This window comes from Myxococcales bacterium (assembly GCA_016703425.1).
Classification (GTDB): domain Bacteria; phylum Myxococcota_A; class Polyangia; order Polyangiales; family Polyangiaceae; genus JADJCA01.
This window is the reverse complement of record JADJCA010000015.1, coordinates 115343-173013: the sequence shown is the minus strand read 5'-3', so window position 1 is coordinate 173013 and position 57671 is coordinate 115343. Positions and strand designations below refer to the sequence as shown.

Annotated in this window: 54 protein-coding genes and 1 pseudogene (2 of these 55 running past the window's edge); 30 read left to right on the top strand and 25 right to left on the bottom strand. The window is 68.2% G+C overall.

The features are described from left to right. From IPG50_27595 to IPG50_27585, 3 genes are all read right to left on the bottom strand, one after another. Window positions 1-277: the start of an alpha/beta hydrolase gene (locus IPG50_27595; GenBank protein MBK6695941.1), read on the bottom strand. It extends 614 nt beyond the left edge of the window; only the first 277 of its 891 coding nucleotides appear in the window; it begins with the start codon at window positions 275-277; its stop codon lies off the left edge, out of view. Window positions 278-279: 2 nt separating this feature from the next. Continuing rightward, window positions 280-915, bottom strand: coding sequence for a hypothetical protein (locus IPG50_27590; GenBank protein ID MBK6695940.1), 636 nt, complete (start codon window positions 913-915; stop codon window positions 280-282). Window positions 916-1005: 90 nt separating this feature from the next. Then, the gene (locus IPG50_27585; GenBank protein ID MBK6695939.1) at window positions 1006-1323 is read right to left on the bottom strand and encodes a hypothetical protein; all 318 of its coding nucleotides are present in this window, start codon (window positions 1321-1323) and stop codon (window positions 1006-1008) included. Window positions 1324-1607: 284 nt separating this feature from the next. Between IPG50_27585 and IPG50_27580 the strand changes: the two genes are divergently transcribed. The 4 genes from IPG50_27580 (at window position 1608) to IPG50_27565 (ending at window position 6475) form a co-directional block, all read left to right on the top strand. Further along, complete coding sequence (locus tag IPG50_27580; GenBank protein ID MBK6695938.1) at window positions 1608-3776, top strand: Zn-dependent oligopeptidase; 2169 nt, start codon at window positions 1608-1610, stop codon at window positions 3774-3776. 247 nt (window positions 3777-4023) lie between these two features. After that, window positions 4024-5253 (top strand): hypothetical protein, encoded by a 1230-nt coding sequence (locus tag IPG50_27575; protein MBK6695937.1) that lies wholly within the window; start codon window positions 4024-4026, stop codon window positions 5251-5253. A 43-nt stretch (window positions 5254-5296) separates the two neighbouring features. After that, the gene (locus tag IPG50_27570) at window positions 5297-5935 is read left to right on the top strand and encodes a DUF3109 family protein (protein MBK6695936.1); all 639 of its coding nucleotides are present in this window, start codon (window positions 5297-5299) and stop codon (window positions 5933-5935) included. A gap of 108 nt (window positions 5936-6043) precedes the next feature. Beyond that, on the top strand, window positions 6044-6475 hold the full coding sequence (locus IPG50_27565) for a YciI family protein (GenBank protein MBK6695935.1): 432 nt from the start codon (window positions 6044-6046) through the stop codon (window positions 6473-6475). A 29-nt stretch (window positions 6476-6504) separates the two neighbouring features. Here the strand turns inward: IPG50_27565 and IPG50_27560 are convergent, their stop codons facing one another. Next, window positions 6505-7302, bottom strand: coding sequence for a methyltransferase domain-containing protein (locus tag IPG50_27560; GenBank protein MBK6695934.1), 798 nt, complete (start codon window positions 7300-7302; stop codon window positions 6505-6507). Window positions 7303-7532: 230 nt separating this feature from the next. On the opposite strand from IPG50_27560, the gene IPG50_27555 reads away from it, so the two are divergent. Continuing rightward, window positions 7533-10325 carry a hypothetical protein gene (locus tag IPG50_27555; protein ID MBK6695933.1) on the top strand — a complete coding sequence of 931 codons (2793 nt, stop codon included), beginning with the start codon at window positions 7533-7535 and terminating at the stop codon, window positions 10323-10325. Window positions 10326-10438: 113 nt separating this feature from the next. On the opposite strand, the gene IPG50_27550 is transcribed toward IPG50_27555, so the two are convergent. From IPG50_27550 to IPG50_27535, 4 genes are all read right to left on the bottom strand, one after another. After that, a complete protein-coding gene (locus tag IPG50_27550; GenBank protein MBK6695932.1) occupies window positions 10439-11119 on the bottom strand; it encodes a hypothetical protein in 681 nt (226 codons plus the stop codon). A gap of 168 nt (window positions 11120-11287) precedes the next feature. Further along, window positions 11288-11992, bottom strand: a complete 705-nt coding sequence (locus IPG50_27545; protein ID MBK6695931.1) for an aquaporin family protein — start codon at window positions 11990-11992, stop codon at window positions 11288-11290. Then, window positions 11973-12461 (bottom strand): VOC family protein, encoded by a 489-nt coding sequence (locus IPG50_27540; GenBank protein ID MBK6695930.1) that lies wholly within the window; start codon window positions 12459-12461, stop codon window positions 11973-11975. The genes IPG50_27545 and IPG50_27540 overlap by 20 nt, the downstream gene beginning before the upstream one ends. 11 nt (window positions 12462-12472) lie before the next feature. Beyond that, window positions 12473-12781: a helix-turn-helix transcriptional regulator gene (locus IPG50_27535; GenBank protein ID MBK6695929.1), complete on the bottom strand. Its 309-nt coding sequence runs from the start codon at window positions 12779-12781 to the stop codon at window positions 12473-12475. 206 nt (window positions 12782-12987) lie between these two features. Here IPG50_27535 and IPG50_27530 point away from each other — a divergent pair, with 206 nt between their 5' ends. After that, entirely contained in the window at window positions 12988-14496 is a 1509-nt protein-coding gene (locus IPG50_27530; protein MBK6695928.1) for a response regulator, read from the top strand. A 1328-nt stretch (window positions 14497-15824) separates the two neighbouring features. On the opposite strand, the gene IPG50_27525 is transcribed toward IPG50_27530, so the two are convergent. Then, window positions 15825-17912 (bottom strand): hypothetical protein, encoded by a 2088-nt coding sequence (locus IPG50_27525; protein ID MBK6695927.1) that lies wholly within the window; start codon window positions 17910-17912, stop codon window positions 15825-15827. Between the two features lie 323 nt (window positions 17913-18235). On the opposite strand from IPG50_27525, the gene IPG50_27520 reads away from it, so the two are divergent. Next, window positions 18236-18556 carry a hypothetical protein gene (locus tag IPG50_27520; protein MBK6695926.1) on the top strand — a complete coding sequence of 107 codons (321 nt, stop codon included), beginning with the start codon at window positions 18236-18238 and terminating at the stop codon, window positions 18554-18556. 57 nt (window positions 18557-18613) lie between these two features. On the opposite strand, the gene IPG50_27515 is transcribed toward IPG50_27520, so the two are convergent. Further along, window positions 18614-19204, bottom strand: a complete 591-nt coding sequence (locus tag IPG50_27515) for an SMI1/KNR4 family protein (protein MBK6695925.1) — start codon at window positions 19202-19204, stop codon at window positions 18614-18616. Between the two features lie 85 nt (window positions 19205-19289). Here IPG50_27515 and IPG50_27510 point away from each other — a divergent pair, with 85 nt between their 5' ends. From IPG50_27510 to IPG50_27495, 4 genes and pseudogenes are all read left to right on the top strand, one after another. Next, a complete protein-coding gene (locus IPG50_27510; protein MBK6695924.1) occupies window positions 19290-20195 on the top strand; it encodes a hypothetical protein in 906 nt (301 codons plus the stop codon). Then, window positions 20182-22068: pseudogene (locus IPG50_27505) on the top strand (cysteine desulfurase). Before IPG50_27510 ends, IPG50_27505 begins: the two are co-directional and overlap by 14 nt. 21 nt (window positions 22069-22089) lie before the next feature. Further along, a complete protein-coding gene (locus IPG50_27500) occupies window positions 22090-23022 on the top strand; it encodes a helix-turn-helix domain-containing protein (protein ID MBK6695923.1) in 933 nt (310 codons plus the stop codon). A 6-nt stretch (window positions 23023-23028) separates the two neighbouring features. Next, entirely contained in the window at window positions 23029-23751 is a 723-nt protein-coding gene (locus IPG50_27495; protein MBK6695922.1) for a DJ-1/PfpI family protein, read from the top strand. A 122-nt stretch (window positions 23752-23873) separates the two neighbouring features. Here IPG50_27495 and IPG50_27490 read toward each other — a convergent pair whose 3' ends face one another. Then, on the bottom strand, window positions 23874-24419 hold the full coding sequence (locus tag IPG50_27490) for a hypothetical protein (GenBank protein MBK6695921.1): 546 nt from the start codon (window positions 24417-24419) through the stop codon (window positions 23874-23876). Window positions 24420-24534: 115 nt separating this feature from the next. Between IPG50_27490 and IPG50_27485 the strand changes: the two genes are divergently transcribed. Then, the gene (locus tag IPG50_27485; GenBank protein MBK6695920.1) at window positions 24535-24993 is read left to right on the top strand and encodes a hypothetical protein; all 459 of its coding nucleotides are present in this window, start codon (window positions 24535-24537) and stop codon (window positions 24991-24993) included. Beyond that, window positions 24990-25232, top strand: coding sequence for a hypothetical protein (locus IPG50_27480; GenBank protein MBK6695919.1), 243 nt, complete (start codon window positions 24990-24992; stop codon window positions 25230-25232). The genes IPG50_27485 and IPG50_27480 overlap by 4 nt, the downstream gene beginning before the upstream one ends. A 53-nt stretch (window positions 25233-25285) precedes the next feature. On the opposite strand, the gene IPG50_27475 is transcribed toward IPG50_27480, so the two are convergent. Next, window positions 25286-25597, bottom strand: a complete 312-nt coding sequence (locus IPG50_27475) for a hypothetical protein (GenBank protein MBK6695918.1) — start codon at window positions 25595-25597, stop codon at window positions 25286-25288. Window positions 25598-25870: 273 nt separating this feature from the next. Here IPG50_27475 and IPG50_27470 point away from each other — a divergent pair, with 273 nt between their 5' ends. The 6 genes from IPG50_27470 (at window position 25871) to IPG50_27445 (ending at window position 30537) form a co-directional block, all read left to right on the top strand. Next, window positions 25871-26722: a DUF692 domain-containing protein gene (locus IPG50_27470; GenBank protein ID MBK6695917.1), complete on the top strand. Its 852-nt coding sequence runs from the start codon at window positions 25871-25873 to the stop codon at window positions 26720-26722. Then, window positions 26719-27459, top strand: coding sequence for a putative DNA-binding domain-containing protein (locus IPG50_27465; GenBank protein ID MBK6695916.1), 741 nt, complete (start codon window positions 26719-26721; stop codon window positions 27457-27459). The genes IPG50_27470 and IPG50_27465 overlap by 4 nt, the downstream gene beginning before the upstream one ends. 119 nt (window positions 27460-27578) lie before the next feature. Further along, complete coding sequence (locus IPG50_27460) at window positions 27579-28139, top strand: hypothetical protein (GenBank protein ID MBK6695915.1); 561 nt, start codon at window positions 27579-27581, stop codon at window positions 28137-28139. A gap of 265 nt (window positions 28140-28404) precedes the next feature. Next, the gene (locus IPG50_27455; protein MBK6695914.1) at window positions 28405-28998 is read left to right on the top strand and encodes a hypothetical protein; all 594 of its coding nucleotides are present in this window, start codon (window positions 28405-28407) and stop codon (window positions 28996-28998) included. Window positions 28999-29236: 238 nt separating this feature from the next. Continuing rightward, entirely contained in the window at window positions 29237-29839 is a 603-nt protein-coding gene (locus IPG50_27450; protein MBK6695913.1) for a hypothetical protein, read from the top strand. A gap of 131 nt (window positions 29840-29970) precedes the next feature. Further along, the gene (locus tag IPG50_27445; protein ID MBK6695912.1) at window positions 29971-30537 is read left to right on the top strand and encodes a TetR/AcrR family transcriptional regulator; all 567 of its coding nucleotides are present in this window, start codon (window positions 29971-29973) and stop codon (window positions 30535-30537) included. Between the two features lie 595 nt (window positions 30538-31132). Here IPG50_27445 and IPG50_27440 read toward each other — a convergent pair. Continuing rightward, entirely contained in the window at window positions 31133-31357 is a 225-nt protein-coding gene (locus IPG50_27440; GenBank protein MBK6695911.1) for a hypothetical protein, read from the bottom strand. 295 nt (window positions 31358-31652) lie between these two features. On the opposite strand from IPG50_27440, the gene IPG50_27435 reads away from it, so the two are divergent. Together IPG50_27435 and IPG50_27430 are read left to right on the top strand one after the other, a co-directional pair. Next, complete coding sequence (locus IPG50_27435; protein MBK6695910.1) at window positions 31653-32735, top strand: hypothetical protein; 1083 nt, start codon at window positions 31653-31655, stop codon at window positions 32733-32735. A gap of 170 nt (window positions 32736-32905) precedes the next feature. Further along, window positions 32906-33556, top strand: coding sequence for a hypothetical protein (locus IPG50_27430; GenBank protein ID MBK6695909.1), 651 nt, complete (start codon window positions 32906-32908; stop codon window positions 33554-33556). Window positions 33557-33563: 7 nt separating this feature from the next. On the opposite strand, the gene IPG50_27425 is transcribed toward IPG50_27430, so the two are convergent. After that, entirely contained in the window at window positions 33564-34538 is a 975-nt protein-coding gene (locus tag IPG50_27425) for a protease inhibitor I42 family protein (GenBank protein ID MBK6695908.1), read from the bottom strand. 149 nt (window positions 34539-34687) lie between these two features. After that, the gene (locus IPG50_27420) at window positions 34688-36736 is read right to left on the bottom strand and encodes a hypothetical protein (GenBank protein MBK6695907.1); all 2049 of its coding nucleotides are present in this window, start codon (window positions 36734-36736) and stop codon (window positions 34688-34690) included. Window positions 36737-36929: 193 nt separating this feature from the next. On the opposite strand from IPG50_27420, the gene IPG50_27415 reads away from it, so the two are divergent. Then, window positions 36930-38273, top strand: a complete 1344-nt coding sequence (locus IPG50_27415) for a hypothetical protein (GenBank protein MBK6695906.1) — start codon at window positions 36930-36932, stop codon at window positions 38271-38273. 61 nt (window positions 38274-38334) lie between these two features. Further along, on the top strand, window positions 38335-39444 hold the full coding sequence (locus tag IPG50_27410; GenBank protein MBK6695905.1) for a hypothetical protein: 1110 nt from the start codon (window positions 38335-38337) through the stop codon (window positions 39442-39444). Window positions 39445-39538: 94 nt separating this feature from the next. On the opposite strand, the gene IPG50_27405 is transcribed toward IPG50_27410, so the two are convergent. Both IPG50_27405 and yaiO read right to left on the bottom strand, forming a co-directional pair. Further along, on the bottom strand, window positions 39539-40345 hold the full coding sequence (locus tag IPG50_27405; GenBank protein MBK6695904.1) for a hypothetical protein: 807 nt from the start codon (window positions 40343-40345) through the stop codon (window positions 39539-39541). 38 nt (window positions 40346-40383) lie between these two features. Beyond that, window positions 40384-41718 carry a YaiO family outer membrane beta-barrel protein gene (gene yaiO / locus IPG50_27400; GenBank protein MBK6695903.1) on the bottom strand — a complete coding sequence of 445 codons (1335 nt, stop codon included), beginning with the start codon at window positions 41716-41718 and terminating at the stop codon, window positions 40384-40386. A gap of 88 nt (window positions 41719-41806) precedes the next feature. Here yaiO and IPG50_27395 point away from each other — a divergent pair, with 88 nt between their 5' ends. Both IPG50_27395 and IPG50_27390 read left to right on the top strand, forming a co-directional pair. Beyond that, the gene (locus tag IPG50_27395; GenBank protein MBK6695902.1) at window positions 41807-44860 is read left to right on the top strand and encodes a hypothetical protein; all 3054 of its coding nucleotides are present in this window, start codon (window positions 41807-41809) and stop codon (window positions 44858-44860) included. 54 nt (window positions 44861-44914) lie between these two features. Further along, a complete protein-coding gene (locus tag IPG50_27390) occupies window positions 44915-45799 on the top strand; it encodes a hypothetical protein (protein ID MBK6695901.1) in 885 nt (294 codons plus the stop codon). A 32-nt stretch (window positions 45800-45831) separates the two neighbouring features. Here IPG50_27390 and IPG50_27385 read toward each other — a convergent pair whose 3' ends face one another. Further along, the gene (locus IPG50_27385) at window positions 45832-46134 is read right to left on the bottom strand and encodes a hypothetical protein (protein MBK6695900.1); all 303 of its coding nucleotides are present in this window, start codon (window positions 46132-46134) and stop codon (window positions 45832-45834) included. 67 nt (window positions 46135-46201) lie between these two features. On the opposite strand from IPG50_27385, the gene IPG50_27380 reads away from it, so the two are divergent. Continuing rightward, a complete protein-coding gene (locus IPG50_27380) occupies window positions 46202-47125 on the top strand; it encodes a hypothetical protein (protein MBK6695899.1) in 924 nt (307 codons plus the stop codon). Between the two features lie 11 nt (window positions 47126-47136). On the opposite strand, the gene IPG50_27375 is transcribed toward IPG50_27380, so the two are convergent. From IPG50_27375 to IPG50_27355, 5 genes are all read right to left on the bottom strand, one after another. Further along, window positions 47137-48759 (bottom strand): serine/threonine protein kinase, encoded by a 1623-nt coding sequence (locus tag IPG50_27375; protein MBK6695898.1) that lies wholly within the window; start codon window positions 48757-48759, stop codon window positions 47137-47139. Window positions 48760-48761: 2 nt separating this feature from the next. Then, window positions 48762-49664, bottom strand: a complete 903-nt coding sequence (locus tag IPG50_27370; GenBank protein MBK6695897.1) for a hypothetical protein — start codon at window positions 49662-49664, stop codon at window positions 48762-48764. A gap of 72 nt (window positions 49665-49736) precedes the next feature. Then, complete coding sequence (locus IPG50_27365) at window positions 49737-51056, bottom strand: sigma 54-dependent Fis family transcriptional regulator (protein MBK6695896.1); 1320 nt, start codon at window positions 51054-51056, stop codon at window positions 49737-49739. Between the two features lie 24 nt (window positions 51057-51080). Beyond that, window positions 51081-51944 (bottom strand): hypothetical protein, encoded by an 864-nt coding sequence (locus tag IPG50_27360; GenBank protein MBK6695895.1) that lies wholly within the window; start codon window positions 51942-51944, stop codon window positions 51081-51083. Between the two features lie 128 nt (window positions 51945-52072). Then, window positions 52073-52720 (bottom strand): hypothetical protein, encoded by a 648-nt coding sequence (locus IPG50_27355; protein MBK6695894.1) that lies wholly within the window; start codon window positions 52718-52720, stop codon window positions 52073-52075. A gap of 169 nt (window positions 52721-52889) precedes the next feature. On the opposite strand from IPG50_27355, the gene nrfH reads away from it, so the two are divergent. The 4 genes from nrfH to solA are packed head-to-tail and all read left to right on the top strand — an operon-like array spanning window position 52890 to window position 56609. Next, window positions 52890-53462: a cytochrome c nitrite reductase small subunit gene (gene nrfH, locus IPG50_27350; GenBank protein MBK6695893.1), complete on the top strand. Its 573-nt coding sequence runs from the start codon at window positions 52890-52892 to the stop codon at window positions 53460-53462. A 12-nt stretch (window positions 53463-53474) separates the two neighbouring features. Beyond that, window positions 53475-55013, top strand: a complete 1539-nt coding sequence (locus IPG50_27345) for an ammonia-forming cytochrome c nitrite reductase subunit c552 (GenBank protein ID MBK6695892.1) — start codon at window positions 53475-53477, stop codon at window positions 55011-55013. Window positions 55014-55045: 32 nt separating this feature from the next. After that, complete coding sequence (locus IPG50_27340; protein MBK6695891.1) at window positions 55046-55435, top strand: hypothetical protein; 390 nt, start codon at window positions 55046-55048, stop codon at window positions 55433-55435. A 40-nt stretch (window positions 55436-55475) separates the two neighbouring features. After that, a complete protein-coding gene (solA, locus tag IPG50_27335; protein ID MBK6695890.1) occupies window positions 55476-56609 on the top strand; it encodes an N-methyl-L-tryptophan oxidase in 1134 nt (377 codons plus the stop codon). Between the two features lie 70 nt (window positions 56610-56679). On the opposite strand, the gene IPG50_27330 is transcribed toward solA, so the two are convergent. Beyond that, complete coding sequence (locus IPG50_27330; GenBank protein ID MBK6695889.1) at window positions 56680-57270, bottom strand: hypothetical protein; 591 nt, start codon at window positions 57268-57270, stop codon at window positions 56680-56682. 116 nt (window positions 57271-57386) lie between these two features. Continuing rightward, window positions 57387-57671: the 3' portion of a hypothetical protein gene (locus IPG50_27325; GenBank protein MBK6695888.1), read on the bottom strand. The gene runs 1980 nt beyond the window's last position; only the last 285 of its 2265 coding nucleotides appear in the window; the start codon falls outside the window, past its right edge — the gene reads right to left on this strand; its stop codon occupies window positions 57387-57389.

Here is a 57671-nt window from a genome sequence, read left to right as displayed (position 1 = left end):
CGACGTTGCCGTAGAGTCCAACGACGGGCGCGAAGTAGCGCTTGTCTTGAGCGATCCAGTACCCGCCGTGGACGAAGACGACCACGGGGTAGTCGCGCACCCCGCGTGGGCGATAGAGATCGAGCGTCTGCCGTGGGTTCGTGGAGCCCTCGACGTAGGCGATGTCGGATTCGAGCTCGACCACGTCTCTCGCGAAGTAGGCGCGCATGTCGCCGTCGCAGGCGGGAAGCGAGCAGGCGAAGCCGCCGCTCAGCAGCGCGAGCACGAGTCGGCGCACCGTCAGAACCTCACGCGTGCGGCCAGCTCCGAGCGCAGCCACACGGGATAACCCGTCGACACGGTCAGCGCGACGTGGAGGCTCTTGTAGACCGCAACGTCAGCGCCGAGGCCTTGCGTCATGAAGGCGCCGAGCAAGCGCTCGCCGAGCTCCCGTTTGGGAACGTCGGCCGTTCCGCCCGAGGAGAGACCGAGGCCCGCGAAGGCTTGGTGATAGAGCTCTAGCGGCCCGAACGCGGCGAAGTACGTGCGCGCGCCGACGCCCATCGTATGAAACGAGAAGGCCGAGACGGCAGCCCCGTAGGAGTAGTCGACGTAGGGCTCGAGGAAGTCGGCCTTGGCGAAGCGGTACCCGAGCTGGGCTCCAACATAGGGGACAGCTACGTTGGCGCCGCCTGACACGCCGAGTGCGAGACCGCTTCGCGCGACGCTGGATTCGCCGGGGTTGTCACGTGGCGCTGCGACGGGCCGCGATGCGGTGGCTCCGGAGGATGGATGCGGTGCTGGCTCGAGCGTCGCGTCGGCGCTGAAGGGCTCCCCTGTCGTCGCCTCGTTGGCGCGGGCGCCGGCCGAATGGAGCGTGACCGCTGCGCTCACGAGGAGCGCGGCGCGCAGGTTGGGAAAAGGCCGACGAGCCATCTTCGCCAAGCACTACAGCTTAACCCCCGAGGGCGCGACGACGACGTACACCCGATGCGTCGGCCCGCGGCGCGGGGGTTCCGTCGGCGTTCAGTTGGCCGGCGGACGCGACGAACGAATCCGGAGACTCGTCCACGCCACGCTCGTGTGAAAGCGCACGTCGCCCGCGTCGGCGGTCGGCTCCGCCACCACCAGGAGCGTTCCGATGGGACCGCACCGGAAGTGGCCCCGCCGACCCCGGACGAGCGCGAGCTCCGTGTCGGATTGTACGGACCGCGCCAGCTCAGCGTCGCGCGGGTCGATGGGCTCGCCCCCGGCCGCCAGGGTGCCGCCGTCGGCGGTGACAAAGGCGGCTGCAATGACGCCGCGCGCGGTACAGAGGCGTTCGAGAATCACTTCTAGGTTCATCGCTGTGGTCCTTCGTCGGTGCGGCCCATCCGAGTGTCATCGTCTTGCCACCGCGCGCCATGATGGTCAACAAGGGTCGCGACATGAAGTTGCAGTTTGCACGTGTGTCCGGTGCGCTACGACGGACCTCTCCATGACCGGCGACAGCGCCCCTGCTTCTCGCGCTCGTGCCGAGGGGCGGTTTCCGGGCGCGGAGCGACACGCGAAGGCTAGGACGGAGACCGGTGGCACCCTTTCGAGCTCCCCTCGCAAGCCGCACCGACCGCTTGTACTCTCCGCGCCGCATGCGAACGCACCTCCGCCAATCCTCAGTCTTCTCCCTCACAGTCCTCGCGGCCGCGCTCTTGTCGGCCTGCGGCGGCACGGAGCCGCCCATCGAGGCGCCGCGTCCCGTTCTTGCCACAGCCCCCGCGGCACCGTCCTCGCCGCGGCCCGTCGCCTCGACCGCGAAGGCCATCGCCCCCGCTCCCCTCGACGTCGACCCGACCGCCGCGGAGATGACGCGCGAGGGCATGGCTCACGCGTGCGATGCGAGCCTGAAGCGCGCCGAGCTGATCTGGGAGGGTGTTCGGCTCTTGGCGAAGGAGCCGGCGCCGCTCACGTGGGAAAACACCATGAGCGCCCTCGATGCCGTGCACCTCTCGATTCGAAACGCCGCCGACTTCGCTGAGCTCATGTCCGTGACGCACCCCGACAAGGGCGTCGTCGCGGCGGCCAAAGACTGCGGCCCGAAGGTGGAGCGGTTGCTCACGTCGATCCGTTTGGACGACGCTACCGCAACCGTCGTGAAGCGCTTTGCGGCGCAGCCCATGCCTGTCAAGGCACCCATCCCGAGCTCCTGGCCTCGCTACGTAGAGCGCATGGTGAAGGAGCTGAAGCGCAACGGCGCCGACCTCGATGCGCCGGGCAAGGCGCGCTTGCGGCAGCTCAACGAAGAGCTCAGCCTCGCGATGCAAGAGTTCCAAGGGAACATCGCTGGCGCGACGCTCTCCATCGAGGCTGAGCCGAAGAGCCTCGACGGCCTTCCGGAGTCCTACGTCGCGAAACATCCCAAGGGTGCGAACGGCAAAGTCCGGCTCACGACCGACTACCCGGACTTCTTTCCGTTCATGCAGTTCGCAAAGGATCGCGCCGCGGCGCTCGAGCTCTACACGAAGTTCGACAACCGAGCCGCCGACAAGAACGTGGCGGTCCTCGACAAGATCCTGCGGCTCCGTCGCGAGAAGGCCAAGCTCCTGGGCTACGCGACGTGGGCCGACTTCGTGCTCGAGATGCGCATGGCGAAGACCCCGGCGACGGTCGCGACCTTCTTGGACGACTTGAAGAAGCACCTCGCGCCCATCGTGAAGACCGAGATGGCCGAGCTCGAGGCGGCGCACGTGAAGCTCGGCGGCAAGAAGGGCGAGAGCATTCCGCCGTCGGACCGCCTCTACCTCGAAGAGGTCGTGCGCAAGGCCAAGTATGGCGTCGACGCGAAAGAGGTGAGCGAATACTTCGAGGTCGAACGCGTGCGCCAAGGGCTCCTGGACATCACCGGGCAGCTCTTCGGCATCAAGTACCGTGAGGTCCCTGCCAAGGCTTGGCATGCCGACGTCAGGACCTACGAGGTGCTCGACGGCGACAAGACCATCGGCCGCTTCTCAATGGATCTTCACCCGCGCGAAGGCAAATACAAGCACGCCGCGGTCTTCTCCATCCGAGACACGCGCAAGATGGACGACGGCTCACGCCTCATGCCCATCGCCGCCATCGTGTGCAATTTCCCCAAGACCAGCGGCGAGACGCCGGGGCTGATGACGCACCAGGAGGTCTCGACCTTCTTCCACGAGTTCGGCCACGTCTTGCACCACCTCCTGTCGACGGCGGAGCTGTCGAGCTTCGCCGGGACCAACGTGTCGCGCGATTTCGTCGAGGCGCCGTCGCAGATGCTCGAAGAGTGGACGTGGTCGAAGCCGGTCTTGGACCGCTTCGCGAAACACTGGAAGACCGGCAAACCGATGCCCGCCGGGCTCTTCGACAAGATGACCAAGGGCCGCGCCTTCGGTCGTGCCATCACGACGCAGCGGCAGCTGTTCTTGGCGTCGCTCGATCAGGCCTACCACGCCACGAGCGAGCCCGCCGGCGACACGACGGCCACGGTCAAGGATGTGTGGTCGAAGACGATGCCGTTCCGTTACGTCGAGGGAACGCACTTCCAGGCCACCTTCGGCCACCTGATGGAATACGACGCCGGCTACTACGGGTACCAGTGGGCCCTCGCCATCGCGCGTGATCTCTACTCGCGTTTCGAAAAGGAGGGCCTCATGACGCCCGCCACGGCGCTCGACTACCGGGCCAAGGTGCTCGCGCCGGGCTCGTCGGACGACGAGGGCAAGCTCGTCGAGGCCTTCCTCGGGCGGCCCTTCAGCCGCGATCCGTACAAGCGCTTCCTGGCGCTCGGCGCCCGCAAGTGAGGTGAGCCGCCGCGCGGCCTCGCAGATTGCGAGGCGCGCGCACGATGCACGGTTCCGAGGAGGCGCAACCGGTGCGTTCGCCCCCTTTCGCCTCGCGTTGCTCGCCTGCGTCGAGACGCTTCCTGCGTGGCTCGAAAGCTGCAGTCCCTCGTGTGGGTCGGGGGCAGCGCCCAAGCCGCCACGATCCGGTCCCGTTCGCCACGCGATAACGATCGCGCGCGCTCTCTCGACGGGATGGAGGTCACTCATGTCCAGTCGAAAGTCGCGCTTCGTGCCCGCGTTGGTCCTCGGCGCCCTTGGTGCTGCGAGCAGCAGTTGCAGCAGCGCTAGCGTGCCCGACGAAGGGGCGTCCGCGCCGTATTGCGATATCGCGGCAGCGACCCGCGATCCGAACGTCGACGCCAACGTGCGCATGGTCGCGACGGTCGCGGGCGAGTTCAAGACCACCGCCAAGGCGGCCCGCGCCTCCGTCCTCACGGCGTGCGCAAACATGGCCCGCGACCTTGGAGGCGTCGACACCTGGTCGGCGCTCGGTGACGGCGACGCCGCCATCGCCAACAGCGACAAGACCGGTGCCTGCAACGTCGCTGCCGTCTGCGTCCGGCGAATCGTCGACGCGTTCCCGTCGGCCAACCTGGCGCTGGTTATCACCAAGGGCGCATGCCACCCGGACTTTGCGGCCCAGGCGCGGTGCGACGTCATGTGCAACGGCGGGAGCGCGTGCGACTCAGAGAGCGCCGAATCGCGGTGCGAGTCGGCGGAGCTAACCTGCAAATGCGACGCGATCTGCAAGAACGAGAGCGCGTGCCGAGGCACCGTCGCTCGGCACGCGAACTGCGCGGGCGAGTGCGCGGGCACCTGCCACGGCGAGTGTTTTGGCACGTGCACCGGAGCGAACGGTGCGCTGACCGAGAAGGACGAAGACTGCCACGGCAAGTGCGACACCTTGTGCAACGGGAAGTGCACCGGCGACTGCACGATTCTGGTTCAGGGAGGCATGCATTGCGGCGCCGACGTGCGCTGCAAGGGTCAATGCGAGGGGGCCTACACCGAGCCTCAATGCGAAGCGGTCTTCGTGAAGCCGCGGTGCCTCGTCGAACCGTCTTGCATCGCGGCTTGCAGCGCCGGCGTCTCCGCGAACGCGCTTTGCGAAGCGCCGGCGGTGGACCTCTTGGGGGATGCCAGCGTGAACCCTGACATCAGCAAGCTCATGACGACGGTGCGCACCAACCTGCCGGCGCTCATCGCCGGAGCCGGGACCCGCGGCAAGCTGCTGCTCGACGCGGCGCTTCGCCTTCGCGTCGCTGGCGAGACGTTGGCCAAGGATAAGGACAAGCTGAGCGCCCGTTCGAGCGCTTGTGCTCTCGCAGGTGCGAATTCGGCCGCCCAGGCCACGGCACACATGAGCGCAGTCGTTCGTGGGAGCGCCGAGGTTATGGTGAGCAGCGTGGCCACGAGCAGGACGGCGCACGACTAGTCGGTTAGGCTTCGCGCTCGCGAGTCAAACCGGAGAGGAGCCCATGACCGTCAAGTTGCCCGTTGTCGCTGAGCCCGAGCCTCCCGAAGAATCCATCGGCGTCTTGACGCGCCATCACCTTGGTCATGTCGGAGGGCTCAAGGTCGGGCGGTCCCTCTTGGACGCGCGCATCGCCGCCTCGTGTGACTCGAACAAGTGCACCTCGCAGTGCTGCGGCACGGGAGTGTGGGCCGATCGCGCCGAAAAGGAGCGGATCCTGGCGCACGTGGCCGAGATCATCGCCACCATGGATCCCGACCAACCGACCGACCCCGCGCGCTGGTTCGACGACGGCGAGCTTCATGACGACGACTTTCCCTCCAAGGTCGCCATCGGCACTCAGACGATCGACCGCGGCTGCGTCTTTCTGAACCAAAAGGGGCGCTGCGTCCTTCAGAAGGCCAACCTCGAGGGCCGCGTCCCCGTCCTCAAGCCCTTCTTCTGCACCGCGTTCCCGATCACCATCGACAAGGGCATGCTCCAGCTCGATGTCGACAACGTGGAAGGTACACGGGAGTGTTGCCAGCCCGCGGCCGAAGGAACGAAGAGCGTGCTCGAGGCCTTCGCCTACGAGGTCGAGTTTACGCTCGGCAAGGACGGCGCCGAGGAGCTGCGCGCGCTCCTTGAACACGCGCGCGAGTGAAAATCGTCGCCGCGCCGCCGCAAAGTTGTGGCGCCGTGTCGATCCGCGGTCGCGCCGAACGTCGTCCTGGAAAAGGGCCCCCTCGGGCCCACCACAAAGGAAGCGCATATGAAGGTCATGGTTCTGGTGAAGGCGACGAAGGACTCGGAAGCGGGGGTCATGCCCGAAGAAGGGCTCCTTCGCGAGATGGGCAACTTCAACGAGGAGCTGGTCAAGGCCGGCGTCATCCTCGCCGGCGAAGGGCTCCACCCGAGCTCCAAGGGAAAGCGCGTTCGCTTCGTCGGCGCTCAGAAGACCTTCATCGACGGCCCCTTCGCCGAGACCAAAGAGCTCGTCGCGGGCTTCTGGATCTGGCAGATCAAGTCGATGGAGGAGGCCCTCGAGTGGGCGCGGCGCATGCCCAACCCGCACCCCGGCACCGACGGCGTCGAGGTGGAGATCCGGCCGGTCTTCTCCCCGGAAGACTTCGGTGAGGCGTTCACGCCAGAGCTCCGCGAGCGCGAAGAGCGGCTGCGCGCGCAACTTAAAAAGGGCGGCTGACTCGGTGGAGTCGAGGCCCTCTTGGCGCGTCAGGCCTTCTGACCGCTGATGATAGGGACGTGCCACACCGCGTATTGGCTCTCGTCGTGGATCGCCGCGATGGCGCAATCGAAGAGCGCGCGAAGCTCGTCCAGCGAGAGGCGACTGTGCTCCGCGATGGCTTTTGCGTAGCCGTCGCGCCAAGCCGTGATGACCGCCGCGAAGGTGGCCCGCGGCACTCGGAGCGTGTCGACGATTGCGTAGTCGACGCGGAGATCGGTTAGCCCGAGCGCGCGGAGCAGTGCCCAGGTGATGCGGCCCACACGTTCGTCGGTGTGAGTCGCGCGCGCTAGCGCCGCCACGCCGTCGGTCCAGAGACGGTCCGGATCACGGGCGCCGTCGCCCTCGCCGTGCGGAAAGTGGAGCATGCGGTAGTCCTCGCTGAGGACGTGGAGCCAGCCGCCTGGCTTCGCGACGCGCTTCAGCTCGGCGAGGACGCTCGCCGGCGCCGGCACCGCTTGCGTCACGTGCCGGCACACCACGAGATCGAACTCGCCGTCACCGAAGGGCAAGTGGAACGCGTCCCCTTGAAGGAACTCGATGCGCGCGCCGAAGCCGGCGGCGCGTCGGCGCGCGTGTTCGAGCGGGGCCTCGAGGATGTCGACGCCAACCAGCGTTGCGCTCTCGTAGGCTTCCGCCAGCCGCACCGTGATCTCGCCGCTGCCGCAGCCAATGTCGGCAATGCGAGCGCCCTCGCGCAAGCCGTAGCGGGCGAAGAGCGGCGCTTCTTGCGGCCAGATAATCTGCGCCTGGGCAGCCAGGTTCCGCAACATCGATTCGTGCGCCATCTGCTCCGCTTGCGGGTTCCGATCCAAGCGCTCTCCTTCGTGGTGGTGGTCGCGGTTGTGGTCGTCGGTGTCGCCACCACGATACCGTCAGTGCCGGTTGAGGCGAGCCTACATGTGCGCGGCTTGATAGGGCCGCGGCGAGGGTTGCGCATCCGCCTTCGCCGCCCGTAGCCTGCCGCCTCGGCGAGGGCTCGCGTGCACGCGACCGCTCGCTGGGGAGAAAGAAAAGCATGCGCTCTTGGACTTACTCATTCTTGACCATCGCCGGCTGCGTCGCCGGTGCGTTGGTCGCGTGTGGCGACGATGAAACAACGTCGACCCCAACCCCGACCGTCGACGCCGGCTCTTCCGATACCGGCACCCCACCCGACTCCGGTGGCGGCTCCGACACCGGCACGAACGACGGCGCGACGACGGACACCGGCACCGACGCCGGCACGGTGGTCGCGAAGGGCCCTTCGCAGGGCTCCGCCGTTGCCGTGTCGCCCGATGACACGGTGATGGTCGTCGCCAATCGCGGTGCCGGCTCCGTCAGCGTCTTCAAGCTCACGTACCCTTCGGGGGCTGGCGCACCGACGGCGACGAAGACCGACGTCGACATGGGCGCCGACTCGGAGCCGTGGCAGGTGGCCATCGCGCCCGACGGCCAGACGGCGTTCGTGGTGCTTCGCCGCGCACAAAAGCTCGTAAAGATCACCGGCCTCACGGGAACGCCCGCGAAGGGCCCCGAGGTAGCGACGGGCTCCGAACCGACGGGGCTCGCGCTGACCCCGACGGGAAAGCACGCCTACGTCGCCAACTGGGTCGACGGCACCGTCATGGGCATCGACACGGCGGCGATGACCGTGTCGCAGACCATCGATCTGAACGCCACGTTGGCCGGCGCGACCACGCTCGGCGCCACGCCGCGCGCCGCGCTCGCGCATCCGCGGTCGCTCGCCATCACCAACAACCTCGACGCCAACGACGACGACGAAGCGGTCTACGTGACCGAGTACTTCGCGCACCGAACCGCGCCCGAGAGCGCCGACGGCGCCAACGCCGACACGAGCAAGGCGGCGCATGTCTACCGGATCTCGGTAGGGGTCGGCACGGCAACGGCCATCCAGCTCGGTGCCATTGGCGCGGGTTTCAAGGACGAGAAAAACGCCAACACCGCCTGCTTCCCTAACCAGCTTCAGTCGATCGCCCTGAACGGCAAATTCGCCTACGTGCTCTCCGTCTGCGCTTCGCCGAGAGGACCGCTGGGGCCCAAAGTGACCACGACGGCGTGCACCGTGGCGACCATCGCCACCGACTGCGCTGGCCTCGTGGATCCGGTCTGCGTCAAACCCGACACCACGAGCGCGGGCACCGTCTGCGTTGACGTCGCGGGCGCCAAGACGACGACGCACCCGGTCGTGTCGGTCATCGACACCACAACGAACGCGGAGGTCACGGCGGCGACGGCCAACCTCAACGCGAAGTTCCGTGACCTCTACACGACGGGCACGATCACGCTCGATGACGCCTCGCGGCGCTACCCGCTCATGGCCAACGACATGGCCTTCGTGCCCGGTACGGCGATTTCGTACATCACGGCCAACGGCACCGACGCCGTCTTCCGCGTGCGCTTCGACGCGACGACTGGCGCCATCAACGAGGTGGGCTCGACGGCCGCCAAGTTCATCGACCCCCCGCCGGCGGCGGCGGCGCCTGCGAGCAAGGGCCAGTTGCCCGTCGGCCTCGCCATCTCGAACACCGGCAAGGGCTTCGCGTTCGTGGCCAACGACGCCACACGCATCGTGTCCCTCGTCGATCTCAACACGCAGGCGCTTCACGGTGGCGCCGCCACGCCGACGACGTTTGCGGCGGCGCCCATGCCGACGGCAGGGAGCGACGCGGACAAGGCGCTCAAGGGCAAGCGGCTCTTCAACACGGGCCTCGGCCGCTGGTCGCTCAAGGGCCAAGGTTGGGGCGCGTGCCAGTCTTGCCACACCGACGGCCTCACCGACAACGTGACCTGGTACTTCGCCCGCGGGCCGCGCCAATCGACGAGCCTCGACGGGAGCTTCTCCAAGAAGGACTCGACCGATCGCCGCATCTTCAACTGGACCGGCATCTTCGACGAGGTCGCCGACTTCGAAGGCAACACGCGCGGCGTCTCGGGAGGCATCGGAGCCATCGTCAACGACACGACGGCACCCACCAGCACCGCTCAGCGCATCAACCTCGCCAACGCCGGCGGCAACAGCCACGCGGGCCTCAACGGCTCCGCGACGCTCGTCGCCGACGTGAGCGATCCGCTCACGCTCGGCAACGGCAACAAGAGCGTCCTCGACGACTGGTCGCTCATCGACAAGTTCGTCCAGAAGATTCGGTCGCCGCGCTCGCCGAAGAACCTCGACGCCGCGAAGGTCACGGCGGGTCGCACGCTCTTCGAACAGAAGAACTGCCAGGGTTGTCACGGTGGCGACAAGTGGACCATCTCCAAGGTCTTCTGGACGCCGAGCGTCACGACCAACTCGAACCTCAAGACGAAGGCCTGGACGGCGCCCGTTGGTTTCCCCGCCGGCTTGCTGCCGGCCGCGACCGTCGGCAACCGCTTCATGCGCTTTGACTCGGGCAACGCTGCCGCGCTCGACCAGATTCAGTGCGTCTTGCGCAACGTCGGGACCTTCGGGCTCGCGCCCGCCAACGTCGCGGTCGACGCTTCGTTCGAGAAGCGCGCCGACATGACCACGGCGGCTCAAGGCAACCAGACCGACGGCAACGGGTACAACCCGCCGAGCCTCCTCGGGCTCGCGACCGGCGCGCCGTACCTGCACGCGGGCAACGCTCGCTCCCTCGAGGAAATGCTCGCCGACACCTTCAAGCTCCATCATCAGGCGCTCGCGGTGAACTTCCTCGATCCGACGGACACGAACGCGGCCTCCCAACGAGCCGACCTCGTTCAGTTCCTCCTCTCCATCGACGAAGACACGACGACGCTGGGCATCCCTGGCGCCGGCGCGACGGGCGGCTCGTTCTGCGCGGCGCCGTGATGCGTTGAACGGAACCTCGCGACCAGGCCATCGGGCCAGGCCATGAGGCGGGGCTCACGCGGAGACGCGTGGGCCCTTTTCATTGGTGCCCCAAGCGCGGTGCGCCAGAGACTTCACGGCTCCGGCGGCAAGACCTCGGGCTCGGGCGGCAAGACCTCGGGCGTCGGTTCGGTCGGCGCGTAGTCGTTCACGACGGGCGGCTCGGGCGCAACCTCGGCCGGCGGCTCGAGGGGCGCATCCTCGCGCGGCGCGAGGTCTTGCGGCGTCCCCCCCTCTGGCGCCCCGTCTGGCGCCGCCGGAACGTAGGGCGAGGGCTCGAAGCCGAAGTAGTCGCCGGAAGGATTTCCGAGCGGCGCGAGAGGGACGTCGTTGCCCGGGCCTGCCGTGGGCGCGGCCGCCGTATACGTTCGCCCAACGCCAGCATCGAGGCCGATTCCGATCGACACGACTTTCCCCGAGTCGTTGGAGAAGACGGACCCGCCGATGCCGACGTGACCGCTGCCACCGGTCGACCACCCGGTCAGGGCGTCGTCGATGGTCGAGCCGTCGTTGGCGGTCACGGAGACGCGGTCGACGGATGCGCCGACACGAAGCGACGGAATGCCCATGCCACCGCCGCCCGTGAAGTACCAGTTGCCGTTGTCCAAGCGCGTGACGCCAACGGTGCCGATGCCGTAGCTCAGACTCGCCGACCACCCGTAGGCGCGCTCGGCTCCGCCGGCCACATGGTCGAGGTCGTCGAGGGTCAGCTGGTTCGGGAAGGACGCCGCGCGCGTTCCGGAGTCGTTGGACATCGAGCGGTAGCCAAGCAATCGAAATGCCACGGGGCCATCACGGCGCGCCCCGGCGAATTCGGCTCTCGCCGGGCGCCGACCTCCGAAGTCGACAGTCTCAGCGGAACCTCCGGTTGCCCAGTCGGATCGGGCCCCATCCATGTGGGCGCGTGTCGTTGAATCCCGCGATCACGGCGCCTCGTCTTGGTGTGACGTGTCCCCAACCCGTGCCGGGGCGAGCCACTGAAAGAGCGCCGTGGCGGCGCCCGCACCGAGCAACTGCGCCACTACGAAGAGCGGCACGTCGACGGGACGAATGCCGGCGAACGTGTCCGTGGCAGCGCGCGCCAACGTGACCGCGGGGTTGGCGAAGGACGTCGACGCGGTAAACCAGTAGGCCGCGGTGATGTACGCACCGACGGCAAAGGGCACCGCCGCCGGGCGCGAGCGAGCTGTGCCCCAGATGATCGCCAAAAGGCCGAACGTGGCGACAAACTCGGAGACGAGCTGCGGCGGACCGCTCCGCGCGTGCTGCGAGGCGGAGAACACGGCCACGTCAAACATGACGTGTGCGAGCGCGACGCCGGCGAACGCGCCGGCGACCTGCGCGAGCACGTAGGGAAGGGCGTCGCGCCAGCGAAGGTCGCCCTGGGCGGCCATCGCGAGCGTTACCGCTGGGTTCATGTGAGCGCCGGAGATCGGCCCGAAGGTCAGAATCAACGCGACGAGGCCTGCGCCCGTCGCGAGTGCGTTCGCGAGCAAGGCCACGCCGACATTCCCCCCGGCGAGTCGCTCCGCCATGATCCCAGAGCCGACCACCGTCGCGAGGAGGAGCGCCGTGCTGAGCCCCTCGGCGACGAGCCGTCTCGTAAGGTCAACCGCCGCAGCAGCCAACGGGCGCCTTCGTGCCGCGGTCGGGGGCGTTGTCGGTTGATGACGTGACCTTCGGAACGCAGCAGCCTGCGTTCGCTTCGGAGTGCTTCAGCATCACATCGGCCTCGCCCTTCACGACGAAGACCTCCCATGCGTTGCCATCGGGATCTTCAACCCAAACCTTGTCTTGGAGTGCGTAGCAGCACTCGGCGTTGTCCTCGGTGACGGTCTTAAGTCCCGCTGACTTGAAGCGAGCCCACGCGGCGGCCACGTCTTCGCTGGTCGCGACTTGAACGCCGAAGTGGCTCGCGTTCACGCCCGTGCGTTCGGCTTCCTGCATCGTCAGGTTCAGCGAAGGCTCGAGGAGGTCGAACTTCGCGTAGCCGGGGCGGCGCTTGGTGGCTTTGACGCCGAACACAGCCTCGTAGAACCGAACCGACGCGTCGATGTTGGAGACGTTGAGCGAGACGTGGGGTTTGAGAATCGTCATTCAGGTCTCCTTCAGCAGCAGCTCTTGCCGCCGCGTTTGCAGCAATCTTCCCAGAGGTAGTCGGTAAGCCCGCGCAGCGCGTCGTAACGAGCCGAGTAGAAGAGGAACGTCCCCTCGCTGCGCGTCTGGAAGAGTTCGGCGTCTACGAGCCGCTTCAGGTGGTGACTCAAGGTCGACGCGGGCAAGTCGACGTGGGCCTGGATGTCGCCCGCGGCGACGCCCGGTTGCCCCGACTGCACGACGAAGCGGAGGATCTTGAGGCGAACCGGGTGCCCGAGCGCGCTGAGCTGCTGGGCGTGCCGTTCGAGCTTGGCGACCACGAATCTATTTCTAACAATTTCGAACAATGCCGCAAGCGCAATTTCGAAATGTTTCGAATCAACGGAGCCAACACAAAGGCCCGTTGCCGCGACCTCGCATGGAACGGCTGGGGGCGAACGCACTGGATGTCGGGGGCGAGGATGAGTTAATAGTGGGTCCCTGAGAGGGGGGGAGCGCCGCTTGGGCGCGCCACGAGAGGGCACTGATGGTTCGCGATCTCGTCACACCGGTGGCGCCTCCTTCACTCGATGCCGACCGCGCCGTCGCCGCGTGGCAAGCGATCCTTGAGGCGGTGCCCGAAGCCATCGCCGTGGTTTCACGCGCCGGCGTGATCCTCGAGCTCAAGCCGACCGCCGACGTCCCCGTGGGGGACGAGGCGCACACGGGCATCGGCAAGAGCGTTCACGATGTTCCAGGTGTGCCGGCGGAGCGCATCATGACGCTCCTGGAGCGGGCCTTCGAGACGCGCCAAACGCTGCCGATGGAATACGAGGTCACGGTCAACGGCATGGTGCGCTCGCGGGCGGCCGCGCTTCGCGCCATCAACGACGAAGAGGCCGTTTGGGTCGCGCGCGACGTGACCGCGGAGCGCGACGCCTCGCGCAGGATGGCCTTCGCGGATCGTATGGCGTCGCTCGGAACGCTCGCGGCCGGCGTCGCGCACGAGCTCAACAACCCCCTCGCTTACGTCATGGCGAACCTCGAATTCATCGAGCGCGAGCTCCTGACAACGAACGCCGTCTCCACCGAGGTCGCGTCGGCGCTCGCCGAGTCGCTCGATGGCCTCGAGCGCATGGGCGCCATCGTGTCTAGCTTGCGCGAGTTCTCTCATCCGCACGACGACGCGACGGCGATCGTGAACGTCGCGGACGTGGTGGCCGGTGCTGTGAAGCTCGCCTCGCTTCGGCTCGACGGCCGCGCCGCGCTCGATGTCGAGCTCCCGAGCGAACCGCTCGAGGTGCGCGGCGTCGAGGCCCGTCTGTCGCAGGTCTTCGTGAACCTCCTCTTGAACGCGATCGCCGCGCTCGACCCGGCGAAGAGCGCGACCAACGTCCTTCGCGTCCGCGCCGCGGCGGCCGATCACGGCGTCGTCGTCGAAGTCTGCGACAACGGCTGCGGCGTTCCCGCGGCGATTCGCTCTCGGGTCTTCGATCCCTTCTTCACCACCAAGCCTCTCGGTGAGGCGACGGGCCTCGGTCTCTCCATCGCTCAGCAGATCGTTCGCGGCGCTGGCGGTGAGATCGAGCTCGAGAGCGAAGAAGGCCGAGGCGCCACGTTTCGCGTCGTGTTGCCGGCCGCGCCGCCGTGGCCGTCGATTGTGTCATCGATTCCTTCGTCGGGGCGTGACGTGGCGCGGATCCTGGTCGTCGACGACGATCCAGCGGTTCGCTCCGGCCTCACGCGGCTCTTGGCGCGCTGGGACATCACCGCCGTGGCCAGCGCTCGCGCAGCCATCCTCGCGCTCGAGAGCGACGTCTTCGACCTCGTCCTTTGCGACGTCCTCATGCCCCGCGTCTCGGGCGTCGCGTTCTACCTGGACGTGGCCGCGCGCTGGCCTGGCCGCGAAGCGACCGTGGTCCTTATGACGGGCGCTCCGCTCACCGACGTGGCTCGCCTCGAGCTCGGGACGCGCGCGCCCATCGTGCTCTCCAAACCCTTCGACGCCGCAACCGTCTCCGAGTGTCTCTCGCTCGTTCGACGCGCCTGCGCGTGACGGAGCCGCCGGCCCAACGCGAGGAGCCCCATGACCGCGAGCGCGCTGAACCAAGGCGGCGTCATGCGGCTCGGAACCGCGGTGCATCCGGAGTCGCCGCTTGGCCCGGTGGTCTGTGGTGCGTCGGTTGACGGCGTCGCAGCCGTGGGCACGCCGCCTTCTGCGGGCGTCGACGCCTCGGCCGTGAGCAGCTCCATCTGGCCGCGCCCCGAGGTTGCCGCGCCAAAGCTAGGGGCCAGCGAGGCCGCGAGGGGCTCGAATTCCTTTTCAAGGTCGAGGATCGCCTCGTCGGTTGCGTCCTTCGGCACCATGAGGACGACCCCCAGCGTCAGCTTCGCTTCCGCGCGCGCCGGCGACCGCGCACCGTTCACGGCGACGACTTCGTCGATGCTCACGGTGCGGCGCGTGGCGGTGACCGTCAAAGGCGCGCTTCCCCAATAGGGGAACGAGGCGGCGTCGAGCCCGCGCCGCGTGTAGGGGTCTTTGAAGGACGGCGGAGCGACGGCGTTTTCGAGGACGCCGAAGGGCTTCACCTCCGACGGGTCGGCGAGGCCCATCAGGTAGAGGTCGAGCGTCGAGAATCGCACCGAGGTCGGCGTCTGCCCGCTCACCGTGAACGTGCCGTCGCCGTTGTCGTGCCAGGGGTTGCCGCCGGCCGGTGAGCTCCCCGCGTCGAGCCAGAACGACCAGTGAAAGGGGAAGCCGATGAGCGCGTCGGCCTTGCCGCCGCTGCCGGTCTCGTTCACGCGCACCGCCGGTCCCCACAGGTGCGAGAGCTCCAGCAAGAACAGGTATTGTCCGAAGCCGTCGAGCGGCGACTTGGAGAGCGCGGCGCGCGTAGCGAGCTCGGTGAAGTCGTTGTGAAGGAGAATGGCGCGCAGCGGCGGCGCAAACGACTTCTTCATGCCTCCGCCGATCTCGTTCTCGAGACCGATGCCGGAGACATCGTTGGCGACGGAGGCGAAGAGCGTCCGGTGTGGCTCGCCGTCCATCGGAAACGCGGTCCAGACGCTGAGCACCTCGGGCCTTGCCTTGCCGGTCGCGTCGTACAGCGGCACGAACCTCCGCGTGAACGTGGAGGGGCTCACCTTGGTCATGACGCCGTCGTCGCGAATCGTCACGAAGGACTTCGCGCTCGCAGCGCGCGGCGCCGTTATCAGCGCGAGACAGGAAAGGCTCATCGCAAACCGTGAGGCACGCATGGCGCGCCCACCCGCAAGGCTCGTGCCGAGGCCGCCGGCGCCGAGAACCGCCGTGACTTGCCGGCGGGTCGTTACGTTCGTAACGCCGTCGACGACGGCAAACGGACCATGAGCGAGGAGAGCACCTCAGTAGGCTTGTTCGTCGCCACCGCCACCGCCGGCGTCGGCCTGGTAGGCGCCGGCGTCTGCTTGGTACGCCGCCGCCTCGACCTCGCCGTTCGCGCCGCTCGGATCCTCGGAGGCGGCGATGGTGTTGGCGGCCTCGTTGAGGTTCGCTTGGAGCTCTTGGTCGTAGGCCTCGGTCTGCGCTTGGTTCATTTGCCCCTGGTTCATTTGATAGAGCGCCGCTTCGTGCTCCGCGGTCGCGCCCGTCGGATCGTCGAACGGGTTGGTCGCGCCACCGTACAGATCGCCGGTTGTCACCGTGTTGTCGTAGTTGACCACCTGGGCCGGACCCGCGAAGGGATCGGGCGTGCCGGCGCCGTTCAGGAAGTCGCCTGTCGTCGCCGTGTTGCCGTAGTTGACGACTTGAGCGGGGCCCGCGAAGGGATCGGGCGCGTCAACGGCGGGCAATCCCGCTTGCACGCGAGCGGCTTGAATCTCCGCGTCGGCCGAGTCGTTCGGCGCGCCGTATTGGCGAACGAGCTGGTTGGCGAGGTTCACGTCGTCGGCGGTGCCCGTGCCTCGCGCCTGCCCGAGAAACCGTTCCGCGTCGTAGAGCGACTGCTGCACGAACGGGTCGCGAGCGTAAGACAGCGCGGCGTCTTGGTACGCCTTCGCTTGTTCGGGCGTCGTGGGAGGCGCTGCGGCCACGAGATCCTTGTAGGTCGTCGCCGCAAGATCCATGTCGCGTCGAAACGCAGCGTTCTGCGTCGCCGCCGTGAGCGGCTCGGGCGTTCCGAGGAGGCGCGCCGCATGGATCGGCGCGGTGAAAGGCAGAATCGCGAGGTCGACGGCGGCGGCGGGGGCGCTCACCACGAACCCCGCGGTGTCGGCCGCCGCGTTGCGGAAGAACGTGTCGGTCGCGCGCTCAGCCGGCGACGCGTCCTTCGCCGGCTCGCCCCACCAATCACGGACCGCCTGACTGACCGGTTGCGCGATGGTCGACGACACGGGGAAGAGGTGCCCCGCTTCTTGGACGCCGCTGTTGAACGTGTCGAGTCCGGTGCGGACCGTCGGGTTGAGGAAGCCCTCACCGGTGTCGCGACGGTAGGCATCGTCGGCGGCCGTGAGGGGCGTCGTTCCAATGGGCACCGCGGCGACCAGTGTACCGGCGAGGCGCGGGCCGTGGGGCGAGACGTCGCCCGGCACTTCCGGTGCCGCCGCGCGCCCCGGCCCGCCCGGGAGCGCCTCGCGCGTCAGGATCTCTGGCGCCACCGGCGACGGGTCGATGTTGGCGCGAATGAGCTCGGCGCGCGGATCGTTGAAAGGGAGGTTCCTCGCGAAGGTCTCCAGGTGTTGCGGCGTGATGTCCGGTCCTGTCGGGCCGCCGCGCGGGATGCGCCCTGCCTCGAGATCGTTGAAGCGCGTCCCAACCTCCGACGGCGTTAGCAGCAAGTTGCCGCTGCCATGCGGGTTTTCAATCGGCACGCGACCTTCGAGCGGGTTGCCAACGGTGTAGTAGTGATCCCCGCGGGTGTCCGCCGGCGGGTTCGGCACCGAGCCAACGGTCACCACCGTGTTCGGACGTTGCGCAAGGTCGACCGCGGTGTGATCGAGACCGGGCAACCGATGCTCGATGCCCTCGAGGCCGAGCTGGCGCATCGCATCGGAAGCGTGTCCACCGGCGTCGGTCCCGTAGGCCAGGCGGGCCCCCGGATTCGCATCACCCGTCGGACGACCCATCACCGACTCGAACATGGCCCGGTACGGATCGGGGGCCGCGCGCAAGGCCGGATCCACGACGACCGATTCGCCGGGGGCGTTGAGGGCGAGCGCCCAAGCCTTCTCCGTCGCGAGCTCCGCGGGCGTGCCGGTGGAGTGGACCGGTGAGCGGCCCGCGGGGTCGAGGGCCGGCTGCTCCATGAAGACGACGCGCCCATCGGCGAACTGCGTGGTCACCAGATCGGGCGTGCCCGATAAGCGGCCCTCAAGGTAGCCAGGGCTCACTCGCCCGATGCCGTTCATCGTGGCGCAGAGGTAGCAATTGCCCAACTCGCCTTGCCGAATGCCGCCGTTGACCGCATCGAGCGCCACCGCATCGAGCCCGGCCACCGGTCTCCCGCTCGGTCGTTCGTCCACCCGTCGATTCCGCATGGAACACCGCGATGCAGCTACCGAGCCAACGCGACGTGTTCACCAAAGCGGAAGGGACCGTTGACGGCCTGTGAACACTGGGGACGCAACCGAGCGGACTCTCGCGAGCGTTTGCCCACCTTTCCACTCGCAGACGCCGAGGCGGCCCGGATCCGGCGCGGGTCGGGCCTTGCCCACGGGCGCGCGACCGTCTTCCGCTCCACACGGAATGGCTCACGCGCAGGGGTTGCTCAGATGCAACGGGCGATGCTCGTGCGTCGAGCCTTGGGTACGCTCCAAGCATGAGCAAGTTCGCGCCCCCCACCACACCGTGTCCTTGTGGCGCTCGTGGCATGTACGTCGTGAGTCCCGTTCGCACCGTCGCGGCCGGTCGAAACGGACCCTACGCGCAAGAGTTCAAGGTCTGCTCCGATGTGCCGGAGCGAGGACTCTTCGGCACGCCCTCGGCGACCGACGTTGTTGGCGCGACGCTCTCGCTTGTGGTTTGCGACACCTGCGGCGAAAGTCGCCTCTTTGCGAGTCCTTCTGAGCTCAAGGCGATGCTCGATGGGCGGGCCGGCGGCGTTTCCCACGTCGTGGCGCCAGGGGCTCCGTATCGCTGAGCTGGCATCGCCGCGCGACGCCAAGCGAGGCGACGGTGTCGGCGGCCTCGTTGACGATCAGATGCCGTCGTAGGGGTTGAGCGTTCCGCCCTTCTTCGCCTGCGCGATCCATCGCGCGACGAAGGTCACGAACGGTTTGGGCTTCCGAAACGGATGCCCCGTCTCATAGGCGTGATCAAAGATCACGACGGCGTCATCGTCCGGGGTTCGGCGCGTCAGCATGAAGTAGTAGCCCCGGCCGTCGTCGGTCATGAAGGGCAACAGCTTCGCCGGGTCGATCCCCTGCGCCAGGGCGAGCTTCGCGTCGGCGGCCGAGAGCCAGCTGAGCGCGTCCTTCTTGGCCTTGGCGATCTGCGTCGGCTTCAGCACATGAAACGGGATGGGCTCGTCTTCGTACGAGCACAGGAGGGGACCTACACCGAGCTCCGTCAGGAGCTCGACGTACGGCTCCGGCAGCGGCCCCAGCTTCTTGGTCAGCGCCTTCACGTCGGCCTTCGAGAGCTTCTTGAGCTTTTGGAACGGCTCGTCCCAGGCCTGTTCGACGAAGTCGGCCATGCCCTCTTCCGGATCGTCCTCGATCATCTTGGGGACATACCGCTCGACATAGAAGCGACGGTACTCAGCGAAGGCCTCTGCGACGCTACCCATCGCGCGAGGTTAGCGGAAACGCGAACCAGGACCACGCCGTTCCCCGTTGCGCGATGGCCGGCCCCGCCGGTACCGTGGCGCCGCCATGTCAAACACCCCTCGTACGCTTGGAGAGCGCGCCGCGCGGCAACTCTCGAACACGACCAAGACGCCGCCGCAGTGGCGCGGCGCCACACCGCGCTGGCTCGTCCAGATGATCCCGTGGACGCCCGTCGAGGCGGGCGTCTATCGCGTGAACCAGGCGCTCGACGACAAGTTCGCCATGAAGTGCAGCCCCGAGCACGGCGAGGAGCTCCCCGTCGGTTTCAGCGACTACGAGCCGAACCCGCGTGAGTACGTGCTCACGTCCGTCACCACGACCATCGAGGTCGACACGCGCGTCTCGGACCTCTTCCGTAGCCCGATGGACCAGGTCAAAGAGCAGCTCACGCTCGCCGTCGACAAGCTCAAGGAGCGCCAGGAGAGCGAGGTCCTCAACAACAAGAACTACGGCCTCCTCCACAACGTCGACCCGGACATGCGCATCAAGCCGCGCAAGGGCACGCCGACGCCCGACGACATGGACGAGCTCATCGCCACCGTCTGGAAGGAGCCGGCCTTCTTCCTCGCGCACCCGAAAGCCATCGCGGCCTTCGGTCGTGAGTGCACGCGTCGCGGTGTTCCGCCGCCGACGGCCACGCTCTTCGGCGCGCCGTTCCTCACGTGGCGCGGGCTGCCGCTCATCCCGAGCGACAAGCTCCCGATCAAGGATCACAAGACCGACATCCTTCTGATGCGCACCGGCGAGCGGAAGCGCGGCGTCGTGGGTCTCTTCCAACCGGGACTGCCGGGCGAAATCAGCCCGAGCCTCGCGGTTCGCATGATGGGGATCAACCAGAAGGGCGCCGCTTCGTACTTGCTCTCGCTGTACTGCTCCGTCGCCGTCTTGACGCACGACGCGCTCGGCATCCTCGAGGGCGTGACGGTCAACCACTACCATGACTATCCGTGAGCCCGGCGGGCCCGTGAGCGGGCCCGAAAATGGGCTCGCCAGCCCGGGCGAGCTTCGGCTCGCGACGTCGCTGCTGCCGGGCGTTGGCGACTCCCGTCGCCCGGCGCCGCGCGCCCGGCCGCCGACGCTACCGGACATGGATCCGGTGTCGCTCACGAGCCTCGTCTCTCGGTTGGCGAACGACCTCTTCGCGATGCCCGCCATCGGCGGTCCGGCCTCGTCGCTCGCTCCCTCGGCCGACGCGCCCGCGTCGCCGACGGTGTCTGCCCCAGCGCCACCGGCCGCCAGCCCCCGCTCGTCTCCGTCGCGCTCGCGCCCGCGTCGCCGCACCCTCGATGCCCCGCGCAGCGCCTCGTCCGCGACGGCGCCACCGGCGCCGACCGCTCGCCTTCGGCTCGCCCTTCGACGCGCCGCTCGATTTCACCGCCTTCGAAGGCGCCGAGCGCGCCTTCCTCGCGCCCGCGGCGCTCGCGTTTCCGCTCGTCGACGCAACGGACCTCGCCGCTGCGCCTCACGAGGCCTCGGCGCCGCGTGTCACGGCACCGCTCGACTTCGCGTCGCTCGAACACGCGCCGACGCCAAACGCGGATCCCTGAGGTTTCCCTCGCACCGTCGGGGGTCCCGTCCGATCTGCAACGCCTCGTCACGGCGGTTCGCTCGACGCCACGCGCTCCGTGAGTTTCCGATCCTAAACAGCGCGTCCACGGCAAGCGCCTCGTGTGGCTCGACAACGCCGCCACGACGCAGAAGCCGCAAGCGGTCATCGATCGCCTGAAGCGGTTCTACGAGCACGAGAACTCGAACATCCACCGCGCAGCGCACACGCTCGCGGCGCGCGCCACCGACGCCTACGAGAAGGCCCGCGAGAGCGTTCGCCGATTTCTCAACGCGCCGTCGGCTTCTGAGATCGTCTTTGTTCGCGGCGCCACCGAGGGCATCAACCTCATCGCGCAGAGCTGGGGCCGGAGGAACATCGAGGCCGGCGACGAGATCGTGATCTCGTGGCTCGAGCACCACGCCAACATCGTTCCGTGGCAGCAGCTGTGCGGCGCGCAAGGGCGCCAAGCTGCGCGTCGCGCCCGTCGACGACACCGGGCAGATCCGGCTCGACGAGTACGACAAGCTCCTCAATGACGCACCAAGCTCGTCTCGTTCACGCAGGTGTCCAACGCGCTGGGGACCATCACGCCGGCCGAGCCGATGATCGACGATGGCCCATCGCCGCGGCGCGCTGGTGCTCGTCGATGGCGCGCAGGCGGTCTCGCACAAGCCGGTCGACGTGCAGAAGCTGGACGCCGACTTCTACGTCTTCTCCGGTCACAAGGTCTTCGCGCCGACGGGCATCGGCGCGGTCTACGGCAAGAGGAGCATCTTGGACGCGATGCCGCCCTGGCAGGGCGGCGGCAACATGATCCAAGATGTGACCTTCGAGCGAACGCGCTTTCATCCGGCGCCGATGCGCTTCGAGGCCGGCACCGGCAACATCGCCGACGCGGTGGGCCTCGGCGAAGCGCTCGATTGGTTGACGCGCGTGGGCATCGAACGCGTTGAGCGCTACGAGCACGAGCTGCTCGTGTACGGCACCGCGTGTCTGAAGACCGTGCCGGGCCTGACGATGGTCGGCACCGCGGCCGAGAAGGCCGGCGTGCTGTCGTTCATCCTCGCGGGCCAAAAGACCGAAGAGGTCGGCGGCCTGCTCGACAAGGAAGGCATCGCCGTTCGCTCCGGTCACCACTGCGCGCAGCCGATTCTGCGGCGCTTCGGCCTCGAGGCCACCGTTCGTGCGTCGCTCGCGCCGTACAACACGAAAGAAGACATCGACGCGCTCGTGGCCGCGCTGGAACGAATTCAGGCGGGCCACGCCCGCGCCTGAAATGCGCTCTAATGGCGCTCGATGGTCCGAACCGTAGCTCCCGCTGAAGCGTCGACGCTCCTCGCAGCCGGCAACCTTACCGTCGTCGACGTTCGCGAACCTTCCGAGTGGGCCACGGGGCACGTGCCGGGTGCGCGGCTCGTGACGCTCGGCGCTCTTCAGGCGAACTTCGCGTCCGCAGGCCTCGCCGGCCCCGTGCTCTTTGTCTGCGCGAAGGGCGGCCGGAGCATGACGGCCGCGGAGCTGGCGTTGGCAAGCGGTCTTGTCGACGTCATGAGCCTCGACGGTGGTACCGCCGCGTGGGTCGCTGAAGGGTTGCCGGTCGAGCGCCCCGGCGTTGTTTCGGCGCCGCCGCCCTCGACCGACGCGCTCCCGGTGTCGCAACGCTTCGGCGTCGACCCCGAGCTCGACGCCATCGTGGGCCCCAACGTGCGCGAGCTGCGAACGCAGCGCGGTCTTACGCTCGACGTGCTCGCGGGCCTGAGCGGCGTCGGTCGCCAGACGTTGGGCCAGATCGAGCTCGGCCGCACGGTGCCGAGCCTCGCCACGCTCTGGAAGATCGCGAAGGCCTTCGACGTGCCGTTCTCGGTCCTCTTGGCGCGCCCTCAGACGGCGGCCACGCGCATTCTTCGAGCGAAGAACGCGAAGCGCCTCGTGAGCGCCGACGGTCGCTTCTCGTCGCGCACGCTGTTTCCCGCGGACGAAAAAGGCAAGGTCGAGTTTTACGAGCTCTGGCTCGCGGGGCACGGTCGCGAAGACGCCGACGCGCACACGCCGGGCACGCGCGAGAACATCGTCGTCACGTCGGGCCGCCTCGTTATGGAGGTGGGCAAGGAGCGCTTCGAGCTCGGCAAGGGCGACGCCATCGTCTTCGCCGCCGATGTCTCGCACGCGTACGTGAACCCCGCCAGCGAGGAGTGCTTCATGAATCTCGTGATGACCTACGCCGGCTGACAGCCCGTGGCCAAGGTCGTCTTTCCGCTCCCCGATCGCGACTTCGACGTCACCGAAGTCGCGGTGCCGTGGAAGCTCCTCACGGAAGCGGGCCACGAGATCGTCTTCGCCACCGAACGCGCTGGCACCAAGCCGGCTTGCGATCCGCTTCTCTTGTCGGGCGTGATTTTCGGTCAGCTCGGCGCCGCGCCGGAGCCGAAGGCCTTCTACGCGGAGCTCTCTCTGTCGCCCGCGTTCTCGGCGACGCGGGCCTTCGCCGATCTGACGGTCGCGGAGTTCGACGCCGTGGTCCTTGCCGGCGGCCACGCGCCAGGGATGCGTCCATACCTCGAGAACGACGCGCTCTTCGCGTTCGTTCGCGCCTTCAGCGGAAGTGGCAAGGTGTTGGGCGCCATCTGCCACGGCGTCCTCGTGGCCGCGCGCGCCGGCGCGCTCGCGGGCAAGAAGACCACGTGCCTGCCGAAGTACATGGAGCGCTCCGCGTATTTTCTGACGGCATGGAAGCTCGGTCGCTACTACCGCACGTATCCGGCCTACGTTGAAGACGAGGTGAAGGCCGCGCTCTCGCGCCCCGAGGACTTCGTCCGGGGGCCAAGGACGCTCACGTCTCGCGGTACGCGCAACGACGCGCGCGCTGCCTTCGTTGTGGAAGACGGCGCGTACGTCTCGGCGCGTTGGCCCGGGGATGCGTACCTGTTTGCCCAGAAGATCGCCGCGCGGCTGGTGTAAGACGCGGCGCTCGGCCGCCACCAAACGGCGAGCCTGCCGATTGGACGTCGGGCGTGGGCCCGAGCAGCCGGCGAGGTCGCGCGCGGGCTCATGGGTGAAGCTGCCGAGGTCGAAAGCGAAACTCAGTCTTCGAGCGAGAGGTCGCGCGACGCGCCACTTCGATCGATGAGCGAGATGCGCCGTGGCTTTACGTAGCCCTTTGCGCGCCACTCACCATCACCTTCCAGCATGACGACGAACCCCTCTCGTGAGTGTTTCGCGGGGAGAAGCAGCCGCTCCGGAACGGCCACGAGAACCTCAGGTCGTCGGAGACGCGCCGCGGTGCAGTCGTAGGTGACCGTCTGACCGTTGCCGGTCAGCGTGAAGCGGCCGAACTTCTCGGGATAGCCCTCGTTGGGAACGCGATCCCACGCCCCTTCAACGCGGATGGTCTTGCCGTCGTCGAGGTTGTAGTAAGCCGTCCACGCGTATTCCGCGTGCTGCGTGGCGCGTGCGCGCGCATCGCTCTCGAGCGTGTACCACTCGAGCGTCTCGTCGATGAGCACGTCGCGGCTGTCGTCGAAGTCCGAGACCTTGCGATGGGCGGAGGGGCCTAGCCCGCGCGCGACCAACCGTTGCTCATCGCGATACCACTGGAGCTGTACGCCCGAGCCGTCGCCATCGTTCACGGCGCGCTGCGTTGAAGCGCCCACTCTAGGCCCGCCGCGGACCGCTCACCGGGCACGCGCGACCGCTCGCCGAGAGAGGCAAGCCTCGTCCGCGCGCCGTCAGCCATGGTGAGGCATGGGTTCAGACGTTTCGTCGCTTCGCTTTCGCGCGCTGTTGCCACTGTTCGTCGTCCCGCTTCTCTTCGTCCTGACGTTGCGGAGCTCCGCGACACCAGCGCCGCTGGTACGCAGCGAGCTCCCCGACGAGCCCTTCGTCAGCGACCGTTGCAACTGGTCTTGCCACAACCGTGGGTGTCGCCATGCGCCCAAACTGCCGGCCTTTCTCACCGCCGACGATCAACTGTTCGGCGACGCGGTGCGGGGCCTGTACCAGCTGGGAGGTGCGCTCATGCCGGGCGACACGTTCGGCGGATACGGCGCGGCGAACTTGCTCGTCTTCTGCGCGCTGTGGCCGGGCGGCATGTTCGCCTTGTGGTGCATCGGTCTTCGGCAGCGAGACCGGTTGCGCGCTCGCCGACGGAGAGCCGGCGGAAGCGTAGAGAGCGGCAGCTTGGGGCAGCGAGGTCCGTCGTGAGGGCCGTAGCCTTTGCCATCTATGCCGCGTGCGTCGACTTCCTGTTGAAGCTCGCGGCGCTCCTCGGCATCACCTACCGCGACGCGAACGCGCTCCTCTTCTTCGTGCTGTGGCCCATCGTGACGCTCGCGCTCGTCGGTTGGGTCGTAGCGCAAGCGGTGCGGTTGCGGGTCTACGGCAGGCGAGACGTCACCCTTCACCCCGATCAGCCGCCGGCCGGTGGACCGTCGTCCGACTGATCGAGGGAAGCGTGCAGGCGCGCGGAACGTGCCGCGCGCCCGCAGCCTCTCCGTCACGGGGGGCCGCCGCCGCCCTCACCGCCGTTTTGGCCGCCGCTGCTCGCGCCGTACCCACCGTTGTAGTTGCCCATGGGGTCGTAGCTGCCTCCGCCGTACGTGGGCGACGGGCCCCAGCCGTCGTTCGGCGCGTAGCCCGCGGCGTTGCCGCACGCCATACCGCAGCAGCCGCCGCAATTCCCACCGCAGTCAGCGTTTCCGCCCGCGACGTTCTCCATCTGCGCCGGTTCGAGCTCGACGAGGTCGTCGCTCACGGTTGTGTTCAAGAGAGCCTCGAGGTCGTCTTGTTTCTTGGCATCGCGGATCATGCGTCTTCACTCCTTCGCGCCGATTGGCGTCGTGGCTCAACGGAACGCAGGAAGCACGCCGGGGAGGGCGGGGCGCGCCATGGCATTCACGCGGCAGACTTCTCGTAAGTTACGAGCCCCCAACGGTTTGTCGCCCGTGGGTTACATGATGAAGGGTTGCCCAAGGGTGCCGCCGCCCGCCCGAAAGCTCATCGCCCTCTGTTGGCCGATTGAGCCAACGCATGACAAACACGACGCGACCCGATCGGCATGCAGAGTGCACGGTTCCTCTGCATGCGCACCGAGCCAACGATCAGCGGTTTTGGGCTGGGCCTCCGCCCGAGCTTCGCGGCCACGCTGCCCGCCACGACCCGGCAGCTCGACTTTCTCGAGGTGATCCCCGAGAACTGGATCGGGAGCGGTGGGGAGCGGAGGCGGACGCTCGAGCAATGCCGCGAGCGTTGGCCTCTCGTGCCGCACAGCGTCTCACTCTCTCTCGGCGGCGTTGATCCGCTCGACGACGACTTCATCGAGCAGGCTCGAGACTTCGCCGCAGCCATCGGGGCGCCGTTTTGGAGCGATCACATCGCCTGCTCGCGCCTCTGTGGTGCCTACGCTCACGATCTCTTGCCGGTGCCGTTTTCATGGGAGGCCATCGACAACCTCGTGGGTCGCTTTCGCGCTGCCGAGGCGCGCCTCGGTGTTCCCGTCGTGCTCGAGAACCCGACGTACTACGCACGCATGCCCGGGAGCACACTCACCGAAGGGCGCTTCCTCTCCGAGGTCCTTGAGGGCTGCGACGCCGGCTTTCTGCTCGACGTGAACAACGTGTACGTCAACAGCTGCAACCACGGCTTCGATCCGTACGCCCTCATCGACGAGCTTCCGCTGGAGCGAGTCGTCCAGCTCCACATGGCGGGGCACTCACGGGGCGACGTTCGTGTCGTGGACACGCACGGTGCGCCCGTTTCGGAGGCGGTGTGGCAGCTCTACGAGCACACCATTCGTCGCGCACGTCGCATCGTGCCCACGCTCATCGAATGGGACAGTGACATCCCGAGCCTCGACCGTCTCTTGGATGAGGTCGACACAGCGCGCAGCCGCGCCACGGCGGCCCTCGCGTCGCTAGTCACGGAGGCCGCATGAACCTTCGCGAGGTCTATGAGCTCATGGGCCCCCTCGTGCTCCGCGGCGAGAGCCCCGGCGCGACGGCCAAGAAGCTCTTCCCCAACTCGATCGATCCGTCGAGCGCGCGCGGCCTCGAGGCTTACGCTTGGAACGCGTTCGCCACGCGCAAGGAGATGTTGGAGAGCGTCTTCCCCCGTACCCGTGATGCCATCGTAAGGACGTGCGGCGAGCGAGCGTGGCTAGACCTCGGCCCTTCGTTCTCTCGCGCGCACCCGGCAACGCACGCGAAGCTGCTTCGAACCGCGGAGCCCTTCCCATGCTTCCTCGCGGGGCGGCGTCAGATTCCTCGCTGGGTCGTGGAGCTCGCCGATCTAGAGCTCGTGGGGCGGCAGACGTATCACCATCCGCTCGACGACGATGACAGCGCCCCTCTACGCCTCTCCGTGACGCTCGTGCTTCGCGGGTACGGGCACGACTTCGCCACATGGCTCCACGGCAGCGAACGCGAGTTGCCGCGTGGCAGGCCGGCCGCGAAGCAGGTGGTCCTGGCCTTCTGGCGGGATGATCGCGGACAGTCCCGCAGGGCGGGCCTGGGCAACCACCAGCTCACTCTTCTAAGGGAGATTCGCGCCGGCCGAACTCCTCCGAGCACGTGCAGCGAATGGCTCGGCACGCTGCTTACCTGGGGCCTCGTGCGAGGGCGTCACCACGGCGAGCTGGCAGCTGCTCGGGTCGATGAGGGGCGCATGGCATGAAGCGCGCGCAACGCCGAATCGTGCAGGCGCACGTGTGCCCGTGGCCGGCGGCTTCATTCGGAGTTCGTGCGGCGCAGCAGCTCCGCGCGACGACATGACAAAACTGTGAGGGGAAATCGATGACACGTTCGACAATTGTGCTGGGCTTGGCCGCTTTCATGGCGGCTTGTGGTGGTGGAAACAACCAAGAGGCGAAGGACCCCACGTCGGGCGCCGCCGCCGGAGCCGCTGGCGGTTCGTCGCCGACCTCGACGACCTCGACGGCGGTCTCCACCGGCTCGTCGGCTGGCCTCAAGCCCTTCCAGAAGGAAGCCCTTGAGAAGTTCGATGGCGACATCAAGGGCAGCCTCGACGCGGTCAACAAGGCCTGCGGCACGAGCATCAAGGTCTCGAGCGACTTCTCGAACTACAAGGAGGAGGCGTGGTCGGGCAACAGCGTGTCCAGCCGGTGCAGCAGCGTGCTCGACGGCATCGCCGCCGTCTGCGCGAAGTCGCACTACAAGCCCGAGGTCGCGAAGAACCTCGCCGAGGTCAAGTGCATCTTCGGCGGCACCGGCACCGACGCGAAGGCGAACATGAGCCATTCGGGCAAGGTGTTCACCACGAAGATGAACGTTGAAGCCAGCAACCTTCAGGATGCGGCCACCACCGTCCTCCAGAACAAGCTCGACGGAAAGTAGTCCTATGCGTCTGGTCGCGTTCGTAGTTGCGTCGGTTGGGGCGTGCGGGGCTCCCGCCGGCGGAGCTCTCCCGCCGGTTACCCCGGGTCAAAGCCCTGCACCGCCCGCTGTACCGGCGAACGCCGCCGACCCGACAACGCCCGCGGCAACGGCCGCGGGCGTCGCAGCACCACCCGTCGCGACCACGCCGCCGCCACCCGCGTCGGCGAGCGCGGCACCTCGCGATGGGGCCCCCAGCATCGGCGCCGATCCCTCTGAGTCGAGGTTGCGACTTGGTCACTACTCGAGCGGCGACGGCCTCCTGGGCTTCGTGCTCGACCGCACCGGTGGGGGCGCGCGACTCAAGATGGACGGCGAGTCCGAGACCATCGAGCTCAAGGTTCAGAACAAGAGTGAACGCGGCGTCGACTACGTCAGCGGCCCACGGAAGCGCTCGTTCTGGCTCGGCGTGCGCTCAAGCGGCGCCGCTTCGCTCATCTTCGCCAAGAACGACATCCCGATGTTCCGGGACGCCGACGCGGCGTCGCTCTCGGGAGGCCCGCCTCCGCCCATGGATACGTTGGAGCAGAAGAAGAAGCTGATCCCGGCGCTTCGCATCGGTCACTACTCCTCGGGAGATGGCTCGGTCGGCATGGTCCTCGATCGAACGGGCCCGCAACCCAAGATGCGCCTCGACGGAAGCCGCGAGGTTCGTTTGCTCGATCCTCGGGGCACCGCCGGCGAGAACATCGACGTCGCTGTGGTCGGCTCGCCCAAGCTGGGCATCGCCATGCGCTTCACCCCGCGCGGTGAGGTCTTCTACTACGCAGGTCGCGACACCCTCCAACTTCGGCGCGACGGCGACGCCGATCCCCTCTGAGGTCCTGATGCAAGTTCGTGTAGCCCTGCTCGTCTCGCTCGCTGCCTCCGTCGGAGTTGCCTGCGGCTCGCCGCGCTCACCGGATGCTCCGTAAGGAGCGACGCCAGCGGCTACGGCGCCGCCTGCATCGCCAACGGCGCCCCCGACAGCGGCAGCGGCGTCGCCAGCGGGTCCCGTGGAGCCGCCTTTAGCGCCGCCGAACGCGCCCATCGCCGTCAGCGCGCCACTCGCTCCCGTCATGCCAGCGGCGACGACGTTGCGCGCCTACACCATGGAGGACCTCCTCGCCCTCGAGAAGGCGAAGAACTGGCGCGAGCTGCTCAGCCACGCCGCCGACATCGCTCCCACCAAGCGCGACGCGCAGTGGGAGCGCATCGTCGATGCGGCAGCCCTCGGGATGCTCGCCTCGGAGACCGACGCTCGCTCCGCCGTGTGGCAAGCCGAAGATCTTCGCCAACACTTCCCCTCGCTAGCCTCGTCGCCGAAGTTCATGGCGCTTCGCGGCACCCTTGGGATCGACGCCGCGACGAAGTGCTACGCGAGCAGTCGCTCGGGCGCCCATTGCACCGAGGAGCTCGTCGCCTTCGTCAAGGCTGACGCGACCCGCGCCGACCTGGCGATGCGGGCGGGCCGCCTCGTCATCCGAAACCAGTTCCCCTACGTGGCCACGCGTTTCTTCAGCCTCGCCGTCGCGGCCGCCCCACCGAACGCCGCCGTGTGCCGTGATCCGGAGCTTGTGCGCTCGTTGGATGCGGCCGACGACCTGCCGGACGACCACGTGCTCCGCAAGGATGCCGCTCTCGTGCACGCCGCGTGCAAGATCCCGCCAAAAAGGAAGTAGGCGTCGGGCCAACGGTGCCGCTTTGAACAGCCCGCCTTTGGGCGCGGCGCCACCTCGCCATGCCGTCCGGGCGGAGGCCCCGCAGAGCGGGCTCGCCACGAACGAAGCTTGCTCCGGCGTCGCCCCATTGTATGATGACCATCATGCGATACGCCGACGGGCACAAAGAAGCCGTTCGACAGCGCATCGTCGACGCCGCGTCCGCGGCCCTGCGGCGGAGCGGCCTCGCCGCCGTGAGCATTCCGGCGCTCATGAAGTCCGCCGGGCTTACGCACGGTGGCTTCTACGCGCACTTCGAGGATCGCGACGAACTGGTGGCCGCTGCCGTGCAAGCCGCCGGCGCGGCCACCGCGCAGGGGGCCTTCGCAGAGTCCGTGCCCCTCGAAGAGACGCTCGCGCGGTATCTCTCGAAGGGTCACGTCGAACACCCCGAAGGAGGGTGCGTCGTGGCCGCCCTGGGCACCGACGGACACCGGCAAGCGCCGTCGGTTCGCCGAGCCTTCGCTGAGGTGGCTAAAGGCCTCTTGCGGCTCGTCGACGGAAAGCTCCACCGCAACCAACGGGCGCGGTCTCCCAGCGACGAAGCGCTACGGCTTGCGTCGACCATGGTGGGCGCTGTGGTCCTCGCCCGCCTCGTCGACGATCCGAAGCTCGCGGACCGACTTCTCCGAGCCGCGCGCGCGTCGGCGCCCGATTGAGCGATCGTTTGGCCGTGCTCTCTGTGCCACGTCTCGAGAAAAGGAATGATGGGCATCATGCAAAAAGATCCGCGACCGAGCTGGAGTCTTGCGGGCCCGACGCACATGGCGCGGAGGAAGGAATGACCTCATCTGCGGTCTCGGCGGGGCCTCTTCCGACTCCAGGTCAACAGTCGCCGGCGGAGGCGCGCCGATGATCGCAACGTTGCCACGAGTGCTGCTCTGGGCCGCCGCCGCGCACGGCCTCGTGGCGATCTTGTGCGTCGTCGCTCTGGCGTTCGAAGTGCCGCTCGTGATGGGCGTTCATCCGGCCCTAAAGCCGCTCAAATTCGCGGTCTCCATCGCTCTCTTTCTCTTTACGATGGGCGTCCTTCTTCCGAGCTTGTCGGTGCGCGAGGCATCGCGCGCCGTCGTGGCCTGGCTCCTCGCGGCCACGATGACCATCGAGATGGGTGGCATCCTCGCGCAGGCCCTGCGCGGCAGGACGTCTCACTTCAACAGCGGAGGCCTGCTCGACGCAACGATCTGGAACGCGATGGTCGCGGCGATCGTCGTCGCAACGGTCGTCATGATCTGGCTCGCGCTTGCTTCCCTCCTAGGACCGCTGGTTGATTCTGCTGGCCAGGCGCTGCCGCCGCTTCTGGCGACGGCCTGGCGCGCAGGGCTCTTGTTGCTCCTGCTCGCGCCGGTCTCGGGCTTCGCCATGGGCGGTCGCCTCGCTCATTCCGTTGGCGGTGAAGACGGTGGCGCCGGCCTGCCGCTCTTGAATTGGAGCGTGAGCCACGGCGATCTGCGCGTCGCGCACTTCTTCGCGCTCCACGCGGTTCAGGTGCTTCCGCTGAGCGCGTGGCTGCTGCTGCAAGTCCCGCTCGTCAGCGGGGCGCGCGCGACCTTGCTCTTCGTGGCTATCGGCGCTGCGGGGACGTTGTCGCTGGGCACTCTCCTGCAGGCCCTCGCGGGGCGCCCGGTCTGGCGCAACAGGAGTGCGTCGCCGCCCGTCGTTGGGCGCCCCCCGCACGCTCGAGCAACAGACGCGACGGCCTGCGCGCCGCCCGGCGTAACCACCCCCTCGACCCGGTTTAGTCCCGTGCTAGGCTCCCGCCGCTTTGAATCAGATGCCCCTCGTTCTGGCGGCCCTCGCGGTCGCGGCCTGCTCCGGCGCGGAGCCCGCCTCGTCGACCGTGCAGTCCGCACCGCCGCCGTCGCCGGCGGCGGGCCAGTCCGCGCAGCCGGCCCCGCCGAGCGAGCCCGTTCCCACGTCGCCCGTGGTCACGCCGTCGCCGTCGTCGAACGATCCGTTCGCGAGCACGCTCACGGTCTTCGCGATCCACGCACCGACCTCGACCTTGAACCCCGACGGCCTCATGTGGACGTCGCCCGGCGGCCTCACGAGGCAAGTGCTGCTCAACGAAGCGGGCGCCGTCGCACTCGGCTTCACGCACACCATTGGTCACGCGACCGTTCGCGTCGATTGCGCCGCGACGGCGGGCCGCGCCGCGGCGCGTTTTGCCGGTGCCATGACCAACGCCGACGACGCCGAGTTTCGCACCCTCGTCCTCGACAAGGGGGTGGGCCTCGGCGTCATGTTTGAGGGCGTGAAGGGCCGCCTGCAAACCGAAGCCGAGCTCTCCGCCGACGAAGCCATCGGCAAGGCCAACGGCGGCATGAACTTCGTCCGCTTCGGCATCGCCGCGGACGTTTGCCATCGACTCCTCGACTACGCCGCCGAGTATCAGAAGCTCGGCATCGACAAGACCTACGGGCTCGCCGTGCGGCCTCTCCACAAGGAGGGCGCCGGCTGTTCGGCCTTCGTCGTTTCATTCCTCGAGTTGGCGAACTTGCTTGAGCCGCGCTTTCGCGCCGCGTGGGCCTTCAAGGTGCGTGTACCCAAGTTCACCGAGCCATGGGTCGGCGCGCCCGAGCCCATCGTGGGCGGAACCATGAATCCCGGCGTCACGGTGCCCGTTACCCGAGTCGCGTCGTTGACGCGCGGCTGGGCGACGCCGCAAGAGGAAGGCTTCGACAGCGAGGGCTGGGACCCGACGCAGATGAACGTGTCCATCGACGCCATCATCGACGCGGCCCTGAAGTCAGGCGCCGAGAAGGTGGAGCAGCAAGGCAAGCTGCGGGGGCTCCTGCTCGATCGCACGCAGGTGCCGGCGACGCCGGCGCTCATGAGCGGCGCGTTCTGGAAGTAGCGACAACGACGGCGCGTACCCGCGGCGTGGGGCCTCGCGCTCGGATCGTGGCGACGAACGTGGCGAACGGCGCGTTCGCCCCGCGCCTCGCCGATCCACCTGCGAAGTTCGCGATATGACTGGCGCCGCCGCCACCGCGGTCCGGCATCGCCCTTGCTCGACGTCCTCGCATGAAGACGCCGCCCACTTCCGCCAAGTACGCTCGCGCCACGCGAGGTCCGCTCGTTCCGTGTCCACGCTGCGCACGTCACGTGTTCGCCGCCGTCGAAGGGACGTGCCCGTTCTGTTCGTCGACGCTCCCCCACGAACTGCTCGACGCGGCGCCGCGGGCGACCACCGAGCGACTGTCGCGCGCTCAGACGTTCAGCTTCAACGCAGTCGGTCGTCGCGAGCTCTCGCTCGGTGACCTCTCGGCGGTGGCCGGCGGTGTGCGCCCCGATAACCTCGGCGTCACGAACCCGGAGCTTGGTGGCGCACCGAACGATGCGGGGAGTTCGTTCTCCATGTATGGTGCACCGATCCCGGCCGGCGGCGCGTTCGATCCCGGCAGCCTCGACGCGGGGGGCTCGTTTGCCATGTACGGCGCGCCGGCGCCGCAGGACCCCTTCGAGCCGGGATGGGGCGGAAGCGGTTCGCAGAACGACACGCAAGCGCAAGGCGGCGACGCCTATCAAGGAAGCCCCGGCGGCAACGAGGTGAGTGGGGACTCCTACGGAGACAACGCCGGTGATCCCTACGCCGGCAGCCTAGGCGCAGCAGGCGACCAAGCTGCCGACCAAGGCGGCGACGATTTCGGCTCGAGCGGCGATCCGAGCGAGTAGGGCTCGGTCAGTGCAAGAACGTCACGTCGCAGTGGCTCTCTGCCCAGGCGCGGAAGTCAGCCGCGCAGTTGGCGCGCCGAGCAGGCGTGATGGGCGGCATGCAGTTGATGGAGCGCTGCGTCGGGCACTCGAACTCGTCTTCCTCCGCAACGGCGGCGATGAGCAACGTGAAGCTGAATTCCTTCTCGGCTTCGCCGGAGGCGCCGCGGCTGTACTTGAGCTTGATGGCGTGGGTGCCGACCTTCGACAACGGGCCCGCCGGGCCAGTCTTCCAAGTGAGGACGGAGAGCCCACCACCACCGACGGCGCGAGGGTTGTTGGCTTCGTAAGAGACCTCAGGCTGGCCGAGCGTCCGGTCGACCGACTCCACGTGCCAGCGGTAGCCGGCCGACGCGTTGGCCGGCAGCTTGACGACCACGTCTTGTCCTTCCTTCGCCTTTACGCGGTCGCCGTCGTCGTCGGCCTCGACGACGATGGGCTTGAGGTCCGGCGCCGGCGGCTCGTGCGCCGGCTCGGTGATCTTTACCTTGAACGAGAACGTCTCCGCGGCCGCCACCGAGTCGTCCTCCCAGGGCCTCCGATACTCGAGCTTCACGGCGTGGTTGGCGCCGCCCGGCGTAAGCAACCGCGAGTCGGTGTCCCACGTGAAGACCTGCGTGCCGCCGCCACCGGCTCTACCGCCGCCGCTCGATTCAAACTCGCCGTCCTTCGGCGTCGGGTACCCGAAGGAGCGGTCGGTGCTTACGACCTTCCACTTGTAGCCGCCGCTGCCGGGGCTCGCGAGGCGCAGCTTGATGGCCTTGCCCTTCTCGACGGAGATCGTCTTCTTGTTGTCGTCTTCGTCGATCTCCACGACGCTGCTTTGACGATTCAGCTCGTCTTGCGACAGCTCGGCTTCGGAGGAGCTTCCGCCGCAGGCGACGAGGCCGCCAAGGCTAGAGACGGAAACGGCGACGGCGAGAGCAACGAACGAAATACGCATGGAGCCTCCGGGTAGGGGGCCTAAAGCAGTGTCCGTGCCGCGAGAGGAATGAATACTTTCAACGCGTTACATGGCGACCTGGTGCGTTGGTGTCGGACAAGGTGAGCGTTTTGTCTCATGACGCGTGGCGCCGGGACCACGGCGCCCAGCTACCGATCGGGAATCGCCCTTAGGCCGTCCGCGAAGATGCCGTAGCTGAGCTTTCGACGCTCTTTGTACCGCGGCACTTTGTCCCAGCGCGCCCACTTGTGGCGCGGCGTCTCGACGAGATCCTCGCCGATGGAGACCGCGACGCGGAAGCCGTCGGTCTCGCTCGTCTCGCGGGGACGCGTCTTCGGGTTGTCGTCGAGCACGAGGAGACTCGATGGGTCGGTGACGTGAAGGAGCGTCCACGGAACTCGGACGTGGAGCTCGGCTCCGTTCACGATGACGGCCGACTGTCCGGTCTCTCGCTCTTCGCTTCTGCGCACGCGCAGGCGACCGATCTCCTGCACCGTCTCCGGGAACTTGTAGACGCCATCGTCGCTGCCGTGCTCGCTGTTGTTCTTCCAGCGGACGAGGTTCCACTTGCCGCCGTCGCTCGCGATGGAGCGATACGGCTGCGGCCCGGGGAGCTCGCCGACCTCCTTGTTGTGCCACGCCGCTTGCGTGTCGTGCCAGACACCGAACTGATCGTAGGACTCCATGACGGTGAGGTCGGCCTTGTTCGGAAGCGTGACGGTGAGCGCGAACTCCGAGCGCTGCGTCGTCTTCCTTCCGTTGGGCAAGACGCTCTCGCCGCGCGTGTCGTCGTGGGTGTCGTAGCCAATGACCATCACCTCGCCGTCGCCGAGCGGCTTCGTCAAGCTCAGGCGAACGTGAAAGAACTCGGCGTCGGCGCTAGCGCGGAGCTCGGCGACGCGCCCCGCGCCCGTCGTCTTTGGGAACATGTCGAAGTTTGGCGGGTCGAGCTCGAAGCCGAGGAGCCCGAAGTTTTGCTCGGGGCTCGTCACGTTGTGCCAGAGCTTGTAGCGATCGCGCGGCAGCGCCAGCTCGTCGACGATCCACGTGCGCTTCCACCACTCGTCGATCCACGCGAACAAGATCGCGCCGCCGGTCTGGGCCTCGAAGTTGTTCCGAAAGACGCGCACGTCGTGGTGACCTTGCGTCACCTCGTCTTGGCCGCCGTGGTTCATGCCGCTGTGGGCAAAGTGCGCGTTGCCCCAGCTCGAGGGCACGCCCACCTCCGCGACGATGAGCGGCTTGGGGTAATAGTGCGCGCGAAGCTGCTTCAGGTAGCCGAGGTAGCTGTTGGGACCATCGGCATCCACCGCTGGCACGTAGCGAGGGTCTTCGCTCATCCAGTCGGGGTAATACGGATAGGCGTGATAGCTGGCGAAGTAGCCCGGCGGACAATTCGTGGTGTCGAGCTGCGCGAGGTCGAGCTCCTCCTGATCCTCCGACGCGCCGGCGCCCTCGGTGGGGTGGCGGATGGGATCGAGCGTCGGCCAGCTCGACACGCTGATGGGGCGCCGCACGCCGTATTTTTCCAGCTCGTAGGCTGCGATCTGATCGACGCGTTCGGCCCACCAGACTTCCGTCTCGGAGCCGCCGGGCAGCGAGATGTAGCGGCCGTCGTAACGTGAGCGGGCGCTTGTGAGGCGGTTGGTCGTCTGGACCTCGTCGGGGAACACCTCGCGCCCCACCAGCCAGCCGATGACCCACGGTGAGATGTCGGTGTCGTACTCGCCATGGGCGCGCCCGAGCCGCTCGAACACGAAGTTTCGACCATGCACGCAGTCGATCGACTCGACGATGTTGTCGTCGTAGTGCGTCTGCATGTCGCGGAGGTTCTTGGTCGGGTTCTCTTCGTCGAGCCAGATGCCGTGGAAGACGTAGAGCGGCTTCTCTTGGTGCCGCATGTTGTAGAAATGAAGCCGCTGGTAGAAGCGTGGATAGTGCAAGGTGTAGAGGCGGATGGTGTTGATGCCCATCTCGCCCATCATCTCGAACCAGCGGTCGTAGTCCTCGGCGGTGGGCACCAGCTCGCCGGGCTGCGTGCCCGGTAGCGCCACGCCCATGTTCATTCCCTTGATGAACATCGGCTTCCACGTCGTGCCGTCGTACACGTGGAGGCGCCCTTCCGCCGCCTTGAAGGGCATCGGGTAGAGCGGCACCTCGTCGGCCTCGGTCGAACAGGCGATTAAGAGGCTCGACACGGTGGCTAGCCGCGCAAGACGCGAGAGACGCGACGCCAGGCGGCCGAGTCCGCGCCGCCCGTCTCGTGGGGCCGGTGGCCTGGCTACGGGGAAACGCATGGTGCCGCTAGAGTCTAGCCGCGCCGCCCCGCGAGTGGCCAGTCGGCGCCTCGCGGGAGATGTCCTCCCCGCGTACAAATGCGAAGATCCCGCGATGCGGGAGCGGCGCTCGTGGTGGCGAACGGTCACGGGGACGTTCACCTGGCGTTCGGCGGCGCTCGCGCTCCTGCCCCTCGCGGCCTGTGCCAAGGCACTGCCCGTCGTGACCGCGGAGTCGCAGGGAACCGCGCCGCTGGCGTCTGCGGCAGCCGGGCGCGACGCGTCGGTCGACGCGCCCGCGATCCCGACCGTGGAGGCGGTGGCCGACGGCGGCGCGCGCACGCTCGCCGCGACCGACGCAGCCGTGACCTTCGGCGCGGGGCCCGTCGTGGTGGCGCGCCGCGCGCCGGAGCCATCGATCGCCGTGTGCGCCAAAGGAGAGAGGCGCGCGCTCGCGTTCGAACACGCGCCCATCTACACCGACAAGGTCGAACGCGACGGCGAGTTCTCCGCGCGGCTCTACGTCGGCAACGCTGCGAAGTGCACGCGTCGCGTCGCCCTGCCGCTGAGCTTTACGCCGCCGAAGACCACCGCTACGCGCACCGTCGACTTCGTCGCGTACGTGCCCCCGGGCGGGGCTTTCGTCGAGATGAAGCTCGACGCACGCGACCTCACGGAAGCGAACGTGGCGCCCGGTCGTTACGCCATCACCTTCGACGTCCGCGACGACGACGGGGCTCGAGTGGGCCGCGCGCTCTCAGGCAACCCCTTTCGCAGAGGTCGCGACGATGTTCAGATCGCCACGCCGCCGAAGATGGCGACGCGCATCGGCGCGCACGACGATTTGGTCATTCCCATGGCCATCGAGAACCGCGGTGACACCGCCAATCGCGTCACGCCGCTCGTTGTCTTCACGCGGCCCGGCACGACGACGGGCATCGAGCACTACGACGCGCCGCTGCTCGTCGTGCCCGGGACGGCGAGCTACACGCTCCGTCTCACGCGAGAGCAGCGGGAGGCGAAGAAGATCGGCGCCGGGTCGTGGCTCGTCACCGTCACCACGTTCGACTCTGCCGGCGATCGGATGAACTCCTTCGCCGGGCTGCCGCTCACCATCGGCAGCATCGACATGCGCGTCTCGCGGCCTGAGCTTCCCGTGCGCCTCGCCGATCACGCGCTCCTGCGCGTGGTCTTCAAGCTGGAGAATCGTGGAGACACGTCGGATCAGATCAGCGCCGTCGTGGCGTTCACGAAGCCGGGCACGACGGCGAGCCACGAGTTCGTCTTCAAGAAAGATGTCCCGCCGGGGGCCACCGCCTTCGAGGCCATCGTCGACACCGCGAAGCGAAAAGAGCGAGGCATCGGCAAGGGCGCGTGGCTCATGACCACCGCCGCGTTTACGAGCTCCGGCGAGCGCATCAAGAGCTTTACGGGGCACTACCTGGAGATCGTGGAGTAGGCCCCACGACCGAGGCACGACCACATTGAGAAGACCGTTTGCGTTCGATAGCCTCGCTCTCGTGACAAAGAACCAGTGGCTTCGCGGAGGCGTGGCCTTCTCGATGCTGCTGCTCGTGGGGTGCGTGTCACTGCTCGGTGACTTCGTCGCCGGCGAGACTCGTCCCACGGACGACGACGCGTCGACCTCCGACGCCGAACCGAGCCCGAGCGACGAAGGCGGGCCGAGCGGAGACGCCGGTGTCGTCGACGCGCGGTCCCCCGATGGAGGTGTCGATGGCGGCGTTGATGCGGCACGCGTCTGCAACCATACGGCCCCGTTCCAGAGCGTCGTCGCTGTCGCCGGCGTCAACACGGCCGACCACGAGCGCGATCCGTTCCTTACGAGCGACGAGCTGACGCTCTACTTCTCGCGGGGTGCCGGCTCGAGTCCAGGCGAAATCAACGCGTCGCGCGACCTCTACGTGACGCGTAGGCCTGATCGCGCTTCGCCCTTCGCCATCCCAGAGGTCCTCGCGCCGCTCAAGAGCGGTGTCTCTGACGTCACGCTCTCGCTCGACCCGAAGGGCAAGGCCGCGCTCTTCGGGCGCGACAGTCACGTCTTCGCCGATGGCGGCGCGAACCCCAATCACGGCATCTACCGAGCCGATTGGGACGGTGGCGCCAAAGGCTTCTCCAACGTTCGCAAAGACCCGGTGGCCTATGGGGGAAACCTCCTCGGTGCCGCCTCTGTCGGGCAAGTGACGCGAAACATCTATTACGCGACAGGGCCACACCTGGCGGTCAACGAGTGGAACGCGGTGAACTCCCTCTACGAGCCGCCACGCCTCCTCGATACGCCAGGACCCGACGCGGCGGTCAACTTGCAGGTGCCTCCCGATCTGTACACCGCGAGTCAGGCCTGGCCTTCGGTATCCCGTGACGAGCTAGCCCTGTACTTTACGAGGGTCACGCAGCCGCCAGGCTACTCGCGGGGCGCCTTCCTCTTCGTCGCTCAACGGAAGAGCACCAAGGACGCGTTCGGACCGGCCCACTTCTTCCAGGAGCTCTCGCCAGTCGGGATAGCGGGAAACTACGCGGCGTGGATCTCCGACGACGCGTGCCGCATCTACTTCACGAGTCCGCGGACCGGCACCGTCGGCGGCGACGACTTGTGGATGGCGTCGCGGTAGCGACATGCCGCGAAACCCGGCCATCATCAGCGCGGCGCGAAGCCGCGCGACGGGAGCGTCCGCTTAGCATCGCCTCAGCGCGACGGCTGCGCCCTCACATCGTGGGGCCGAAGAGGACGTCATCGACGGTGACGCTCACGCCGGACGTTGGCGCGTCGAGTTCGAGAAGGCCGAGCTGGAGCGAGACGCTCTCCTCCCGTCCCTTGTCGACGAGGGGCTTCTTGTCGACGAGGGTGTTACCGTCGATCGCAACGGTCACCGCGTGGTCCACGAGGTCGAGCGCAACGTGCAGCCAGGTCCCAGCCCTGGGCACGACGAGCGAATGGGTCGGCGGGTACGCGACGCCGCCATCGACGCGCGGCACCTCCTCACCGAGCCTCAACTGGGCGGACTCCCCCGCGGCCGGGCGCGCCGTGAACAGGTAGACGATGTGGCGAGGCCTGTTTGAGGTCAGCACGATACGCGCGAGCGACGTGTAGCCGACCTGGTTGAGCAGGCCGCTGTCCATCGAAACGCGAACCTCGAGATGGAGGGGGCTGGTCGAGGGCACCTTGATGAAACGCTCGAGGCCGATGCTCAAGCCGCCGGCGTCCGCGACACCGGCGCGCCATGCCAGGGCAAAGGGCGGGGAAACATAGTTCTGGGCGTCGAGCTCGCCCGTCGCGCCCGCGCCAACTGTTGCATTGAAGCCAAATGTCGGCGCTGCGGCGTCGCCATCGAAGTCTTGGCAAAAGACGCCATCGCGCGCGCGCGCGGCGCAGAACGAACGGCCTGCCGCCCCGTCAATGAGCGCCCCGGCGTCTTGCGGCGTCGCGTTCCCGCCGGCGTCCTCCCGCAAGAGGAGCTGGCAAGAGGCGACGAACAGCAGCAAGACGGGCGCGAAGGTCGAGCGCGTCCTCACCGCTCCTTGATACCAGCAAGCCCCACGGGGGCCTAGGCTCACCACCGCGCGAAGACGCCCGCCTCGGCGGCCGGCCCCACGACGCTCGCGCCGGACTTCAGGCTCTCGCGCCTCTCGATCGACAGCGCCGCGTCGACGCCGAAGCGCGGGCTGAGCATCACGCGGCCCGAGGCCGTCACGATGTGGCTGCGAAGATCGAGGAGGTCCGCGACGCCGGGCAAGCGCTCGAGCTGGATGCCGTACGTGTAGTCGAGGCCGACGGTGATCTGCTCGTCGAGGCGCCATGCGGCTCGAAGTCCCAGCGAGTGAACCATCTCGAAGTCCGTCGTGGCCTCGCGATGCACCATGACCGACGTGCTCCAATAGCGGCCCGTGAGGTCGACGTCTTCCGTGAGCGCGAACGTGAGCGCCGGCGAAACGACGACGACGTCGCGATCGTCGCGGTATTGCCAAAAAGCTGCCGTGAGCTGCCCCGAGAGGCGATCGGTGATGGGCGTCATGAAGGTGGCGTCGAAGGCGTATTGCGGCAGCGACAGGGCAGGGGTGCTGAAGCCCGCGCTGCCTCCGACGAAGCCGCCGTTCTTGAGGTGCACGTAGACGCCCGCCGTCGGGCGACCATCGACGATGTTCGTGCGACGAAGGCCTGTGCGCGTCGGTCGCTCCGCGCCCTGACGGTTTACGACGGTCATGCCCAGCTCGAAGCGCATACGTCGATAGCGCTGCATGGCCGATGCGTCGGTCGTCGCGACGTCGTCATACCCGGAAGGGAAGACCTGAAGGCGCTGGCCGAGGCGCGCTTGCCCGACGTAGGTTCGCGCGCGCGCGGCACGGATCTCCGGATCGACGGGCGAGACGCGCTCGGCCTCCGTCAGATCGCGCCGTGCGGCGCTCACGTCGCCGCGGAGGTAAGCGATGCGGGCTCGGCGCGCCAAGAGCTCCGGCGCGATGGGCATCCGCTCGAGCCCGTCGTCGGCCTCGTGCGCCGCGTCGTCCCAGCGCCGTTGCCACATGAGCACGTCGATGAGTCCGGCGCGCGCCTCGACGTGATTCTTGCTGCGCGCGAGGACGCTGCGATAGCCGCGCTCGGCGAGCGCGAGGCAGCCGTCCCATCCGTCGAGGCGCGAAAGACCGATGGCCGCGTCGTCGTCGTCGGGATCACGCGCCAACATGGCGAGGAAGAGAGCTCGACCCCGCGGTCGGTCGAAGGGCGACACAAGCGCCTGCGCCGCGGCGAGGGTGGCGTCCCGTGTGGCGAGGAGCTCAACGCTCGCGGCCGCGTCGGCTCGGCAAATGGCATCGCGCGACAGCGCCTCGCCTGCCATGAGGCTCGTCGCCAGCGCGAACGAGGCCGCGACCAGGCGTACTGTGCACACATCTCATGCTTACACGCCCTCGCACGCGGCGAGCAACTCACGCGAAATCGGCCGGGCGCCGCCGGCGACGGTGATTTACGATGTTTCGGTGCCGACGCTCATGACGGTCGCGCAGCGCCGAAGGCCTCTCTTCGCGCTCGCCTGGATCTTGGTCGCCGCTGGCGGCGCTTTCGCTGCTTGCGGCGGCGACGCGCAAGGGGTGGGCGCCGGCGCTCTCCCCGACGGAGGCGTCGGGACCGGCGATGGCGCCCCTGGCGACGGCTCGTCAAGCGGCGATGGGCACCAGGGCCAAGACGACGGCGGTGCGAGTGTCGATGGCGACGTCGGCGACGGAGCAGACGACGGGAGCGGCGGAGGTGACGGGAGCGCTTTGGGGGACGGCGGCTCGGACGACGGCTCCGCCGGTGGCGACGGCAGCACGAGCGGCGATGCTTCGCTCGGCCTCGACGGAAGCGGGAACGACGGCGCGACGACGAGCGACGGCAGCGGCACTTCGGATGGCAGCGCGAGCGATGGCGCCGCGATTGACGCCGGGCCGCCGAAGAACCCCATCGACGGCGAAAACCAGCAGCCGGGCACCACCGAGTGGATGCTGACGACGCCCGCCAAGGCGCGTGAGATCGAAGGGTACGCGTCGACCACGAGCCTCGCGGCGGGCGAGTCGTTGTCGCTCTACGTGAACACGGCCTCGGCCAAGTACACGATGAGCGTGTACCGCCTCGGCTATTACGGCGGCCAGGGCGGCCGCGCGATGACGGCCCCGGTCGAGCTCGATGGGCACGTGCAAGCGACGCCGTCGCCCGACGCCGACGGCCTCGTGGAGTGCAACTGGGTGTCACCCACCACGGTCAATGTGCCCGCCAATTGGGTGACGGGCCAATACGTCATCAAGCTCACGACGAAAGACACGGGCAAGCAGAGCTACGTGCCGTTCGTGGTTCGCGACGACACGCGGGCGTCGAAATACCTCTTCCAGTCCAGCGTCACGACCTTTCAGGCCTACAACAACTGGGGCGGGAAATCGCTCTACGACTTCAACAGCCAAGGCGGCACGCGCGCGTCGAGGGTCTCGTTCCTTCGCCCCTACGCGCTCGGCGAAAACCCCGAGGCGGCCGTCGGCGTCGGCGCCGGCGAGCTCATCACCAACCTCCAAGGCGCGTCCCACACGGGGCCCACCGGCTGGGAGTACCCGATGATTCGCTTCTTGGAGCGTGAGGGGTACGACGTGAGCTACGTGACGAACATCGACGTACACCGCGACGCGGCGCTCGTCGCGAAACATCGCGTGTTCCTGTCCGTGGGGCACGACGAATATTGGACCCACGAGATGCGCAATCACGTGGAGTTTGCACGCGATCACGACGGCACGAGCCTCGCGTTTTTCTCCGGCAACGTGAGCTACTGGCAGGCGCGCCTCGGGGCCGCCAAGGGCGGCGCACCCAACGCAACACTCACGTGCTTCAAGGACACCGTCACTGATCCGTTCTTTGGCACCGCGGATGCTCACCAGACGACGGTCCGGTTCGGCAGCGGGACGTTGGCGCGCAGCGAGGCCGGCCTCGCTGGAGTCGCGTTTCAGGACTACGACATCAACGCGGACCTCGTCGTCGAAGGCGCCTCGAGCTGGCTCTTCGCGGGCACTGGGCTCGTCAAGGGCTCCCACCTGACGGGCCTCGTCGGCTACGAGGTCGATGGCGTCGGTGAGCCACCGCTCCCGGGCGTCAGGCCCGTGACACGCTCGCCTTGGACTACGCCGCGCGCCACGAGCGGCAACTCGGAGATGGCCGTTCGCCACCTTCCCAGCCACGCCGAGACCTTCGCCGCCGGGAGCATTCAGTTCCCCTGGGGCCTCGACGACCAACGCTTGCCGGGCGTGACGCAGCCCAACGTCGCGTCGGCGGTGGCGCAGCAAATGACGCGCAACATCCTCGATCGGCTCGCGCTCCCCCGGCCCGGCGTCGACCGCTCACCGGTGCTGTTGGATGACTCCTTCGGCGGCACCATCGACCTCGACCGGTGGTCGCTCCGCACCATCAACGAGGGCTACGCGGCGTTCGATCCGCTCGTCACGGTGGCAACGGCCGCCGGTCGTCTCAGCATCACGCCACGCGCGGGCGTCTCGGGTCTCCATCATGGCGGCGTCGTGTCGGCGCGAACGTACGCGATGATCTGCGGCTCGGCGAAGGTCGAGTTGGTGCAAGCGACGAGCAGCGCCTCCTCCGCCGACACGACCTTCGCCGTCGTCGTCGACCCCTCGCATTGGCTTCGCATGACCGTCGAGAGCGGCGCCCTCGTGATGGGTGTCAACACCGGGACGCCTTCGACGACGCAGATCGCCTACGACGCCGTCCAGCATCGGCACCTTCGCCTTCGGCACGACTGCGTCGCCAACCAGATTCGCTTTGAGACGAGCCCCGACGCGAGCGCGTGGACCGTTCGGCGAAGCGTCTCGCCCATCGAGCTCCGCGCCGCGTACATCGAGCTCGAGGCCGGCACGTACCAGGCAGAGGCCGCGCCGGGGCAGGCCCTCTTCGACGACCTGCACGTGGAGACGACGGGCGTTCGCGAAGACTTCGCCACGCAGCGCGATCCCGAGGTGCTCACGCCCGACGCCATCCACGAGGGCGGCTTCGATCGGCTCATTCCGATCTTCGTCCACGGAGGTGCGCTGCATCTGCGGCCACGAGGGGGCGTCGCCGGCCAACACCACGCGGGCTTCGCCACGACGCGCGAGATCGACTGGACCGGCGGCGCCTCTGGGCTCACGGTCCTCGCCGCGCCGAACACGTCTGCCGAAGGCAGCGTGTCCCTCGCCGTCGTGCCGCAAGGCGTCGGGTATGTGCGCGTGGCCGTGTCGGCGGGGAAGATCTTCTTCCAAGCGAAGGACACGAACTCGGTGACGTCGTCGACGAGTCTGACGTTCGATCCCACGACGCATCGGCACGTCCGCATTCGCCACGAAGCCGGGCCCGATGAGATCGTTTGGGAGACGAGCACCAACGGTTCGAGCTGGATCGAGCGCCGGCGCGCGGCACGGCCCATTCCCGTGACTGCCGCTCGCGCGGAGGTCGAGGGCGGGACGTATCAGGTCGAGACCGCACCCGGCGAGGCCATCGTCGATGACTTCTTCTTCGCAAAGTGAGGGAAGCCTTGAGCCGTCGGCCACCGTCGCCGTAACGTGAAGGTTGTGAACGTCGTGAAGGCACGCAGCGCTTTCTCGGGCAAGGCGGCGAGCGCCACGCTTCTCGTGTTGCTGGCGGGCCGCCCGGCCCACGCCGAGGAGCCAGAGCCGGTCGACCTGAGCACGTTGCCGGTGCGCCCGGCGTCGGCCACGCCTTTTGTGGCGGCCTCGGCCCCGCAGGCCCCGGTGGCGTTGTCACCGCCGGTGGGCTTCGGGAAACAAGGCCAGCTCTTCGTGACGGCCGATCGCTTGATGCCGCTCGTGAGCTACACCACGCAGTCGGTCACGATGTCGCAAGGCGCCACGGAGACGAAGATCTCCGACCGCGGAGCGTCGTTTGCGTTCTTCGTTGGTCGTGAGCCGGGCCTCGCGTCGATGCACACAGTGCCACGCCTCGCCGTCGACTACGCCGTCGTCGATCATCTCACCGTCGGCACGGCGCTCCCGCTCGCGTTTGGCCTCGGCGGCAGCCACAGCGAAGACCGAACGCAAAACGGGGGGACGACCTCTCGAAAGCACAACTCTCCCGAGATGACGGTCTTGGGCTTCGCGCCGCGCGTGGGCTACGTGCTTCCGCTCTCGCCCCGCTTCGCCTTTTGGCCTCGCGCCGGTGTGGCCTTCTACTCGATGCGAACGAAGACCGAGCAGAGCAACGAAGCCTCGGCCATCTCGACGACCGTCGACACCGACACGCTGTTTTCACTCGACCTCGATCCGCAGGTCGTCTGGAGCCCCATCGACGGGCTCTTCGTGCACGCGGGCGGCATCGCGAACTTGCCGATCTCGGGCGCACACTCCACCGAGTTCTCGCAGGCGGCGAGCTCCAGCACGCGCACCGATGACCTCTCGGTGTTTCGCGTCGGCCTCTCGGCTGGCCTCGGCGGCTGGCTGGCGCTGTAGACCACCGCGGTGCGCTCAGGGCAGTTTGCAGGCTACACCAATCGACACGTTTCGCTTGTAGAGCTCGGCGATCTCCTCGAACGAGAGGACCCGATCCCACACGGCGAGTCGTCCATCTCGCCTAGCGGCGCCGTGGCGAGCACACCGCCCAGCCGGAGCGTCGCGAGCGGCCGATAGTTGGGCGCGAGCGCGAATGTCGGCGGCGCCTTCTCAGCGCGAAACGGCACCAGCAGGTTGCCGGCGTCGTCCGCCGTTTGGGCCAGGTAGGCGGCCGCGTCGACGCCGCTGTCGCCGAAAACCTCGCCAAGGGCGTAACGGTAGCGGAGGGCCTGCACGGTCTCCAGCATAGCGGCCTTCAGCTTGCACGCTTGCCCTGCGGCGTTTTCGCGCTACCTGAACGTCGTGCGTGCGCTCGTAGGCTGTCTCCTGCTCGTGACCGCCGGGACAGCGGCGCCTTTCGGCTGCGGACCGCACGAGACCGACGCGTCGCCGCTTGCCTCGGCGAGCGACGTGGACGCGTCGCCGGACGTGCAATCGGCCGCGCCGCCGGACGGGGCCGCCGCGGTCGATGCCGAGGCCGACGCGCTTGCCACGCCGGATGCCGCGCTTGCGCCGCCCGTGAGCGTGGGATTGGGCGTCTCCTACCAACGCGTCGGCGTTGGCAACGCCGTGCTGGTGGTCTACGGCGGCTACACCGCCGAGCTCTCCTGGACCGAGGCTTGGGCGCGCGAGCTCGTGCGCGCATCGCTTGGCGTGCGCGGTGTCGGCCACGTCTACGCGGCGCAGGGGCCGAAGGATGCGAGTTACACCTCCAAGGAGATCGGCAACTCGGGCCTGCGCGCGCACCTCGCGGCGCTGACGCCCGGGGCGTCTTTCATCCTCGTCGTCGCGCACTCGAGCGGCTCGTACGTCGCCCACGAGCTCATGCAGCAACTCGACGCGGCGAACGCCGACGCGGCGCTCAGCAAGCTCGTCTACGCGAACCTCGACGGCGGTGAATCGGGCTTCGACGCAGGCCTCGCGGCCAAGCTGCGTCGCGCCCTGTTCGTCTTTGCCCGGGACCCGTCGCTCGCGAGCGGCCTCTCGGCCAACGCCAGCACGGCCACGGCGCTCGGCGCAAAGTACGCCGCCTTCGGCGGGGCGTTCGAAGTGTTGGTGCCCGGCACCGGCTGCAACTCCGGGGCGAAGTGGTGCCTCCACGACGTCGTCGTCACCCATCGGCCGCACGACCCCGCGACCTTCAACCTGTCGCTCGACTACACGGATTTCCAGAACCGCCCTGTGACGACGGAATACATCGACGCGGTGGCGACCTACCTCATGTGAGAGGCGGCCGGTCAGCGGCCGTCGCCGTAGGGATTGGGCGGGGCGCGATCGGGCGGGCGTGTCGGTGCCGTTCGCGGGCGCGCTCGCGGCGCGGCGCTCCGCACGGGCGGCGTCCCTTGCGGCAGGGCGGACGCCGATGCGGAGACCGCGCTCTCCATGGGTGCTTCGGTGGAGCGTGCTTCGGCGGAGGGGGCTTCGACGGACGTTGAGGGCGAAGGCGGCGGCGCGGCCCCCGCTGCCAAAGTCGATGGCGTCGGCGCCGCCGGTATGGCCACGGCGGGCGCCACGACGGTGCGCGCCTCCTTCTTAGCAACGCCGAGTCCGGCTCCAACGAGCAAGAAGAAAGCGGTCGCTAACGCCGCACGCCGCGCAGTCTTTCCGCGCGGCTCTTTGGCGGCGGCTTCGCTGGTCGGGATGCTTCGCGACGAAACCCCCGTGGCGAACGTCGGAACTCCCGGCGCGTCGCCCGGCGGCGCTTCAGCGTAGGCCTCGCCAACCTCGCCCGTGAAGAGAGGCGCACGAACGGCCGTCTCGCTCGGCTCGCCGACGATCACCGGTACGTCGATGTCGAGGGTGCCCGTGGCATCGGCGCGCCCGACGACGCGCACCGAGCTCTCGCTCTGGGCCGCACTCTTGTGAATGAGGGCGCGACGATGGGCGAGCGCCGGCCCCGCGACCCGGCGCACCGCGGTGGCGACCTCGCCGACCGTCGCGAGCATGCCGGCGGCGCGCGCCGCCGCCTCGATGGCGTCGCCAAACGCGCGCGCGCTCGGCCAACGCGCCGAAGGTGACCGGGCGAGCGAGCGAAGCACGATCTCGTCGAAGGTCGTTCCGAGCGACGGCGTGACCGTCGATGGCGCGACCACCTTGCCGGCCAGCACGTGCCTCAGCGTCTCCACCTCGTTGGCTCCGCGAAAGAGCCTCGTGCCGGTGAACGCTTCCCACGCGACCACGCCGAGCGCGAAGACGTCGCTGCGCACGTCAAAGCGGCCGCCCTCCACGTACTCCGGTGGCATGTACGCCACCTTCCCTTTGAGCGTCCCGGTCGCCGTCTTGCCAACTTGACTGTCGGTGCCCTCCGTCGTCTTCGCGATGCCGAAGTCGCTCACGCGCGCGATGCCGTCGATGCCGATGAGGATGTTCTGCGGCGAGACGTCGCGGTGAACGAGGCCGAGCGGCTCACCCCGTTCACCGGTCGCCGTGTGAGCCGCTTCGAGGCCCTGCGCCGCGTCGAGCAAAATGCGCGCGACGACGCCCGCGGGCAGGCGAGGCGCGCCGGAGCTGAGGGGCGCGAGCTCGGAGAGGGCGGCGCCCTCGACGTAGTCCATGACGAGGAGCAGCTCGCCTTCGAGCAGCTCGACGGCCTGAACGGCGACCACGTTGGGATGGTGGATGCGCGCGGCGATCTTGGCCTCGGCGACGAGCATCTTCGCAAAGGAAGGATCTTCGAGCAGGTGCGCGTGCGCGCGCTTGATGGCGACCTCGCGGGAGAAGCCGGCGGCGCCGGTGCGACGTCCGACGTAGACCGTGGCCATTCCACCGGACGCGATGCGAAGGAGAAGCTCGTATTGCGACGAGCTCGGAAGCTGATCGCGATGCGTGGTGAGCGCACCGACGCGCGGGCCTGCTTCCATGATCAGCGCCGCGCCACCGAGGCTTGCGATGACCACCGCACGAAGAAGACACCAAGCGCCGCCGTGACCGCCGCGAAGGCCGCCGTGCCGATGATGAGCACGTTGGTCCGAGCCTGCGCATCGTGGCCCGCGGCGGCGGCGCTGTTGGTTGGCGCGCGGGCGAACGACGCGTGTTGGTCGAGGGTGTCGAGCCCCGACGCGACCGACGCCGCGCCACCGGCGGCTGTGAGCCCGGCGAGCGTCCAAAACCACACGGGCGACAGCCCCCGACGGGACGACGGTGAGGTCGCTTCCGGTGCCGTCGGCGGCGGTGCCACGACGGCGGTGGATGGGGCCGGCCGCGCAGCAGGGACGGCCAAAGCACGGTCTCTTGTCACGGGAACGACGACCGTGAGGCTCGCGCCGGCGTCCAGCGTGATGGTGCGCCTCTCGGCGGCGACGCCTGCACCGAGCTCGAGCACGTGGGCCCCCGGCAGCGTCCACGCGGGGCCCGCTGCGACCTCCACGCCGTCGAGCCGCGCGGTGCACGTCGGCGCCGCGTCGCCGCACGACACGACGACGCGCGCGACGCGGCCGGCGAAGCGCGCAGCCACCGACTCTCGTACGTCGCTCAACGCGTCGCGGGCCCGCGCCCGCTCGACGAGGTTCATGCATAGGACAGCGTCTTCGACGCGAGCGCAGCTGACGAGCGCGAGCCTGAGCGCGGTCTCGTTGGGCGCGAGCGTGTCGGCGCGCGCGAAGGCAGGCCCGGCGACGCCGAAGTCGCCGGCGTCGTAGGCCTGCGCGCCGGCGCGATAGCTCACGCGAGCCTCCGAGAGGCGCGGATCTTCCGCGCGCGCGTCGCTGGTCCATGCGCCGAGCCCAAAGGCCAAGGCGGCCCAGCGGAGCGAGCGAGCGGCGGACATTGCCGTCAGGATAACAAGGTGGAGCGCGCGGGGCCCGCCGAAACCCTGTAAATCAGGCCCGAGGGCTCGGCTTCAGGCCTTCGCGAGGCCAAATTTTACGAGCAGCTTCCCGAGGTAGGTTCGATCCAGCCCCGCCACGCGCGATGCCGCGCTCTGGTTGCCGCCGGTGCGCGCCATGAGCGCCTGGAGGTAGGCGCGCGTGAAGCGGTCCGCGAGGTCGTCCTTCTGATCCGCGTAGGGGCGCGACGGGTCGACGAAGTCGGCGATCGCCGAGTCGATGGATGTCGGGTGCACCGAACGCTCCGTCGGCAGCGCGCCCAGCGCGCCGTAGGCCTGAATGGCGTTTCGGAGCTCTCGCACGTTGCCGGGCCACGCGCGGTTCTTCAGCGCCTCCAAAACCGGCGCAGGAAGCGCGCCAACGCCGAGGCTCTCGGCGAGCACCTTGACGATGGCTTCGATGTCGGCGGGGCGTTCGCGAAGCGGAGGGATAGCGAGCGTCACCACGGCGAGGCGGTAGAAGAGATCCTCGCGGAAGCGACCCGCGCTGCTATCGACCGCGAGGTCTCGGTTCGTCGCCGCGACCACTCGCGCACGCACGACGTGGGTCGCGTCGGCGCCGACGGGCCGCACCTCGCCCGTTTCGAGCGCTCGCAGGAGCACCGGCTGAACGTCGATGGGGAGCTCGCCGACTTCGTCGAGAAAGAGCGTGCCGCCGTCGGCGGCGTCGAAGGCCCCTCGGCGATGGTCGGTCGCTCCCGTGAAGGCGCCGCGCCTGTGACCGAAGAGCTCGCTCGCGACGAGATCCCTCGGAATGGCGCCGCAGTTTACGGCGACGAAGGGGCCGGCCTTCACGCTTGAGCCATCGTGGAGCGCGCGCGCGACGAGCTCCTTGCCCACGCCTGATTCGCCGAGCACGAGCACCGGCACGAGCGAGCCTTCGAGCCGCGAGAGCGACGCGAAGATGCGGCGCATGCTCGGCGTCGCGCCGACGATGCCGCGGTACTCGTCGCCTTCGAAGGCCAGCCCGTCGAGGCCTTCCGTGTCGGCGTCGAGCGCCACCGTCACGGCGCCGACGGTGATGCGCGCGCCGAGCGAGAGGGTGACGCGCTCGACGCGCTGACCGAGGTAGAACGTGCCGTTGCGGCTCCCCTTGTCGGTGAGGCGTACGCCCTCCGGCACGATCTCGAGTTCGACGTGCTGCCGCGAGACGGTCTTTTCGTCGATGACGATGGCGCAGCCGGCGCCAGCGCCGATCAAGCACTTCCCCGATGCGAGGCGCATCTTCGAGGGCTTGGCTGGCGCGCCAAGGACCCGAATGAAGGCCCCGAGGGGACGGGGCGGCGCACCACGAACGATGGTCGCCGTCCCGTCACTCTTCTTGGAGGGGCTCACCCCCGCGAGTCTATCAAAGGCGGATCAGGGCTTCTGCGGATCCTTGTTCGCGTCGGGCGGCGGCTGCGTGGGTGCCCCAGCACAACAGGTGACCTCCGCCAAGCGAGCCATTCCGTCGGTCTGATCCAGGTTCGCTTCCTGGCACGGTACGGTGACCGCGATGTTGCTCATGGTGAGCCCGCGTTGTGCGCACGCCGCCTCCGCCTTGTCGAAGAGCACTTGCTTGGAGAGGCACGTCACCTTGTCGCCGACGGAGATCGACAGGCATGCCTGCGGGGGCGGTTGCGGGGGCGGCGTCGGACCGGGGCAGCAGATGGCCACCGAAGCTCCGTTCGCGCCCTCCTCGAGCCCCGTCAGCGTGAGCTGCTTGCCGTCGCAGACGCGGGCTGCATCGCCTTTCGGATCGGTGCCGCCCGTTTGCGGTTTGTCGATCGGCATCCGGATGCACGGATTGGGCGGCGGCACAGCGGCGCAGCAGGTGAATTTCACGGTCTGATACGAGGCGTTGCCGTCGGGCGGCAGAGGCTGTCCCGGCTTGTCGCTCGGGTCTGTGGGTTGACCGTCTTGCCCGATGGGGTTGGTGACGCCGCATGCGGCCGAGAAGGTGGTGCTCGTGAGCGTGGTGCCCTGCGCCGCGCAAGCGGCCCCAGCGATCTGGGACCAGGCGTGCGCGCCGAGGCAAGCGGTCGCCGTCAGCGACACGTCGGAGCAGGTTCCACCGGGGCTGGGCGGCTGCGTGGGCACGCACTGGCTCGGGTCGAGCTTGCACTTGTCGTTGTCATCGCCGAAAAGGCGCTGCCCCGAACTCGAGCTTGTGGGCTCGGACGAACCGCAGGCCACCGCGGCGGAGGCGAAGACGACGAGAGCGAGAGCGGGAATGCGCGACATGAGTGACCTCCTCGGGGAATGAGGACACTGTCGCAACGGCCGTGCCGCTCGAATTCAGCCGAGATCTCGCCGGTCCATGGCGGGCGCGTCGGCCTCGACTCCGCACCCTGCGGAGTCGACTCCGCAGTTCAGTTGCAGAAGACGACGGCGCCGGCGCATTTGCCGTTGTTGATGTCGCCTTGCGGGCAGAACTGCTTCTTCAAGCAGGCACAGTCGCCCAGGCACGACGGGTCGAGCTCGCAGCGGTCCACCATCGCGTGCTCACGGGCTCGGTCCTCCACCGCGACGCCGCCGTCGCCTTGGCACCGCACGAAGCCCACCGTTGCCTCGCCCTTGCCAGGCTGCGCGGGGCAATCGGTCCCGAGGTCCACCCCGTTCGCGAGCGGCGTGCACGGCTGATCGTAGAGCACGCCATCGCAACCGCAGTAGAGCGCGGGCGGGAGCTTGTTTGGCGCGCAGTAGTCCATCGAGCTTTGGCGCGACGCGCACGTCCCCGCCTGACCGGACTTGCCGCAGTCGAAGGCCGCGAAGGTGCAGAGGTCGGTCGGCGCGCAGTCGGCGTTGCTGCGGCAGCCGGTGGAGGCGTCTCGTTGTGTCGGGTCCGTCGGGACTGTGGTCCCGCTATCGGAAGACACGGGCGGGGTCGCCCCGTCCTGTCCAGCGTCCAGCGAAGCGTCGCCACGCCCGGAAGTCGACGCAGGCACCGTCCAATCGAGCGAGCACCCCAAGGAAACGGCTGACGTCAGCGCCGCAAAGCGAAGGAGGCGACCACGCACCAGCGGAGTGTACCGCATGCGCCGGCGGGAGCCGCGGCTCGCGTCAGCGAATTGAACGTCCGCGTCGGCCGCAAGCACACGCGTCTTCCGCAACTGTCGCGATTCTGGACGCACCCCCCCCCTCGGGTGTTAAAGAAGGTCCGCTTGGGCGCGCCCCAGGCGAACGACCATGAGCCTTCGCGGACGATTCAGCCAAAGCGCGAGCGCAAAGCTGCTCCTCGTGGCCGGGATCACGCAGGGGCTCGCTCTCGGTGTCGGCGCCTACACGTTCCGCTACGCCAAGGGGCTCTCGTATTTCAAGACAGACCCGGCGGCCTGCGCCAACTGCCACATCATGCAGAGCCAATACGACGGGTGGCAGAAGTCGAGCCACCACACGGCCGCCAAATGCGTCGACTGTCACCTGCCGCACGAGTTCTTCGCCAAATACCTCGCCAAGGCCGAGAACGGTTGGCGCCACGGGAAGGAATTTTCCCTCGACACGTTCGCGGAGCCCATCGCACTCAAGCCGCGAAGCTCCGAGATTCTTCAAGCCAACTGCCGCAGATGCCATGGCTCGTTGGTCGAAGCCGTAGCGGGAAGCACGTCCGAGTCTCCCGTGGGGACGTGCGTGCATTGCCACCAGAGCGTAGGGCACGGCACGCGCGCTGCGCTCGGCGGTCCGCTGCGTGCGCGCGAGCTAGCCCACATGAAGGTCGCACCGCCTAACCCGACCGCACCCCTACCGCCTTCGTCCAAGTAAGCGAGTCCGCCCATGCCCGATCCCTCATCGTCCTTCTGGAACAGCCGCGGCGCCGTCGTCGCCGTCATTGTTGCGTCCGCCGCCGTTGGCGTCGGTGTCACAGCGCTCTTGACGAACATCTTCGAAAAGAAGGTCGAGCAGCAGCAGGCGCACGTCCGCGTCGTCGACGTCGGCGAGGACGATACGGACGCGGAGAAGTGGGGACGCAACTGGCCGGCCCAATACGATGGCTACAAGCGGACCGCGATTCACACGAGCACGCGCTTCGGCGGCCACGCGGGGAGCGAAGCGTTGCCGGAGCAGAAGATTGACCGAGAGCCTTGGCTCAAACGAATGTTTCTCGGCTACGCCTTCTCGATCGACTACCGCGATCGTCGCGGCCACGCGTACATGCTCACCGACCAAGAGGGCACCAAACGCCTCACGAAGCCCCAGTCGGGCTCGTGCCTCCATTGCCATGCGTCAGTCATGCCCCTCTATCGCGAGCTTGGGCAGGGCGACGCCATGAAGGGCTTCGAGCAGACGTTCAAGTTCAGCTACCAAGACCTCGACAAGAAGCTCCACGACAGCGGCCACGCGCACCCCGTGAGCTGCGTCGACTGCCACGACCCCAAGACGATGGCCCTTCGCGTGACGCGACCCGGCTTCATCAAGGGCATCGCCGCCCTCGCGGCCTCTGACGCCCCGACGCCCGGTATGCCCAGCATCGCCGAGTGGCGAGCTGCCAAGCGCGGCGGCGCGTACGATCCGAATCGAGAGGCGACCCGCAACGAGCTCCGTTCCTTCGTCTGCGGACAGTGTCACGTCGAGTACTACTGCTCGACCAAGATGCCGCTCACTTTCCCCTGGGGCAAAGGTCTCAAGGCGGAGGACGCGGAGGCGTTTTGGAACGAAACCAAGTTCGCCGACGGCGCGACCTTCAGCGACTACACGCACAAGGAGACCGAGGCGCCGATCCTCAAGGCGCAGCACCCCGAGTTCGAGCTGTGGAGCCAGGGTATTCACGCTCAAAGCGGCGTGTCCTGCGCCGACTGCCACATGCCATACATGCGAGAAGGCGCCAGCAAGGTGAGCGATCACTGGGTGCGCAGCCCGCTGCTCAACGTCAACCGCGCGTGCCAGACCTGCCACCGCTTCGGTGAAGACGAAATGAAGCGCCGCGTCGACATCATCCAGGGCCGCACCTACGACCTCATGAAGCGCGGCGGGACGGCCATCGTCGACCTCATCGACGCCATCGTCCGCGCCAAGGCCCAGGGCGTGGCGCCCGACGCGCTCAAGGCGGCCCAGGCGCTTCAACGCAAGGCGCAGTGGCGCCTCGACTTCATCGCCGCGGAAAACAGCATGGGCTTCCACGCGCCCCAGGAAGCCGCACGCGTCTTGGCCGAGGCCATCGACTTCGCGCGCCAGGGGCAGCTCGCGTTAGGCGCGGTGCCAGCGGCGCCGTCCGTGGTGTCGTCACCGAGCGACGCGGGCACAGACGCCAGCGGTCCGCCAGCAGCGAAGGCGCCGAAGGCTGGAGCGTCAGAGCCGCTCCAGGATCGTCGTTGATGGCAACGGCGCGAGCAAAGCAGGGGGCCTGAGTGTCGCTCGGCGCCGGCGAGGGGCTGATCATCGCGTTGCTCCTTGCCCTGACGCTCGGGGTCCAGGCCGGCGTCACCCTTGTCCTCTTCTCCTGGGCGCGGCGCGTTGCGGCTCGGCGTCCAACACCCTGGTTGCTCCGTCTCCGTTACCTCCCCGTGGCCGGCTTCGTCGCGTTCGTTCTTGCGGGCGGCGCTGCTGGCTTCTTTCTGATCCGCGCATTCGCCGCGGCCGCGGCCGCTCACCCCGAGGACAAGGCACGCACCCTCGCTGAGGCGATCTCGGCGGCGATGAACGCAGCGGTCCTCCTGGGAGCGCTCTCGTGGCTGTTCTACGGCGGCAGCGTCGTGGCGTCGCTCGTAGGCAGTCGCCGCGGGGACGCTGACCGCTGATGCCAGACGCGGTGTGCCGGCCCGTGCGACGATGACGCCCATGCCCACCTACGACGTGATCGTCGCCGGCGTCGGCGCCATGGGGTCGGCCACGTTGTGGCAGCTCGCGCGCAGGAAGAAGAAGGTGCTCGGCCTCGAGCGCTTCGACATCCCTCACGCGATGGGCTCCTCGCATGGCACCAACCGCATCATTCGCCTCGCGTATTTCGAGCACCCCTCGTACGTGCCGCTCCTTCGGCGCGCCTACGAGCTCTGGCGAGAAACGGAGCAACGCTTCGGCGAGCAGCTCCTCTACGTGACCGGCGGCATCGACGCTGGTGCGGAGACGAGCCGCGTCGTGACCGGTTCGCTGGAAGCTTGCAAGGTGCACGGACTCGCGCACGAGCTGCTCTCGGCGAAGGAGCTCGCGAAGCGGTATCCGGCGTACCAGCTCCCGGAGGGTCACCTCGCCAATGTGCAGCCCGACGCGGGCTTCGTCCTTTCCGAGCGCGCCATCGTGGCGCACGCGAGCATGGCGATGGCGGAGGGCGCGGAGATTCGCGCGCGCGAAGCCATCACGAGCTGGGCGCCGACGGCCGGCGGCGGCGTTCGCGTGACGACCACGCGAGGCGTCTACGAGGCGGCGCGGCTCGTCCTATCGACGGGCGCGTGGATGGCGGAGCACGTTCCGGCGCTGGCCGAGAAGGCGGTGCCCGAGCGGCAAGTCCTCGGCTGGTTTCAACCGAAGGCGCCGGAGCTCTTTCGCCTCGGCGCGTTTCCCGTGTCGGTCGTCGAGCTCTCCGGGATTCACACCTACCAATTCCCTGTCTTCGGCGTCCCCGGCTTCAAGATCGGCGTCTACCACCACAGGTACGAGCGTGGACCCGCAGACTCGCTCTCGCGCGAGCCAACCGACGAAGACGAAGCGACCCTCCGCCACGCCCTGCGAGCGCTCTTTCCCGCAGCCGACGGGCCGACGCTTGCGCTCAAGGCGTGCCTCTTCACGAACACGCCCGATGAACACTTCGTGGTCGATACGCTGCCAGGCCTGCCGCAGGTCGTTGTGGCGTCACCGTGCTCCGGGCACGGCTTCAAGTTCGCGAGTGTCATCGGCGAGGTGCTGGCGGACCTCGCGACGACCGGCTCGACGCGGCACGATCTGTCGCTCTTTGGGCTTGGAAGGTTCGGCTCGTAGGCCCGTCGGCGCGGAAGGTGCGGCGCTCGCCGCTGTGGTCGCCGCGTCGCGCGCGCTTCCGCGCCGGGCTTCACGGTGTCAGAGGGCCCATCTCGCAAACGATGACCTTCGTGGACCCGCATGACGTGGCCTGCCGCGGCCCCGACTTTGCGGCTGCTAGGCAACCGCCGTCCGATGATGGCTCCCCCGACTGCCAGTTGGAAAAAATGAACGGCTCCCCCGTGTTCCACTGCCAGGTTGCGCCGCCATCGAAGCCCATGGCGCCCAGCGCGATCGGGGTGCCGGGGATCAGCTGATTGACTTGGATCAACTCGCTTGCGCACGTCACCGTCGCGAGGTAGCCGCCCGCGTCCTTGCAAAACCACACGCCTTCGCTAGGACGGAGGTTGCCGCCGCCCTCGGGGATGAAATAGCAGCGGCCGAACCAAGGCGTGACGCCCGTCGGGCACGCGGTCGCATTGCCTTCGGGTGGGCAGCCCAGTCCGGTATCGGCCCGGGGCCTGTCGCCATCGGTGTTGTCCGGCGCGTCCGTGGCAGACGCATCGGTGGCCGGCGCCGCTTCAGCTATCGCGACCGGGCCCGTCTCCGCGCCGATCGGCGGCTCCGTCTCCGCTCCGTTGGGCGGCGCCGCGTCTGCCGAGACATCGTCCGTGCCGCTCAAGAGTGCCTGGCAACCAAACGCGCAGGCCACCAGTCCGCCGGCGGCCTCATCCTTGCGGTCTATCGGCGCGCACGTCGAAGGCGATAGGGGATATCGGCGAAGCGCCGCGCGCCGCGTCAAGGAAGCTCGGCGGTCCCGTCGTTGACGTCGAGACCCGCACCGAGGTCCTTCGACTCGGGACGACCCGATGTGGGGCCGGCCCAAGACGTCCCGTCGCGCGTCGCGGCCTTCGCCTGCACTGTGTAGGTGTCGCTGCCGCCGACGTCGAGGAAGAGGCCGTAGGTTGGCCAGCCGCCCCGGTTGAGCGACGGATCGGAGCCCATGGCGGCGCCGTAACACCGTCCGCCAAGCGAGTCGGTCTCGCCGCGGTAGGTGTCGTCGCCGCCGATGTTCAAGAAGAC

Coding starts and splice junctions, on each gene's coding strand:
- IPG50_27590 (MBK6695940.1), bottom strand. CDS start 915: ATGGCTCGTCGGCCTTTTCCCAACCTGCGCGCCGCGCTCCTCGTGAGC.
- IPG50_27585 (MBK6695939.1), bottom strand. CDS start 1,323: ATGAACCTAGAAGTGATTCTCGAACGCCTCTGTACCGCGCGCGGCGTC.
- IPG50_27580 (MBK6695938.1), top strand. CDS start 1,608: ATGCGAACGCACCTCCGCCAATCCTCAGTCTTCTCCCTCACAGTCCTC.
- IPG50_27575 (MBK6695937.1), top strand. CDS start 4,024: ATGTCCAGTCGAAAGTCGCGCTTCGTGCCCGCGTTGGTCCTCGGCGCC.
- IPG50_27570 (MBK6695936.1), top strand. CDS start 5,297: ATGACCGTCAAGTTGCCCGTTGTCGCTGAGCCCGAGCCTCCCGAAGAA.
- IPG50_27565 (MBK6695935.1), top strand. CDS start 6,044: ATGAAGGTCATGGTTCTGGTGAAGGCGACGAAGGACTCGGAAGCGGGG.
- IPG50_27560 (MBK6695934.1), bottom strand. CDS start 7,302: ATGGCGCACGAATCGATGTTGCGGAACCTGGCTGCCCAGGCGCAGATT.
- IPG50_27555 (MBK6695933.1), top strand. CDS start 7,533: ATGCGCTCTTGGACTTACTCATTCTTGACCATCGCCGGCTGCGTCGCC.
- IPG50_27550 (MBK6695932.1), bottom strand. CDS start 11,119: ATGTCCAACGACTCCGGAACGCGCGCGGCGTCCTTCCCGAACCAGCTG.
- IPG50_27540 (MBK6695930.1), bottom strand. CDS start 12,461: ATGACGATTCTCAAACCCCACGTCTCGCTCAACGTCTCCAACATCGAC.
- IPG50_27530 (MBK6695928.1), top strand. CDS start 12,988: ATGGTTCGCGATCTCGTCACACCGGTGGCGCCTCCTTCACTCGATGCC.
- IPG50_27520 (MBK6695926.1), top strand. CDS start 18,236: ATGAGCAAGTTCGCGCCCCCCACCACACCGTGTCCTTGTGGCGCTCGT.
- IPG50_27515 (MBK6695925.1), bottom strand. CDS start 19,204: ATGGGTAGCGTCGCAGAGGCCTTCGCTGAGTACCGTCGCTTCTATGTC.
- IPG50_27510 (MBK6695924.1), top strand. CDS start 19,290: ATGTCAAACACCCCTCGTACGCTTGGAGAGCGCGCCGCGCGGCAACTC.
- IPG50_27500 (MBK6695923.1), top strand. CDS start 22,090: ATGGTCCGAACCGTAGCTCCCGCTGAAGCGTCGACGCTCCTCGCAGCC.
- IPG50_27485 (MBK6695920.1), top strand. CDS start 24,535: ATGGGTTCAGACGTTTCGTCGCTTCGCTTTCGCGCGCTGTTGCCACTG.
- IPG50_27475 (MBK6695918.1), bottom strand. CDS start 25,597: ATGATCCGCGATGCCAAGAAACAAGACGACCTCGAGGCTCTCTTGAAC.
- IPG50_27470 (MBK6695917.1), top strand. CDS start 25,871: ATGCGCACCGAGCCAACGATCAGCGGTTTTGGGCTGGGCCTCCGCCCG.
- IPG50_27465 (MBK6695916.1), top strand. CDS start 26,719: ATGAACCTTCGCGAGGTCTATGAGCTCATGGGCCCCCTCGTGCTCCGC.
- IPG50_27460 (MBK6695915.1), top strand. CDS start 27,579: ATGACACGTTCGACAATTGTGCTGGGCTTGGCCGCTTTCATGGCGGCT.
- IPG50_27450 (MBK6695913.1), top strand. CDS start 29,237: ATGCCAGCGGCGACGACGTTGCGCGCCTACACCATGGAGGACCTCCTC.
- IPG50_27445 (MBK6695912.1), top strand. CDS start 29,971: ATGATGACCATCATGCGATACGCCGACGGGCACAAAGAAGCCGTTCGA.
- IPG50_27435 (MBK6695910.1), top strand. CDS start 31,653: ATGCCCCTCGTTCTGGCGGCCCTCGCGGTCGCGGCCTGCTCCGGCGCG.
- IPG50_27430 (MBK6695909.1), top strand. CDS start 32,906: ATGAAGACGCCGCCCACTTCCGCCAAGTACGCTCGCGCCACGCGAGGT.
- IPG50_27425 (MBK6695908.1), bottom strand. CDS start 34,538: ATGCGTATTTCGTTCGTTGCTCTCGCCGTCGCCGTTTCCGTCTCTAGC.
- IPG50_27415 (MBK6695906.1), top strand. CDS start 36,930: ATGCGGGAGCGGCGCTCGTGGTGGCGAACGGTCACGGGGACGTTCACC.
- IPG50_27375 (MBK6695898.1), bottom strand. CDS start 48,759: ATGGAAGCAGGCCCGCGCGTCGGTGCGCTCACCACGCATCGCGATCAG.
- IPG50_27370 (MBK6695897.1), bottom strand. CDS start 49,664: ATGTCCGCCGCTCGCTCGCTCCGCTGGGCCGCCTTGGCCTTTGGGCTC.
- IPG50_27360 (MBK6695895.1), bottom strand. CDS start 51,944: ATGTCGCGCATTCCCGCTCTCGCTCTCGTCGTCTTCGCCTCCGCCGCG.
- nrfH (MBK6695893.1), top strand. CDS start 52,890: ATGAGCCTTCGCGGACGATTCAGCCAAAGCGCGAGCGCAAAGCTGCTC.
- IPG50_27345 (MBK6695892.1), top strand. CDS start 53,475: ATGCCCGATCCCTCATCGTCCTTCTGGAACAGCCGCGGCGCCGTCGTC.
- solA (MBK6695890.1), top strand. CDS start 55,476: ATGCCCACCTACGACGTGATCGTCGCCGGCGTCGGCGCCATGGGGTCG.